At 43.7% G+C, this 56,576-nt stretch carries 54 protein-coding genes; 49 read left to right on the top strand and 5 right to left on the bottom strand.

The genetic code is table 11. The features are described 5' to 3' along the window. Nucleotides 1–363: 363 nt before the first annotated feature. Entirely contained in the window at nt 364–876 is a 513-nt protein-coding gene (locus ACFQ38_RS01375; protein ID WP_336822827.1) for a DUF2529 family protein, read from the bottom strand. A 276-nt stretch (nt 877–1,152) separates the two neighbouring features. On the opposite strand from ACFQ38_RS01375, the gene ACFQ38_RS01380 reads away from it, so the two are divergent. The 41 genes from ACFQ38_RS01380 to ACFQ38_RS01580 all read left to right on the top strand — a co-directional run bounded on the left by ACFQ38_RS01380 (nt 1,153) and on the right by ACFQ38_RS01580 (nt 37,832). Then, nucleotides 1,153–1,509 (top strand): response regulator, encoded by a 357-nt coding sequence (locus ACFQ38_RS01380; RefSeq protein WP_336822826.1) that lies wholly within the window; start codon nt 1,153–1,155, stop codon nt 1,507–1,509. A 394-nt stretch (nt 1,510–1,903) separates the two neighbouring features. Further along, entirely contained in the window at nt 1,904–2,761 is an 858-nt protein-coding gene (locus tag ACFQ38_RS01385) for a class II fructose-bisphosphate aldolase (protein WP_336822825.1), read from the top strand. An 82-nt stretch (nt 2,762–2,843) separates the two neighbouring features. Continuing rightward, nucleotides 2,844–3,491 (top strand): fructose-6-phosphate aldolase, encoded by a 648-nt coding sequence (gene fsa, locus ACFQ38_RS01390; RefSeq protein ID WP_381479606.1) that lies wholly within the window; start codon nt 2,844–2,846, stop codon nt 3,489–3,491. 19 nt (nt 3,492–3,510) lie between these two features. Further along, the gene (locus ACFQ38_RS01395) at nt 3,511–4,788 is read left to right on the top strand and encodes a UDP-N-acetylglucosamine 1-carboxyvinyltransferase (protein ID WP_336822823.1); all 1,278 of its coding nucleotides are present in this window, start codon (nt 3,511–3,513) and stop codon (nt 4,786–4,788) included. A gap of 93 nt (nt 4,789–4,881) precedes the next feature. Further along, nucleotides 4,882–5,847: a class II fructose-bisphosphatase gene (glpX, locus tag ACFQ38_RS01400; protein WP_381479607.1), complete on the top strand. Its 966-nt coding sequence runs from the start codon at nt 4,882–4,884 to the stop codon at nt 5,845–5,847. A 329-nt stretch (nt 5,848–6,176) separates the two neighbouring features. Beyond that, a complete protein-coding gene (gene rho / locus ACFQ38_RS01405; RefSeq protein WP_336822821.1) occupies nt 6,177–7,460 on the top strand; it encodes a transcription termination factor Rho in 1,284 nt (427 codons plus the stop codon). Between the two features lie 284 nt (nt 7,461–7,744). Next, on the top strand, nt 7,745–7,960 hold the full coding sequence (gene rpmE / locus ACFQ38_RS01410; protein ID WP_381479608.1) for a 50S ribosomal protein L31: 216 nt from the start codon (nt 7,745–7,747) through the stop codon (nt 7,958–7,960). 630 nt (nt 7,961–8,590) lie between these two features. Then, a complete protein-coding gene (locus tag ACFQ38_RS01415) occupies nt 8,591–9,196 on the top strand; it encodes a thymidine kinase (protein WP_336822819.1) in 606 nt (201 codons plus the stop codon). Nucleotides 9,197–9,366: 170 nt separating this feature from the next. Beyond that, nucleotides 9,367–10,443: a peptide chain release factor 1 gene (gene prfA / locus ACFQ38_RS01420; RefSeq protein WP_336822818.1), complete on the top strand. Its 1,077-nt coding sequence runs from the start codon at nt 9,367–9,369 to the stop codon at nt 10,441–10,443. Next, complete coding sequence (prmC, locus tag ACFQ38_RS01425; protein ID WP_381479609.1) at nt 10,436–11,290, top strand: peptide chain release factor N(5)-glutamine methyltransferase; 855 nt, start codon at nt 10,436–10,438, stop codon at nt 11,288–11,290. The genes prfA and prmC overlap by 8 nt, the downstream gene beginning before the upstream one ends. Before the next feature lie 43 nt (nt 11,291–11,333). After that, nucleotides 11,334–11,906: a stage II sporulation protein R gene (locus ACFQ38_RS01430; RefSeq protein ID WP_336822816.1), complete on the top strand. Its 573-nt coding sequence runs from the start codon at nt 11,334–11,336 to the stop codon at nt 11,904–11,906. Between the two features lie 60 nt (nt 11,907–11,966). Then, on the top strand, nt 11,967–12,998 hold the full coding sequence (locus ACFQ38_RS01435; RefSeq protein WP_381479610.1) for an L-threonylcarbamoyladenylate synthase: 1,032 nt from the start codon (nt 11,967–11,969) through the stop codon (nt 12,996–12,998). 65 nt (nt 12,999–13,063) lie between these two features. Then, nucleotides 13,064–13,570: a manganese efflux pump MntP gene (locus ACFQ38_RS01440; protein ID WP_336822814.1), complete on the top strand. Its 507-nt coding sequence runs from the start codon at nt 13,064–13,066 to the stop codon at nt 13,568–13,570. Between the two features lie 57 nt (nt 13,571–13,627). Then, a complete protein-coding gene (locus ACFQ38_RS01445; protein ID WP_381479611.1) occupies nt 13,628–14,074 on the top strand; it encodes a low molecular weight protein arginine phosphatase in 447 nt (148 codons plus the stop codon). Continuing rightward, nucleotides 14,071–15,360 carry a methyl-accepting chemotaxis protein gene (locus ACFQ38_RS01450; protein ID WP_336822812.1) on the top strand — a complete coding sequence of 430 codons (1,290 nt, stop codon included), beginning with the start codon at nt 14,071–14,073 and terminating at the stop codon, nt 15,358–15,360. The genes ACFQ38_RS01445 and ACFQ38_RS01450 overlap by 4 nt, the downstream gene beginning before the upstream one ends. A gap of 100 nt (nt 15,361–15,460) precedes the next feature. Further along, the gene (rpiB, locus tag ACFQ38_RS01455; protein ID WP_336822811.1) at nt 15,461–15,907 is read left to right on the top strand and encodes a ribose 5-phosphate isomerase B; all 447 of its coding nucleotides are present in this window, start codon (nt 15,461–15,463) and stop codon (nt 15,905–15,907) included. 7 nt (nt 15,908–15,914) lie between these two features. Next, nucleotides 15,915–16,460, top strand: coding sequence for a TIGR01440 family protein (locus ACFQ38_RS01460; protein ID WP_336822810.1), 546 nt, complete (start codon nt 15,915–15,917; stop codon nt 16,458–16,460). A gap of 106 nt (nt 16,461–16,566) precedes the next feature. Continuing rightward, nucleotides 16,567–17,820, top strand: a complete 1,254-nt coding sequence (gene glyA, locus ACFQ38_RS01465) for a serine hydroxymethyltransferase (RefSeq protein WP_381479612.1) — start codon at nt 16,567–16,569, stop codon at nt 17,818–17,820. Between the two features lie 654 nt (nt 17,821–18,474). Next, nucleotides 18,475–19,104 (top strand): uracil phosphoribosyltransferase, encoded by a 630-nt coding sequence (gene upp / locus ACFQ38_RS01470; RefSeq protein WP_336822808.1) that lies wholly within the window; start codon nt 18,475–18,477, stop codon nt 19,102–19,104. Nucleotides 19,105–19,120: 16 nt separating this feature from the next. Further along, entirely contained in the window at nt 19,121–20,239 is a 1,119-nt protein-coding gene (gene wecB, locus ACFQ38_RS01475) for a non-hydrolyzing UDP-N-acetylglucosamine 2-epimerase (RefSeq protein ID WP_381479613.1), read from the top strand. Between the two features lie 521 nt (nt 20,240–20,760). Continuing rightward, nucleotides 20,761–21,135, top strand: a complete 375-nt coding sequence (locus ACFQ38_RS01480; RefSeq protein ID WP_336822806.1) for an ATP synthase subunit I — start codon at nt 20,761–20,763, stop codon at nt 21,133–21,135. 34 nt (nt 21,136–21,169) lie between these two features. Then, nucleotides 21,170–21,880 (top strand): F0F1 ATP synthase subunit A, encoded by a 711-nt coding sequence (gene atpB, locus ACFQ38_RS01485; protein ID WP_336822805.1) that lies wholly within the window; start codon nt 21,170–21,172, stop codon nt 21,878–21,880. Nucleotides 21,881–21,945: 65 nt separating this feature from the next. Further along, nucleotides 21,946–22,170 carry a F0F1 ATP synthase subunit C gene (gene atpE / locus ACFQ38_RS01490; protein WP_252501943.1) on the top strand — a complete coding sequence of 75 codons (225 nt, stop codon included), beginning with the start codon at nt 21,946–21,948 and terminating at the stop codon, nt 22,168–22,170. 163 nt (nt 22,171–22,333) lie between these two features. After that, a complete protein-coding gene (gene atpF, locus ACFQ38_RS01495) occupies nt 22,334–22,885 on the top strand; it encodes a F0F1 ATP synthase subunit B (RefSeq protein WP_336822804.1) in 552 nt (183 codons plus the stop codon). Beyond that, nucleotides 22,882–23,421, top strand: a complete 540-nt coding sequence (locus ACFQ38_RS01500; RefSeq protein WP_336822803.1) for a F0F1 ATP synthase subunit delta — start codon at nt 22,882–22,884, stop codon at nt 23,419–23,421. The genes atpF and ACFQ38_RS01500 overlap by 4 nt, the downstream gene beginning before the upstream one ends. A 23-nt stretch (nt 23,422–23,444) precedes the next feature. Then, on the top strand, nt 23,445–24,956 hold the full coding sequence (atpA, locus tag ACFQ38_RS01505; protein ID WP_336822802.1) for a F0F1 ATP synthase subunit alpha: 1,512 nt from the start codon (nt 23,445–23,447) through the stop codon (nt 24,954–24,956). Between the two features lie 55 nt (nt 24,957–25,011). Next, nucleotides 25,012–25,869, top strand: coding sequence for an ATP synthase F1 subunit gamma (gene atpG / locus ACFQ38_RS01510; protein ID WP_336822801.1), 858 nt, complete (start codon nt 25,012–25,014; stop codon nt 25,867–25,869). A gap of 40 nt (nt 25,870–25,909) precedes the next feature. Next, on the top strand, nt 25,910–27,325 hold the full coding sequence (atpD, locus tag ACFQ38_RS01515) for a F0F1 ATP synthase subunit beta (RefSeq protein WP_336822800.1): 1,416 nt from the start codon (nt 25,910–25,912) through the stop codon (nt 27,323–27,325). 152 nt (nt 27,326–27,477) lie between these two features. Next, a complete protein-coding gene (locus tag ACFQ38_RS01520) occupies nt 27,478–27,879 on the top strand; it encodes a F0F1 ATP synthase subunit epsilon (protein WP_336822799.1) in 402 nt (133 codons plus the stop codon). 97 nt (nt 27,880–27,976) lie between these two features. Continuing rightward, the gene (locus ACFQ38_RS01525; RefSeq protein ID WP_336822880.1) at nt 27,977–28,204 is read left to right on the top strand and encodes a DUF1146 family protein; all 228 of its coding nucleotides are present in this window, start codon (nt 27,977–27,979) and stop codon (nt 28,202–28,204) included. Nucleotides 28,205–28,701: 497 nt separating this feature from the next. After that, on the top strand, nt 28,702–30,003 hold the full coding sequence (murA, locus tag ACFQ38_RS01530) for a UDP-N-acetylglucosamine 1-carboxyvinyltransferase (protein ID WP_336822798.1): 1,302 nt from the start codon (nt 28,702–28,704) through the stop codon (nt 30,001–30,003). A gap of 724 nt (nt 30,004–30,727) precedes the next feature. Further along, a complete protein-coding gene (gene spoIID / locus ACFQ38_RS01535; protein ID WP_381479614.1) occupies nt 30,728–31,729 on the top strand; it encodes a stage II sporulation protein D in 1,002 nt (333 codons plus the stop codon). A 10-nt stretch (nt 31,730–31,739) separates the two neighbouring features. After that, nucleotides 31,740–32,393, top strand: coding sequence for a M23 family metallopeptidase (locus tag ACFQ38_RS01540; protein ID WP_336822796.1), 654 nt, complete (start codon nt 31,740–31,742; stop codon nt 32,391–32,393). A gap of 167 nt (nt 32,394–32,560) precedes the next feature. Beyond that, nucleotides 32,561–32,830 (top strand): sporulation transcriptional regulator SpoIIID, encoded by a 270-nt coding sequence (locus ACFQ38_RS01545; RefSeq protein ID WP_336822795.1) that lies wholly within the window; start codon nt 32,561–32,563, stop codon nt 32,828–32,830. Between the two features lie 366 nt (nt 32,831–33,196). Then, on the top strand, nt 33,197–34,189 hold the full coding sequence (gene mreB, locus ACFQ38_RS01550; RefSeq protein ID WP_336822879.1) for a rod shape-determining protein: 993 nt from the start codon (nt 33,197–33,199) through the stop codon (nt 34,187–34,189). A 37-nt stretch (nt 34,190–34,226) separates the two neighbouring features. Further along, nucleotides 34,227–35,066 (top strand): flagellar hook-basal body protein, encoded by an 840-nt coding sequence (locus tag ACFQ38_RS01555; RefSeq protein WP_336822794.1) that lies wholly within the window; start codon nt 34,227–34,229, stop codon nt 35,064–35,066. A gap of 30 nt (nt 35,067–35,096) precedes the next feature. Then, nucleotides 35,097–35,933, top strand: coding sequence for a flagellar hook-basal body protein (locus tag ACFQ38_RS01560; RefSeq protein ID WP_336822793.1), 837 nt, complete (start codon nt 35,097–35,099; stop codon nt 35,931–35,933). A 23-nt stretch (nt 35,934–35,956) separates the two neighbouring features. Next, nucleotides 35,957–36,286: a DNA-directed RNA polymerase subunit beta gene (locus ACFQ38_RS01565; protein ID WP_336822792.1), complete on the top strand. Its 330-nt coding sequence runs from the start codon at nt 35,957–35,959 to the stop codon at nt 36,284–36,286. Nucleotides 36,287–36,339: 53 nt separating this feature from the next. After that, the gene (gene fabZ / locus ACFQ38_RS01570; RefSeq protein ID WP_336822791.1) at nt 36,340–36,783 is read left to right on the top strand and encodes a 3-hydroxyacyl-ACP dehydratase FabZ; all 444 of its coding nucleotides are present in this window, start codon (nt 36,340–36,342) and stop codon (nt 36,781–36,783) included. 140 nt (nt 36,784–36,923) lie between these two features. Then, a complete protein-coding gene (locus ACFQ38_RS01575; protein WP_336822790.1) occupies nt 36,924–37,313 on the top strand; it encodes a hypothetical protein in 390 nt (129 codons plus the stop codon). A 93-nt stretch (nt 37,314–37,406) separates the two neighbouring features. After that, nucleotides 37,407–37,832 (top strand): hypothetical protein, encoded by a 426-nt coding sequence (locus ACFQ38_RS01580; protein ID WP_336822789.1) that lies wholly within the window; start codon nt 37,407–37,409, stop codon nt 37,830–37,832. Nucleotides 37,833–38,216: 384 nt separating this feature from the next. Here the strand turns inward: ACFQ38_RS01580 and ACFQ38_RS01585 are convergent, their stop codons facing one another. After that, entirely contained in the window at nt 38,217–38,666 is a 450-nt protein-coding gene (locus ACFQ38_RS01585) for a YwpF family protein (RefSeq protein ID WP_381479615.1), read from the bottom strand. A gap of 267 nt (nt 38,667–38,933) precedes the next feature. Between ACFQ38_RS01585 and ACFQ38_RS01590 the strand changes: the two genes are divergently transcribed. Continuing rightward, the gene (locus ACFQ38_RS01590) at nt 38,934–39,398 is read left to right on the top strand and encodes a single-stranded DNA-binding protein (RefSeq protein WP_381479616.1); all 465 of its coding nucleotides are present in this window, start codon (nt 38,934–38,936) and stop codon (nt 39,396–39,398) included. 235 nt (nt 39,399–39,633) lie between these two features. After that, nucleotides 39,634–39,813: a hypothetical protein gene (locus ACFQ38_RS01595; RefSeq protein WP_336822786.1), complete on the top strand. Its 180-nt coding sequence runs from the start codon at nt 39,634–39,636 to the stop codon at nt 39,811–39,813. On the opposite strand, the gene ACFQ38_RS01600 is transcribed toward ACFQ38_RS01595, so the two are convergent. The 3 genes from ACFQ38_RS01600 to ACFQ38_RS01610 all read right to left on the bottom strand — a co-directional run bounded on the left by ACFQ38_RS01600 (nt 39,799) and on the right by ACFQ38_RS01610 (nt 44,735). Then, a complete protein-coding gene (locus tag ACFQ38_RS01600; protein WP_381479617.1) occupies nt 39,799–42,543 on the bottom strand; it encodes a DEAD/DEAH box helicase in 2,745 nt (914 codons plus the stop codon). The genes ACFQ38_RS01595 and ACFQ38_RS01600 overlap by 15 nt on opposite strands. Beyond that, nucleotides 42,540–44,111, bottom strand: a complete 1,572-nt coding sequence (locus ACFQ38_RS01605; RefSeq protein ID WP_381479618.1) for a hypothetical protein — start codon at nt 44,109–44,111, stop codon at nt 42,540–42,542. Before ACFQ38_RS01605 ends, ACFQ38_RS01600 begins: the two co-directional genes overlap by 4 nt. Nucleotides 44,112–44,567: 456 nt before the next feature. Beyond that, on the bottom strand, nt 44,568–44,735 hold the full coding sequence (locus tag ACFQ38_RS01610; protein WP_381479619.1) for a hypothetical protein: 168 nt from the start codon (nt 44,733–44,735) through the stop codon (nt 44,568–44,570). A gap of 181 nt (nt 44,736–44,916) precedes the next feature. Between ACFQ38_RS01610 and ACFQ38_RS01615 the strand changes: the two genes are divergently transcribed. From ACFQ38_RS01615 to ACFQ38_RS01640, 6 genes are all read left to right on the top strand, one after another. Next, a complete protein-coding gene (locus ACFQ38_RS01615; protein ID WP_381479620.1) occupies nt 44,917–45,273 on the top strand; it encodes a hypothetical protein in 357 nt (118 codons plus the stop codon). Between the two features lie 110 nt (nt 45,274–45,383). Then, nucleotides 45,384–45,833 carry a transcriptional regulator gene (locus tag ACFQ38_RS01620; protein WP_336822781.1) on the top strand — a complete coding sequence of 150 codons (450 nt, stop codon included), beginning with the start codon at nt 45,384–45,386 and terminating at the stop codon, nt 45,831–45,833. A 345-nt stretch (nt 45,834–46,178) separates the two neighbouring features. Next, entirely contained in the window at nt 46,179–46,865 is a 687-nt protein-coding gene (locus ACFQ38_RS01625; protein WP_336822780.1) for a hypothetical protein, read from the top strand. After that, a complete protein-coding gene (locus ACFQ38_RS01630; RefSeq protein WP_336822779.1) occupies nt 46,866–48,119 on the top strand; it encodes an efflux RND transporter periplasmic adaptor subunit in 1,254 nt (417 codons plus the stop codon). 812 nt (nt 48,120–48,931) lie between these two features. Further along, complete coding sequence (locus tag ACFQ38_RS01635) at nt 48,932–50,098, top strand: polysaccharide deacetylase family protein (protein ID WP_381479621.1); 1,167 nt, start codon at nt 48,932–48,934, stop codon at nt 50,096–50,098. A gap of 665 nt (nt 50,099–50,763) precedes the next feature. Further along, nucleotides 50,764–56,379: a S8 family serine peptidase gene (locus ACFQ38_RS01640; protein WP_381479622.1), complete on the top strand. Its 5,616-nt coding sequence runs from the start codon at nt 50,764–50,766 to the stop codon at nt 56,377–56,379. The last annotated feature ends 197 nt before the right edge of the window (nt 56,380–56,576 follow it).

Consider the following 56,576-nt stretch of genomic DNA (forward strand, 5'->3'; position numbering starts at 1 on the left):
AACGGAAAGCGACGGTTGTCAGGGGTTCCCCATTTATTCTCCAACCAGAAAGGGACTATCACAGAAAATCAGTTTTCACTGACTTTCTGGACAGCCCCGTTTTTTTTATAATTCCCTATAAAAGCCACTGAAACGCATACCATCAGCAGCGAAGTGCATAAAATTAAACAAGTATGCATAAATAGCGATGCAGCACGCATAACATCTTCTCAACACGTATAAACTCATTCGCCACGGCATAACAGACCTTAAGTCCGCATCAATACACGCGCCCTCGCATAACTAAAATCAAAAGCTCAAAAATCAATACGTTAGCACATAATTTGCTCCCAAATCCCTTACACTCACACAGTACAAATAAACCTATTCTTGAATCATTTCGTCATAAGATAGCTTTACTGCTTCATAGACAAATAAAGCTGCCATCAAATGCGGCTGCACGATCCGTCCGCCATCTTCACCTGGCAAAATGCCTTTCACCAAACCGGTTGATATGTACGTATAGGCTAAATCTGCCAACTCGTTTGAGCCGTCATCTTTTTCTCCAGCTAGTACGGAAAACGGAATAAATTGATTGGACAAGGAACGTGCCAACTTGATTGCACGTGCATCAGAAGCGCTTCGGGCGAAAATCCAGACGCGATCTGTCGAGTCGATGTCCATGCCATCTTCATATTGAACAGCACCTGTAAAAGGTTCTGCACTAAATTGCGCATTTAAGCCGACTCCCGCCAGTTCATCAAAACCGACGAAAATGACTCGTCCTTGGCCGATCGTAGCTTGAGCCAATAAACGAGCTGTTTCTTCAATTGCTTCTTCATTATTCGCACCGATTCGCTGTAAAAGCCCGCCCGTTTGTGTCGTTAATATTTTCAACTGAAACCACCTCGCATTCCATTATATTTTTCATTTGACATAAAACCAAGCAGAACACGTGTGGGACAAAAATTGCCTGTGAAATATTTATCTGTTAAGACCATGCTGAGACGGTAAAAGGGTTGTTGCATCAATGTTCTGAGGAAGAATAGCTGTAATAGTTCATTGGAAAATTTACTATTAATTCCTTTATTAATGAAGAAAAGAAGGATATTGCACAGAATGTGTCAAACTATATAGATGGGCAATGGAGACTAAAGAAGAGGGGTGGGACGTTTGAAAAGTTTGTTAATCGTTGACGATCAAACCGGAATTCGGCTTTTACTCGACGAAGTATTTAAAAAAGAGGGATTTGAAACGAGGTTAGCTGCAAACGGTGCAGAGGCACTTCAAATGGTTCAAGAACGAGCGCCTGACTGTGTGTTGCTCGATATGAAAATGCCGGGCATTAACGGTGTAGAAGTGCTGAAGAAAATAAAAAAAGATTGGCCGCAAGTCCCTGTCATTATGATGACGGCTTATGGGGAAGTCGATTTGACAGAGGACGCCTTTGAAAATGGAGCGGAACGTTATTTTACAAAACCATTCAATATTTATGAAGTAAGAGATGCAGTGACTGCACTTTTAAATTAATATTTTCCAAATCTTAACTATGCAACTGATAGGCTTCGCGGGTTTGTCTTTCATTCAATTCAGTAAAAACATTGGGCAGTCGCTTTGCCCGCGGAGTTTGACGTAAGATTTCGCAAAACGTCAAAAACAATAGAAATATTTATTGCCAAATAGAGTATCGAAGATTCAAGTTTTAGCAAACTAAAGAAAACGGAAGCACAGTTCTGTTTTGCACGAGAACATCCAAACCGCTTACATATGAATTTACCGAACAGGCAGCTGCCGGTATTTAGTTGCACTGTGATCATGAACCCCGGACAGTAGTAAATACTGTCTGTTTTTGTTATGATAAAAGAGGCAAAAAACGTATTAGCTCCGTAAATTCATCTCAACAATTCAGAGGAGGATTTTTTCCATGGCACTTGTTTCAATGAAAGAAATGATGATTAAAGGTAAAAAAGAAGGATATGCAATTGGTCAGTTCAACTTGAACAACCTTGAATACACGCAAGCAATTTTGCAAGCTGCTGAAGAAGAGCAATCACCTGTTATTTTAGGCGTTTCCGAAGGTGCGGGACGTTATATGGGCGGGTTCAAGACGGTCGTCAACATGGTGAAAGGTCTGATGGAAGACTATAACATCACTGTTCCTGTGGCGATTCACTTAGATCATGGTTCAAGTTTTGAGAAATGTAAAGAGGCGATTGATGCTGGATTTACATCTGTTATGATCGATGCATCTTCCAAGCCATTCGAAGAAAATATTGCAATAACAAAGCAAGTCGTTGAGTATGCACATGAGCGCGGCGTTTCCGTTGAAGCGGAATTGGGCGTTGTAGGCGGACAAGAAGATGATGTAATTGCAAGCGGCGTCATCTATGCAGACCCAGCTGAATGTAAAGAGTTAGTCGACAAAACAGGAATTGATTGCTTAGCGCCGGCTTTAGGGTCAGTTCACGGTCCGTACAAAGGTGAACCGAACTTAGGCTTTAAAGAAATGGAAGAGATTTCAAGTCAATCAGACCTTCCACTAGTTCTTCACGGAGGTACAGGCATCCCAACGAAAGATATTCAACGTGCGATCTCATTAGGCACTGCGAAAATTAACGTTAACACGGAAAATCAAATTGAAGGTACGAAAACAGTCCGTGAAATTTTGGAGTCAGATAAAGAAGTTTACGATCCGCGCAAATATCTTGGTCCAATGCGCGAATCGATTAAACAAACAGTAATTGGCAAAATGCGTGAATTTGGCAGCTCTCAAAAGGCTTAATGACAAACTTATACAAAGAGGAGAAGCATCGCAAAAAGGTGCATTCTCCTTCTTTTCCATTCATGAAGGAGGAACAGAATCCGTGAAATTTTTCATCGATACAGCAAACTTTGAAGAAATTAAAGAAGCACATAGCTGGGGAATTCTATCTGGCGTTACAACAAATCCATCTTTAGTGGCGAAAGAAAATGTTTCTTTCCACGATCGTCTTCGTGAAATTACCCAACTAGTACCTGGATCGGTTAGCGCCGAAGTCATCTCTCTTGACGCTGAAGGAATGATTGAAGAAGGCCGTGAATTGGCTAAAATTGCCCCTAATATCACTGTAAAGCTCCCAATGACGCCGGAAGGATTAAAAGCATGCTCTGTTTTCGCTCAAGAAGGCATTAAAACGAATGTAACGCTAATTTTTAGCGCAAATCAGGCATTGCTTGCTGCACGTGCAGGAGCTACATATGTATCTCCGTTCCTTGGCAGACTGGACGATATCGGACAAGAAGGCGTCCATCTCATTAGCACGATTGCGGATATCTTTACAATCCATGATCTTGATACTGAAATCATTGCAGCTTCCATCCGCAGCCCGCAACATATTACCGATGCAGCGCTTGCAGGAGCGCATATTGCTACGACGCCATTCAAGGTGCTTCAGCAACTATTTAACCATCCATTAACAGACAAAGGTATTCAGCAATTTTTGGACGATTGGGCTTCAAGAAAGAACAAGTGAAACGCCAAAGGAGACTGAAATGGACGTTTATAAAATTAGAGGTGGCAAACCTCTGCAAGGTACAATAAAGGTAAGTGGCGCAAAAAACAGTGCAGTTGCATTGATACCTGCTTCCATCTTGGCGGATTCTCCTGTAACGATTGAAGGCTTACCTGAGATTTCAGATGTTTTTACACTGAAGGCACTCCTTGAGGACATCGGCAGCAAAGTCGATTTTGAGTCAGGAAAAATGATAATCGACCCGACAGAAACAATTGCGATGCCACTACCGAACGGCAATGTAAAAAAATTACGCGCTTCCTATTATATGATGGGTGCGATGTTGGGGCGGTTCAAGCATGCCGCAATCGGTTTGCCTGGCGGCTGCCATTTAGGGCCGCGGCCGATCGATCAGCATATTAAAGGCTTCGAGGCATTAGGCGCAAAAGTGACAAATGAGCACGGTGCAATCTATTTGCGCGCTGATGAATTAAGAGGGGCAAAAATCTACCTTGATGTAGTCAGTGTCGGTGCAACGATTAACATTATGTTGGCCGCTGTTTTAGCGAAAGGCCGCACGATTATCGAAAATGCGGCTAAGGAACCCGAAATCATAGATGTCGCCACATTGCTTTCAAATATGGGCGCTAATATAAAAGGTGCAGGAACGAATGTCATTCGGATAGAAGGCGTTGAAAAACTGCATGGTACGAAGCATACGATCATCCCTGACCGGATTGAAGCAGGGACTTTTATGATTATGGCTGCGACAGTCGGCGATGGCATTACAATTGACAATGTCATACCGTTCCACGTAGAAGCTTTAACAGCTAAACTGCGTGAAATGGGTGTGGAGGTCGTTGAAGGGGAAGAACAGATTTTTATTCCGAAGTCGAAAAGCTTAGCGGCTGTCGATGTGAAGACGCTCGTATATCCAGGATTCCCAACAGATTTGCAACAGCCATTTTCCGTTTTATTAACACAAGCGACTGGCACATCTGTCATTACAGATACGATCTATTCCGCTCGTTTCAAACAAATAGACGAGCTGCGTAGGATGAATGCCGAAGGAAAAGTAGAAGGCCAGTCTGTCATCTTATCTGGTCCGACACATTTGCAGGCAGCAACTGTCCGCGCGACTGATTTACGTGCCGGTGCTGCGCTCGTCATTGCGGGTTTATTGGCTGAAGGGGAAACCGAAATTCAGGAAATTAAGCATATCGAACGCGGATACAGCTCATTAATTGAGAAGCTGCGCGGTATTGGAGCGGACATTCGGAAGGAAAATGTTCCTGAAAAGGCTACCGTAAAGGAATAATCGAGAATCGAATGTCTTCTTTTATGCTATACTGTACAGTGAAAAAACATACGGCTTGAAGTAGCTAACCGTAAAACGGGAGGAACACATATAATGGAACGCAGTTTATCGATGGAATTAGTACGTGTAACTGAAGCGGCGGCTGTATCGGCGTCCCGCTGGATGGGACGCGGTTTGAAAAACGAGGCGGATGATGCCGCAACTTCAGCGATGCGTACTGTGTTCGACACCATTCCGATGCAAGGTGTTGTCGTTATTGGTGAAGGTGAAATGGACGAAGCTCCGATGCTCTATATCGGCGAAGAATTAGGGACAGGTCAAGGGCCTGAGGTTGACGTCGCTGTCGATCCTTTGGAAGGCACAAATATCGTAGCATCTGGCGGCTGGAACGCATTGGCCGTCATTGCGATCGCAGATAGAGGAAATTTACTGCATGCACCTGACATGTATATGAATAAAATCGCAGTCGGTCCGGAAGCGGTCGGCAAAATCGATATTGATGCATCGGTTACGGATAATCTCCACGCCGTTGCAAAAGCAAAGAATAAAAAAATCGAAGACGTAGTTGCAACTGTGCTGAACCGGGAACGTCATTCAAAAATCATTGAAGAAATCAGAGCAGCGGGAGCACGCATTAAACTGATCAATGACGGAGATGTAGCAGGTGCAATTAACACGGCATTTGACGATACTGGCGTCGATATTTTATTTGGACTAGGCGGCGCTCCTGAAGGCGTGATTGCTGCAGTCGGACTGAAATGTCTTGGCGGTGAAATCCAAGGGCGTCTCGTTCCATCTAACCAAGAAGAAATCGACCGTTGTAAAAAAATGGGCATCGATGTGAACAAAGTGCTTCGCATGGAAGACTTAGTGAAAGGCGATGATGCCATTTTTGCTGCTACTGGTGTAACAGATGGTGAATTGCTGCGCGGCGTACAATTTAAAGGCGGCTACAGCACAACTCATTCACTCGTTATGCGTTCAAAATCAGGTACGATCCGTTTTGTGGAAGGCCGACACAGCATGGAGAAAAAACCTCTACTTGTAATGCAAGATTAATAAACGACAGCTTCGCTAATGAAGCATATGGCAATTTGTATGATACTGCCTCATCGCCCGGCCTTGCGCCGGGCAAACTTCACTAAAGGAATGCCTACCCGAATTTATTAACCTCAAAAATTATTGCGACCGGATTTTTAAACTAGGAGCCTACAATGGTGTAGATCATATGTTGTGACAAGATGTAACAAGCTGCATACCGCTATTGTTCAGCTATCTTTTGAGCAATGGCTGATTAGGATACAGCAATATCCTTTCGTTTCCCCATAGAGGTAGGAGTCTTCAGCTGAATTAAAATCAAATATAATAAAGAGTGGTGCTAATAGAATATGGCAATATTAACGATTGCAAGTTTAGAAAATATGACCTTAAAAGAATTATATGAACTTGCTAGGGAGTACAAAATCACTTATTATGGCAAGTTGACGAAGAAAGAACTTATTTTTGCAATTCTTAAATCCCGTGCTGAACAAGAAGGCTTCTTCTTCATGGAGGGCGTTTTAGAAATTATTCAATCGGAGGGCTATGGATTTTTGCGTCCGATTAATTACTCGCCAAGCTCGGAAGATATTTATATTTCAGCTTCCCAAATTAGAAGATTCGATTTGCGGAATGGCGACAAAGTAACAGGGAAAGTACGTCCGCCAAAAGAGAATGAGCGCTATTACGGCCTCTTGCAAGTAGAAGCAGTAAACGGTGAAGACCCGGAAGTTGCACGTGAACGTGTGCATTTCCCTGCGCTCACCCCGCTCTATCCTGAACGTCATATCCAACTGGAAACGACACCAAATAAACTTTCGACACGCATAATGGACCTTGTTTCGCCGGTCGGTTTTGGCCAACGGGGGTTAATTGTTGCTCCACCAAAAGCTGGAAAAACGATGCTATTGAAAGAAATAGCAAACGCTATTACGACGAATCACCCCGAAGCTGAATTGATCGTACTACTCATCGATGAGCGTCCGGAAGAGGTGACGGATATCGAGCGTTCTGTAAAAGCAGACGTCGTCAGTTCTACGTTTGATGAAGTTCCAGAAAACCACGTAAAAGTAGCTGAATTGGTTTTGGAGCGCGCCATGCGCCTCGTTGAGCATAAACGCGATGTTGTCATTTTAATGGACTCTATCACTCGGCTTGCTCGTGCATATAACCTTGTCATTCCGCCGAGCGGGCGTACGTTATCCGGCGGTATCGATCCCGCAGCATTTCACCGTCCGAAACGCTTTTTCGGCGCAGCGCGGAACTTGGAAGAAGGCGGCAGCTTGACGATTCTTGCGACGGCATTGATTGACACTGGATCGCGAATGGATGAAGTCATTTACGAAGAATTTAAAGGAACAGGTAATATGGAATTGCATCTTGACCGTAGTCTTGCTGAACGCCGCATTTTCCCGGCACTTGACATTCGCCGATCTGGCACGAGGAAAGAGGAATTGCTTATCCCTTCCGATCAGCTTGAAAAACTATGGGGAATCCGAAAAACATTCTCCGACGCACCGGACTTCGCAGAACGTTTCTTGAAAAAATTGCGCCAATCCAAATCGAATGAGGAATTCTTCAATAAGCTGAACGAAGAAATGAAAGCCCATCGAAATGGAAAAGGACTCATTTAACGGTTTAAGTTCTATAAACTGAAAAGATTTTCATTTGAATATAGAGTGTGCAAGCGCAATAAGTTGCCATTGAATGTGCTATGATTTGATGATAAAAAATTTGGGCAAAACAGTTGCACTACTATGGGAGATTTGTTATACTTTCAAAGTATGGTTTATGACCATCTGCTGCATATACGGCTGGCAAACACGGGCCGTGTAAGGCATCAGTCTTGTTCATACTTTGAACAACCCTTACAATAATACTCTGTTCCAGATGGTTCAGGGCGAGAGGAGAGAGACCGATGAGAGCAGGAATTCATCCAAATTACAAACTTGCAAAAGTCACTTGTTCATGTGGTAACACATTCGAAACAGGTTCTGTTAAAGAGGACATTCGCGTAGAAGTTTGCTCAGAATGCCACCCATTCTACACTGGACGTCAAAAATTTGCTGCAGCGGACGGCCGCGTCGACCGCTTCAACAAAAAATATGGCCTCAAAGAAGAAGGACGAGAATAAGACAATTGAAATACCCGCCGGGTCGAATGACCCAGCGGGTATTTTTAATGTACATATTAAAGAAGCAACGAAAACGATATAAGATGAAATGTTTTATTGTAAAGCAAAGTTGCAATATTGAGCAGGTGCTCTGTAGTACGCCATATATGCCATGCCGGTTGTCTGGCATCTACATTGTGCTGCTCAGTCTCTACATTGCAAAGCAACCCTCTTACATGATAATGCGACGTCTCTACGCTTCGATGCACGTTTTATATTGTGTTGCGAAACCTTTACTTTGTGAAGCGCCACGCTTACATTGCGTTGCAAAGCCTTCACGTTCTGTTGCACGATTTAGATTTACATTGCGATACGAAGCTCCTACGATGTGAGACGGCTCCTTATGCTGTAGCAGAGACTCCAATTTTATTCATTCTCTGCTTATAGATGATGAAACAAAACGTTCACACTGCATTATAAAGCCGTAGAAATGCCGTCTCTATGCGGTATTTGTCACTTCACACCGTTCTGTCTATCACATCCAACCTAAAATGTAAAGACATCATTTCTATCCGTTTTTGTTGTATGATAGACTTTCCTATGGCAAACGATGAACACCTACATAGAACAGTTTTTGAAAGGGGAACCTACATGTACGTTGCAATGCAAGGCGGCTGGATTGAAGTAATTTGTGGAAGTATGTTTTCTGGTAAATCGGAGGAATTGATACGGCGTGTTCGACGTGCTCAATTTGCGAAGCAAAAAATTGCCGTTTTCAAACCAGAGATCGATGACCGTTATAGCGAGGAAGCAGTTGTAAGTCATAATGGGACAACTGTCATTGCTACGCCTATTGCGGATTCTTCCCAAATTATAGAGTTCGTAACGGATGACTACGATATTATTGCAATTGATGAAGCGCAGTTTTTCGATGACGGACTGATTCAAGTCGCAAGTGATTTAGCTGATCGTGGATTTCGGGTAATTGTAGCGGGGCTCGATATGGATTTCCGTGGAGTGCCTTTTGGTCCGATGCCGCAATTGATGGCAATTGCCGAAAACGTCACAAAACTTCAAGCAGTGTGTACCGTTTGTGGCTCGCCCGCAAGTCGCACACAGCGGCTTATTAATGGACAACCTGCAGGCTACGATGATCCGGTCATTCTTGTCGGTGCGTCTGAAGCATATGAGGCAAGATGCCGTAAACATCATGAAGTACCGAACGGCGTCACTGCCAATTCTGTAAATGCACAGTGATCCACATTTCCAGACAACTTGGGGATAAAGTCCAAGTTGTCTTTTTTTTATCCATAACGGCCTATCAATTCTTCATTACCACTCTAATCTAAAAGAAATTACTGTATTTCATCCGCCTATTCCCGTACAATAAATGTACAAAATCGACGTAAATAGAGGTGTGCAAAACTATGTTTGAAAGGCTTCAAGCCGTGGAAGATCGCTATGAGCGACTCAATGAATTGCTCAGTGATCCTGATATTGTAAGTGATATGGAAAAATTGAGAACGTATTCAAAAGAGCAATCCGATTTGCAGGAAACAGTTGATACGTACCGTGCTTATAAAGAAGCAACTAAGCAATTTGATAGTGCAAAGCAAATGTTGGAAGAGCCATTGGATGATGAAATGAAAGACTTAGTGAAAATGGAAATCGCGGAACTGAGCGAGCAGATTGAATCGTTGGAAGGACGTTTGAAACTGCTCTTAGTGCCAAAAGATCCGAATGACGATAAAAACGTCATTATGGAAATCCGCGGTGCAGCAGGTGGAGATGAAGCAGCTTTATTTGCAGGCAATCTTTATCGGATGTATAGCCGCTTTGCTGAAATGAATCATTGGAAAGTGGAAGTGATGGATGCTTCACCGACAGAATTGGGTGGCTTTAAAGAAATCGTCTTTATGATAAACGGAAATGGCGCCTATTCCAAATTAAAGTACGAAAATGGCGCACATCGAGTGCAACGGGTACCAGAAACTGAATCAGGCGGCCGAATCCATACATCGACTGCGACTGTGGCAGTGTTGCCGGAAGCTGAAGAAGTAGAAATCGAAATTCATGACAAAGACATCCGTGTGGACACATTCGCTTCGTCAGGACCTGGCGGGCAATCCGTTAACACGACGATGTCTGCAGTCCGCTTAACGCATCTTCCGACCGGCATTACCGTATCATGTCAGGACGAAAAATCGCAAATTAAAAATAAAGAAAAAGCGATGAAAGTATTGCGTGCCCGTATTTACGATAAATTCATGCAGGAAGCGCAAGCTGAATACGATGAAAAGCGTAAATCGGCAGTCGGGACAGGCGATCGTTCTGAACGCATCCGAACGTATAATTTCCCCCAAAACCGGGTGACCGATCATCGTATTGGTTTAACGATCCAAAAGTTAGATCAAATTATTGAAGGGAAAATGGATGAAGTGATTGACGCGCTCATTGTAGAAGATCAGGCAAGACGCCTGGAAAGCTTGGAAAAGCATGACTGAACGCATTTATGAAGCGATCAAAAAAGCATCATCGCTACTATCCTCCAAAGATCTTGATGAAAACGCAGCACAGCTCCTAATGGAATTTGTCACGAATAAAAGCGGCGCTTCCTTACTGGCTGACATGCGTGAATACTTGACAAAAACGCAGCAAACCGCTTTTTGGAAACATACCGAGGAATTGCTCACAGGAAAGCCGATACAACATATTATCGGCTATGAAATGTTTTATGGCAGACAATTCGAAGTGAACGGCAATGTTCTTATTCCAAGGCCTGAAACCGAAGAACTCGTTGAAAATGCACTCAAAATCAGCATGAAGCTGTTCGAAACAAAAGATATCCACATGGCGGACATCGGAACAGGCAGTGGAGCAATTGCGATCTCATTCAAAAAAGAGTGGCCAGAAGCGACTGTTGCGGCTACGGATATAAGCGAAGAGGCGTTAAAAGTCGCTGAGCGTAACGCAAAAAAGAATGAAGCTGAAATTACATTTTATCAAGGTAATTTAACTGAACCGATTAAACAGCAGAAATGGGATGTCGTCCTTTCGAATCCACCATACATTGCGCCGGAGGAATCGGTTGCCATGTCGAAGACGGTAGTGGATTTTGAGCCGAACCATGCATTGTTTGCTGAAGAGGACGGGCTGTATTTTTATAAAAAGCTTGCGAAGGAGCTTCCACGGGTTATGAAGACACCTTCTTTAATCGGCTTGGAAATTGGCTATCAGCAAGGTACCGCAGTCCGGGAGTTGTTCCAAAAAGCGTTTCCGGAAGCGCAAGTTGAAATTATACAAGATATAAATGGTAAAGATCGAATGATATTTTGCGAGATTCATGAATAAAACTCTTTGACCCTGTCAACAATGGGGTCAGGGAGGGATTGACATGTTGCAAGACTATGAAATTCAAAAACAACCGAATTGGACAAATAGAATTGTTGCCGTAGTAGAATTTATTTTAGTTTTATTCGTCATCCAATCAGCGCTATTGCTGTTCATGGGACCGGAGGAACAGCCGGAAGAAATTAGGTTTCGTATTTTAGCGCATTCCAACTCACCGGCCGATCAAAAAATCAAACATTCGATCCAACAAGAAATCGAGCCGCTTATTTACAAAGCGATCGGACAAGCAGAAACGACAGCGGAAATAGCCGCCAATTTACAAGCGATTGAGTCGGTCATTTACGATATTGCAGTGTCAAAAGCAGAAGGTAAAGAGATTTCATTCGAACGGAAAGCCGCTTTGTTCCCGCCGAAGAGGTCCGGTATGTTCGTTACTCCGCAAGCTGCGTATGATGCATATGTTTTAACAATCGGCAGCGGCCGGGGGGATAATTGGTGGTGTGGATTATTTCCGAGAGTCTGTTTTCCTGACAAAGAAGTGGATAACAATGAAGAGCAAGAGCAAGAAAAAGTCACTTTCTTCATTTGGGAGTGGATAAAATCATTGTTCGACTAAAGTTATTCACAAGTTTTGTGGATAAGTACTTTAAAGTGTGAATAAAAGGAGGGTTGCACATTGGAAACAAAAATCGTATCTGTGGACAGCGAAGTGGATAATGTTCGAAACTATCAACAAGCTGTGGATATTTTAAAAAGTGGAGAAGTCGTCGCCTTTCCGACCGAGACTGTATATGGATTAGGTGCACTTGCGACAAAGCGAGAAGCCGTTCAAAAAATCTACGATGCAAAAGGGCGCCCATCCGACAATCCACTGATCATACATATAGGGAAGAAAGAAGATGCGAATCTATACGCAGTCGATATTCCTGAAGCGGCCCAAAAACTGATGGACCGGTTTTGGCCAGGGCCATTGACGATGGTTTTCCATAAACGGCCAGGCGTAATTGCAGAAAATGCTACGCCGGGTTTTGAAACGGTAGGCATCCGAATGCCAGATCACCCCGTTGCATTGCAATTGTTGAACATGTTAGATGGCCCGCTTGCAGCACCGAGCGCCAACCGAAGCGGGAAGCCGAGCCCGACAGAAGCGGAGCATGTGTACGCAGATTTGAACGGCCGGATACCGATGATTGTGGACGGAGGACAGACAGGGGTAGGCGTCGAGTCGACTGTCTTGGATATGACGACAGAACCACCTGCTATATTGCGTCCAGGCGGATTGACGAAAGAGATGATTGAAAAAGTGATTGGTCCTGTCCAATCGGAAGGAAAGACAGAAAAAGACAAAGCGCCGCGAGCGCCAGGCATGAAATATATGCACTATGCGCCAAACGCACCTTTGTTCATGATTGAAGCGAGTGAAACTGCCATTCAAACGGCAGTGCAAAACCTCCATAAAGAAGGGAAGCGTATTGCGGTTATCGGTCCCGAAGAATTTTCAATCGAAGAAGCGGACTGGTATTTTTCTGTCGGTAGCCTTCATGATTATGATGCCATCGCAGCAAATTTGTATCGGGCAATCCGACAATGTGATGAGACAGAGGCGGATGTGATCCTTGCCGCAGAAACAGAGGCTAGTGGAGTCGGCGAAGCGATTATGAACCGATTGACGAAAGCCGCAAACGGCAAACGTTATAGCCAAAGGTAAAAATGAATGACCTTCCAACCCTTCGCATAGGATGAATCGATGCGGTATATTGGGAGGTCTTTCATTTGGTAGAACTCATAGCGGCAAGTTTAACAACAATCGATGTAGTCATTTTATATTCTCTTATGCAAATTAATTCGGGGAGACTGATGCTGTCGATCTGGACAGCTTTTTTGAACATGGTATTCCCGTTTGCGGGTTTTCTAATGGGCGCCTTTTCAGCGGAAATTTTCAGCGCATGGAGCCATACATTATCCGGGGTGTTACTAGCTTGCATCGGACTGCATATGGTGCTTCAAACGGAAGATGGCAATAAGGAGCTCATCCGCAATATTCATCCGTTTCTATTGGCGATGGCTGTCAGTGTCGATACATTTTCAGTAAGCGTCTCTTTCGGCATGCTGCAGCTGAACAAAATATTGTTTATCCTTTCTTCGGGCATTCTCTCTTTCATTTTTGCTTGCGGTGCGCTTTATATTAGCGGCGGTGTTGGTATGAAAAGAGGAAAGCATTTACGGAGATTATCCGGTATTGCTCTTGTTGTTATGGGAGTAATGTCATGTTTTCGTTAATATTATCTGTTTCTTTTCTCATAGTTTTCGTGTATTCTATTAAGTAGGTGATATGGAATGAAAATTTATTTTATTTGCACAGGAAATACATGCAGAAGTCCAATGGCAGAAGCAATATTACGGTCCCAAAAATTGGAAGGCACCCATGTTCGCTCTGCTGGTATTTATGCGACGGATGGTGAGCCAATTTCGGATAATGCAAAAACGCTTATCGAAGAATCGGACATGCCCTATACGTCGGTGTCAAGGTCGGTGACAGCAAAGGAGCTTTCATGGGCAGATCTCATTTTGACGATGACGGAATCGCATAAAAGGACGTTGTTACATGCATTTCCCGAAGCTGCAGGCAAAACGTATACGTTAAAAGAATTTTCATTGCCAAATGAAGAAGGGGATGTCCATGATCCTTACGGAGGGGACTTGTCAACATACCGCCACACCTTTAAAGAATTGCAGACATTGATCGACCTGCTAAAAAAGAAACTGATGGAGGATGGAACATGAACGATGGAAGAAAAAAGAACGGACTGAAGAAAAAACTTATTCTATTCGTTACAATCTTGGCGCTCATAACGTATGTGACAAGTGCTGTGTTCATTAATTTTATTGGCCCACAATTCTTTTCGGGCGTCAATCCAGTCTTGTTTGGCATCATTACATATTCTTTGGGCATCATCTGGTCAGGTATTTTGGCGGCCCTTTTCGGGTCATTTTTAACGAAGTCATTGCAAAATTTGGAGAAAGCTGCGATTTCAGTAGCAGCTGGGAAGTTAGGGACGGAAATTGAATTGCCAAAATCTAACGATGAAATTCGATCTGTCTCGGAAGCATTCCAAAACTTAGTTCATAATTTACGTACGATCGTCGATGAAATCGAAACAAACTTTGAACGTACAGCAAAAACAGTAGACGCGTTGTCCGGTGAGACAAGCTTGGCTGCTTCACAAGCAGATGCGGTAGCTTCAACGATTATGGAAATTTCAGCTGGAGCTGAAGCATCCGCAGTCGCTATTCAGGAAACAGCAGAAGCGATGGAAGATGTCCGTACGTTAGCGGCAGAGGTGAGCAACCGCGCTGAGCTATCTTCCGAGCAATCAAAAGAGATGCTTGCTGTTTTGGATCATACAATTGGCGTATTCAGAAATCTTGTCGAAGGCATTCGGAAAATGTCGAGTCAAAGCGAACAATCGTTATTGACGATCCGTGAACTTGATCATAATGCACAAAAGATCGGGGAAATCGTTCAATTGGTCGGCAGCATAGCAGGGCAGACGAATTTATTAGCATTGAATGCCTCAATTGAAGCGGCGCGTGCTGGAGAACACGGAAAAGGCTTTGCCGTCGTGGCGGAAGAAGTCCGTGTATTGGCAGATGAAAGTGCGAAAGCAGTACATAGCATCGATGAACTTGTAAAATCGATCCAATCTGACGTTTCAAAAGTTGTTAAGGAAATCGAACAGCAAGTGAAAACAGCTGCCGATGAAGCGGAACGTGCAAATGATACGAGCGAAAATGTCGAGTCAGTCGCGGAAAAAGTGAACGGCATGGCCCAATCGGTCGTTGAAATTACACGCCTCGTAGAAAATCAATTATCCAATATTGAAACGACAGCAAGACAGTCACAAGAAGTAGCTGCGATTGCTGAAGAAACATCAGCTGGCGCCCAAGAAGTGAGGGCCGCAACGGATGAGCAAGTTCGTTCCATCGAACAGACAGATGCGTTGGCAATCGAATTGAAAAAGCAGTCTGAAGACCTATATAAAGTGATTACCCAATTTGATCGTTCATAAGTATTCATTTCACAGCCCGAAATAGGAGTTCGAGGGCTGTGTTTTTTTGTCGATCAATGATAGAATTAGTTGTGAGTAAATTAAGAAAAGAGGCGACGTAATGAAAATCGCAATCTCTTCGGATCATGGCGGCAACCGCCTGCGACATGAAATTATGCAATTATTATCTGAAATCGGTCTTGACTATGTCGATTTCGGACCCGACTCGGACGATTCAGTTGACTACCCGGATTATGCAACTCCTGTTGCAAACGGTGTAGCAAGTGGAGAATTTGATCGCGGAATACTGATTTGCGGCACTGGCATCGGTATGTCAATTGCGGCAAATAAGGTGAAAGGAATTCGTTGTGCACTTGTCCATGATGTATTTAGTGCTAAGGCTACAAGAGGCCACAATGACTCAAACGTTTTGGCGATGGGAGAACGAGTTGTCGGTCCAGGCCTTGCAAGGGAAATCGTCACTGCATGGCTTGATACTTCTTTTGAAGGTGGCCGTCACGAGCGACGGATTGCCAAGTTGAAGGAACTCGAAGAAGAATCGAGGTGAGTTGGCAATGGAAATCTTGAATTTATGGAAGCTCCAACTTGAACAATTGCTATCGGAAATGGCTGAGCAAACGAAGTTCACTCCACATACAGTTTTTGTAGTCGGATGTTCGACATCGGAAATCGCTGGTCAACGGATCGGGACTGCTGGTGCTCTTGAAGTCGCAGAAGCTTTATTCGAACCGTTGCACGACTTTGCGAAAAAGCATAAGCTATTTTTGGCTTTTCAAGGTTGTGAACATATTAACAGAGCGCTCACTATAGAGCGGGAAGCGGCAGATAAGTTCGGTTACGAACCCGTCTCCGTCCTTCCTGCTATCAATGCGGGCGGCTCCATGTCCACTTATGCATACGAACATTTGAAGGACTCCGTTGTTGTTGAATCGGTGCGTGCGAACGCGGGCATCGATATCGGGCAAACACTCATCGGTATGCATTTGAAGCCGGTAGCGGTTCCGATCCGTACTTCCATCGATAAAATCGGAGATGCAGTCGTAACGGCAGCAACTACTCGTCCGAAACTAATTGGCGGGGAACGTGCAGTGTACGTGTGACCGGATTCATTCGCCTCATCATCCTTCCGCTTTAATGTAGGGGAGGACGTAGAGAACAGTTAATGAACGATTAGACAAAATATTTTTTAAAAGGGGAAATGGCTAAATGGATTTGAGCAATGTGAAACGTGAAGATGCAGCAGTATATGAAGCGATCATGGCAGAAAAAAGTCGTCAAAACTCGAATATCGAACTAATCGCCTCTGAAAACTTTGTTACAGAAGCGGTCATGGAAGCGCAAGGCTCTTACTTGACGAATAAATATGCTGAAGGTTATCCAGGTAAACGTTACTATGGCGGCTGCGAACATGTCGATGTCGTCGAAAATATCGCACGCGACCGCTTGAAAGAAATTTTTGGCGCTGCCTATGCGAATGTCCAAGCCCACTCTGGCGCACAAGCAAATATGGCTGTCTACTTCACAGTGCTCAAGCCGGGAGACACTGTTTTGGGCATGAATCTTTCCCACGGTGGCCACTTGACTCATGGCAGCCCGGTTAACTTCTCAGGCACCCTTTATCAATTTGTCGACTATGGTGTAAGTGAAGAGGACGAGCGTATCGATTATGAAGACGTTCGCCAAAAAGCGCATGAGCATAAGCCGAAATTGATTGTCGCTGGTGCGAGCGCATATCCGCGAGAAATCGATTTTGCCAAATTCCGTGAAATCGCCGACGAAGTGGGTGCATATTTGATGGTCGACATGGCGCATATCGCTGGACTTGTCGCTGCTGGCGAACATCCAAGCCCTGTTCCGCATGCGCACTTCATCACATCTACGACACATAAAACATTGCGCGGACCACGTGGCGGGCTTATTTTGCTAAACGAGGAATTTGCAGAGGAGTTCGGCCGTAAAATCGACAAAACGATTTTCCCAGGCATCCAAGGCGGACCGTTGATGCACGTTATCGCTGCGAAAGCTGTCGCATTTGGAGAAGCGTTAAAACCTGAATTCAAGACGCATATCCAACAAGTGAAAAAGAACGCAAAAGCACTTGCAGAAAGCTTGATGGCTGAAGGTGTTGACATCGTTTCAGGCGGCACGGACAACCACTTGCTGCTCGTTAACTTGAAGTCACTCGACATTACAGGAAAAGTAGCCGAACACGTTTTAGACGAAGTCGGTATCACTGTAAATAAAAACACCATTCCATTTGATACGGAAAGCCCATTCGTCACTTCCGGCATCAGAATCGGGACACCAGCTGTTACAACACGCGGTTTTAAGGAAGAGGAAATGAAAGAGGTCGGCGCGATCATCGCGAAACTTCTCAAAAATCATGAAGACGAATCTGTCAAAGAAGAAGCAAAAGAACGCGTCAAAGCACTGACTGACAAATTCCCGCTTTATGCATAATACCACCCCGCCTGTCATCTGCAGGCGGGGTTACTTTATCCACTAAAACGCATAAATTCTTTAATAAGCGCATAATAACGGGGCTACGCGCATAAATTCGTTTAAAAACTCATAAATGTCCCGATTTGCGCATAGTTGTCAATGGAAACGCATAAATCCCTCCGCACGCGCATAACTCGGGATAAACCCGTTCTTGGTCAATTGGTAGCTGTCTTAAATTCCGTATAAAAAGAAATAAAAGCTTTTATTTGTCAGAGGCATTCGGCACGATCGTAGATAGGATTGGTAAACTTTCAAATGGTTCGCGGAATGTAGCAACACAATGTAAAGTGCTCGCAACGCAAAATAACCCCTCCTCAACACAAACGTAAATGCATCGGATTACAACGTAAAACTCCCACAGTACAGTCAAATTAGTGCAAAACGCATAATTTATTCTCTAAACATGCATATTTAGATATGAAATGCGTATAGCATTTCTGTATGAAGCGCGCTAATAAGTCGTATAATCCTAAGATGACTTGCACGTATTCTACTGAAAAATCCTCGAAGTATTCCCTATTCATTGATAACTTCATTCTTTATATTCCAAATGCCCATACAGCAGCGTATCTGCTATAATGTACAGGACATTCCTAAAAAGGAGCGATTTTAATGGCAAAAGTACATGTTTTCGATCACCCGCTGATCCAGCATAAATTGACGCATATCCGTGATGTGAATACAGGGACGAAGGAGTTCCGCGAACTTGTAGATGAAGTGGCAACATTGATGGCATATGAAATTACTCGTGATCTTCCATTGACGGAAGTTGAAGTTGAGACGCCTGTACGTGTTGCAAAATCCAATGTTTTGGCTGGTAAGAAATTAGGAATCGTGCCAATCCTTCGTGCTGGCATCGGCATGGTGGATGGTATTTTGAAATTGATTCCAGCAGCGAAAGTAGGTCATATTGGTTTATTCCGTGATCCTGAAACACTTCAGCCGCATGAGTATTTCGTAAAGTTGCCGTCTGATGTGTCGGAGAGGGAATTCATACTTGTTGACCCGATGCTTGCTACAGGTGGAACAGCTGTGGAAGCTGTTAATTCTTTGAAAAAGCGTGGCGCGAAAAATATCCGTTTTATGTGCCTCATCGCTGCACCGGAAGGCGTCGAAGTTTTTACGGAAGCGCATCCTGATGTAGATGTATACATTGCTGCTTTGGACGAGAAGTTGAATGAAAAAGGCTATATCGTTCCTGGATTAGGAGATGCAGGAGACCGTCTATTTGGAACAAAATAAGAAGGAGGGGATGGGAATGCAACAAAAATGGAAAGTGATGACCATCTTTGGAACAAGACCTGAAGCGATTAAAATGGCCCCGCTTGTTTTGGAATTGGAAAAGCATGAAGAGATCGAGTCAATCGTCACAGTTACGGCACAGCATCGCCAAATGCTTGACCAAGTGTTAGAGACTTTCGGGATTCAGCCTGACTACGATCTCAATATTATGAAAGACCGCCAAACACTTGTCGATGTGGCAACGAGAGGACTTGAAGGACTCGACCGAATCATGAAAGAAGCGAAGCCGGATATCGTCCTTGTCCATGGAGATACATCGACTACGTTTATCGGAAGTCTTGCCGCTTTTTATAATAAGATTGCAGTAGGGCATGTGGAAGCGGGCCTTCGGACATGGGACAAGTATTCTCCATATCCTGAGGAGATGAACCGACAACTGACCGGCGTATTAGCCGACCTTCATTTTTCGCCTACTGAGAAATCAGCTCAGAATCTATTAAATGAAGGAAAGCCTGAAGATCGCATATACATAACGGGCAATACTGCCATTGATGCGCTTCAGACAACTGTGAGAGAGCAATACAATCACCCGATTTTCGATAAAATCGGGGATGACAGGCTAATTCTTTTGACGGCACATCGCCGTGAAAACTTGGGCGAACCGATGCGTAATATGTTTCGGGCGATCGTTAGGCTTTTGGAAAAGCATCCTGACACACAAGTCATTTATCCAGTGCATATGAATCCAGCTGTTCGGGAAGTTGCGGATGAAATCTTAGGGAAAAATGAACGTGTCCATTTAATTGAGCCGCTTGAAGTGCTTGATTTCCATAACTTCGCATCTCGTTCGCACATCATTTTGACGGATTCAGGGGGCATTCAAGAGGAAGCTCCATCTTTAGGTAAGCCGGTCATTGTTCTTCGCGATACGACTGAACGTCCGGAAGGAATTGCAGCTGGAACGCTGAAGCTTGCCGGAACAGACGAAGAAACGATTTTTACGATGGCAGACGAGCTGTTGTCCGATGAGACGGTTTATAATGAAATGGCTCATGCATCAAACCCATATGGTGATGGTCATGCTTCAGAACGGATCGTAAAAGCTTTAAAAGAGTATTTATCCAGCAATAACTGATAGACGAACCAATCGACAACGGGTAAATAAACCAGTCGTTACTTTCATTTAACGATAGGAATCAAACAACAAAGTCGGTGTGGAAAATACTCCACACCGACTTCAATTATAGTAGGGATTTCCCTTATAGGCAGAACAAGTAATTCAATTATGTCGATTATTTGACAATGAGAACAGTTTGTGAAGAATTTCACGGGAATCAATTGACATCAAAATGCCCCTATTGTATGCTTACAAAGGATAAGAATGATAGGGGATATGTACATCTAAAACTGTTAAAAAACAGTAAAATATGTATGATTCTATCAAGTCTTTCACTGGAAGTCGTTCCGAATGAAACACATGCCTTGTTCATGTGTGCATATACATTCATTTGCAGACGACATTCAATCACAATTATAGGTTCCGACCTTCATTTGGAGTCTTAATCTTAGTACAAGCCTTACACGGCTCTGTACACACTTTACCCTTTCAATCCGCTTGCTAAACCGGCAAAATACATTTCAGGAGAATCATCCATCATGCATACTTTGCGACAAATTTTTAATAGGCAGAAGAAAGCGCTCTTTTTTTTGTCTGCATTGTTTGTTTTAGGGTGGGCATTTACTGATTGGAAAACGATTTTTGCAGGGTTGATCTTAGGTTCTTTGTTCGGATTGTATAATTTTTGGATACTTGTCCGTAGAATGGAAAGATTTGATCAAAGCATAACGGAAGGGAAAGAGCGTAAGTCAATCGGAGGAACCGCATTGCGATTCGCTTCGGGCGTCGCTGCGGCGGCAATTGCTTTATCGATGCCGGAGAAATTCAACCTGATTGGAACTGTAATCGGGCTAATGATTCCGTATGTCTTGTTGCTTGTCGACAGGATTATCGTGCACGTAAAGCACTACTAAACTAAATTGATTGCAAAAGGGAGGTGAACGAAACGTGAACCATGAAAATCCGGATTTCTCAATCGGAATCTTAACCTTTAACCCAGCAAACATACTCATGCTGTTTGTTACATGTCTTATCGTATTTTTGATTGCATTCTTTTCTACGCGTAATCTGAAGCTAAAACCGACGGGCATGCAAAATTTCATGGAGTGGGTTATGGATTTCGTCAAAGGGATCATCAAGAACAACATGGACTGGAAAACAGGTGGTCGCTTCCATGTCTTAGGTATCACGCTGATCATGTTCGTCTTCGTTGCCAATATGTTAGGACTGCCGCTTGCGGTTGTATGGAAAGGCGAATTGTGGTGGAAATCGCCGACAGCCGATCCAGTCATCACGCTGACGCTCGCTTCGATGGTAGTCGTTTTAACGCACTATTATGGCGTGAAGCAGCTAGGCACGAAAGGGTACTTCAAAACGTACCTGCAGCCGATGCCTTTCTTGGCACCGCTGAAAATCATTGAAGAATTCGCAAACACGTTGACATTAGGTCTGCGTCTTTATGGTAACATTTTCGCTGGTGAAATCCTGATTGGCCTATTGGCGGGATTAGGTGCTTCCAGTGCATTCGGTTTAGTAGGTGCATTAGTTCCTGCACTTGCATGGCAAGGGTTCTCCATTTTCATCGGAGCGATCCAAGCATTTATTTTCGTTATGTTAACGATGGTCTACATGGCACATAAAGTCGAAACAGACCATTAAACATATATTGCCCTTCATACGGGTTGCATAAAACAAAACATGAATTTTTAGGAGGATATTACACTATGGTAGGTTCAGTAGGTCTATTAGCAGCAGCACTTGCAGTTGGCTTAGGTGCACTTGGTGCAGGTATTGGTAACGGTTTGATCGTTTCGAAAACAGTTGAAGGTATCGCTCGTCAACCAGAAGCACGCGGTATGCTTCAAACGACAATGTTCATTGGGGTAGCGTTAGTTGAGGCCCTTCCGATCATCGCGACAGTTATCGCGTTTATCGTAATGAACCAATAATAGTTTTAAAACTTATGGCGAAGAACGCGATGGACTGCCCTTCGCCATTCATTTATGTCACAAATGACGTTTGAAAAGCAGTTTTAAAGTTGAAAATTAAGAATGACGTTCTTTCTATACAATTACGAAAATGACACAAGCTCTTGAAGGGAGTGAAACAATCGTGTTAGGAAATACCTTCGTCCTTTTGTCAGCAGATGCTGACGCCGGATTTTTGGCGGCATTGAATAAAAACCTTAACTTAGGTGACATCATCGTCACTGTCCTATTCTTCACGATTCTCATGGTTCTTCTGAAAAAGTTCGCATGGGGCCCGCTTATGGGAGTGATGCAACAACGTGCCGAGCTGATTTCGAGTGAAATTGAAGCGGCAGAACAGAGCCGTTTAGAATCCCAAAAGTTATTGGAAGAACAACGCGCATTATTGAAAGAAGCACGTGACAATGCACAAGCGATTGTGGAAAATGCTCGTAAGCAAGGTGAAACACAGCGTGAAGAGCTAATTTCTGCAGCACGCTCAGAAGTATCTCGTATGAAAGAAGCAGCTACGCTTGAAATTGCGACTGAAAAAGAAAAAGCAGTTGCAGCAGTACGTGAAGAATTCGTATCTCTTTCCATCCTTGCAGCGTCTAAAGTACTTGGGAAGGAAGTTTCCGAGGAAGATAACCGCGCATTGATTGAAGAAACGATTGTGAAGGCAGGCGAAGGCCGATGACACAATCGGTAGTCGCAAAACGTTATGCTTCCGCATTGTTTAACCTTTCACAACAAAAAGGGCAAACCGCTTTGGTTCAAGAAGAAATAGAAGAATTAAAGAAAGCGTTCAAAGAGAATAAAGAATTGGAACAACTTTTAAGTTCTCCAAGGTTCTCGATCGGTAAGAAAAAAGAGATGGTTGCTGCAATCTTTAGTGGAGCAAACCCAATCATTTTAAATACCCTATTCGTTCTGCTTGATGCTAAGCGCATGAGCGAAGTGTTAGATGTTTTTGCTGAATTCCATGAGCTTGCAAATGAAGCTGCAGGAATCGCGGACGCGAAGGTCTACTCAACTCGTCCGTTGACAGATGTAGAGTCGAACTCGATTTCTACAACATTTGCACATAAAGTCGGTAAACAATCATTACGTATTGAAAATATCATCGATCCAAGCTTGATCGGAGGCGTACGCCTTCAAATCGGCAATCAAATTTACGACAGCAGCTTGAGTGCGAAGCTATCTAAGCTGCAACGTAATTTAATTGGATCATAATCTGAAATTGAGGGGTGACATACATGAGCATCAAAGCTGAAGAAATCAGCGTGCTGATTAAGCAGCAGATTGAAAACTATCAGTCTGAGATGGAAGTTAGCGAAGTCGGTACGGTTATCAGAATCGGTGACGGTATCGCTCTTGCTCATGGCCTCGACAACGTCATGGCTGGAGAACTTCTTGAGTTCTCAAACGGTGTCATGGGTATGGCGCAAAACTTGGAAGCGAACAACGTAGGTATCGTTATCCTCGGACCATACACTGACATTAAAGAAGGCGATGAAGTACGTCGAACTGGCCGTATTATGGAGGTTCCTGTCGGTGAACAATTGATTGGACGTGTAGTGAATTCACTCGGAATGCCGGTTGATGGATTAGGTCCAATCGAAACGACAAAAACTCGTCCAATTGAAAGTCCTGCGCAAGGTGTTATGGCGCGTAAATCTGTTCATGAGCCATTGCAAACAGGCATTAAGGCGATCGATGCACTTGTACCGATCGGCCGTGGACAGCGTGAATTGATCATCGGTGACCGTCAAACAGGTAAAACAACTGTTGCGATCGATACGATCTTAAACCAAGCTGACCAAGATATGATTTGTATTTATGTAGCAATCGGACAAAAAGAATCTACTGTGCGTGGGGTAGTTGAAACACTTCGTAAACACGGAGCGCTTGATTACACAATCGTTGTAACAGCATCGGCTTCATCTCCAGCACCGCTTCTATATCTTGCACCATATACAGGTGTAACGATGGCAGAAGAATTCATGTTCCAAGGCAAGCACGTACTTGTTGTCTACGATGACCTTTCGAAACAAGCTGCTGCTTACCGTGAGCTTTCCTTACTACTTCGCCGTCCTCCAGGTCGTGAAGCGTACCCTGGTGACGTATTCTACTTGCACTCCCGTCTATTAGAGCGTGCAGCGAAGTTGAACGATACATTAGGCGCAGGTTCAATCACTGCCCTACCATTCGTTGAAACACAAGCTGGGGATATCTCTGCTTACATTCCAACGAACGTAATTTCCATCACTGATGGACAGATCTTCTTGCAATCGGATCTATTCTTCTCGGGCGTTCGTCCGGCGATCAACGCTGGTCTTTCCGTATCCCGTGTTGGTGGTTCCGCGCAAATCAAAGCGATGAAAAAAGTTGCTGGTACACTTCGTCTTGACCTTGCTGCATTCCGTGAACTTGAGGCGTTCTCACAATTCGGTTCTGACCTTGATGCTGCAACGAAAGCGAAACTTGACCGCGGTGCACGTACAGTTGAAGTGTTGAAACAAGACTTGAACAAACCGCTTAAAGTTGAGTATCAAGTCGTAATTCTATACGCATTGACTCGCGGCCTACTTGATGATGTAGCTGTACATGACATCTTGCGTTTCGAAAGTGAAATTACAAGCTGGCTAGAGTCGAACCACACTGAAGTGTACGATCATATCCGTACGACGAAAGACCTTCCGTCTGACGATGTCATGAAAGACGCGATCAACGCGTTTAAGAAAAACTTCGTACCGTCTGAAGCTTAATTCGAACAGAATTTTAGGATTTTGATCTACTATACAATAAGGTGGTGAATTGCCAGTGGTATCTTTACGCGATATTGAAAACCGTATTAAATCAACTAAGAAGACGAGTCAGATTACGAAAGCGATGCAAATGGTTTCTGCTTCCAAATTGAACCGTGCCGAATTAAATGCGAAAGCGTTCGTTCCATACATGGAGAAAATACAGGAAGTTGTCGGTGCAATCGCGAGCGCGACAAGCGACTCCGGACATCCGATGCTCGTTTCCCGTCCAGTGAAAAAGACAGGTTATATTATCGTTACATCCGACCGTGGCCTCGTCGGCGGTTACAACAGTAACATCTTCCGTGCTGCACGCCGTGCCATCGAAGAACGCCACACCTCAAAAGAGGAAGTGAGGATCATTGCGATCGGACGCAAAGGATATGAATTTTTCAGCCGTCTTGGCTATGAAGTTGTCGATAGCTTGTTGGGCGTATCTGACCATCCTTCATTTGATGAAATAAAAGCAATCGCGAACCGAGCTGTTGGCATGTTCACAGAAGGCGAATACGATGAAGTGTATCTTTACTACAATCACTTCATCTCCGCCATCTCCAATGAAGTGACGGAAAAGAAATTGCTTCCGCTCACAGACCTTTCATCAGCGTCAACGATGGCTTCGTACGAATTTGAGCCTTCAGCGGAAGCGATTCTTGAAACGCTTCTTCCGCAATACGCGGAAAGCCTCATCTACGGAGCAGTGCTTGATGGAAAAGCGAGCGAACATGCTTCCAGTATGACAGCGATGAAGACTGCAACGGATAATGCATCAGAATTGATTGATTCGTTAACTCTTTCATTCAACCGTGCACGCCAAGCGGCAATTACGCAAGAGATCACAGAGATCGTCGGCGGAGTCGCGGCATTAGAATAAGCACGTACTGAACGGTAAAAGTAAGACAGGAGGGAAAAGCATGAGTAAAGGACATATCCTTCAAGTTATGGGTCCGGTTGTTGACGTTAAATTTGAAAACGGCCAGCTTCCAGAGATCTACAACGCATTGAAGGTACAAATTGACCGTCCGAACGAACAACCTGTAACGTTGACGCTTGAAGTTGCGCTCCACCTTGGAGACGACTCAGTACGTACAATTGCGATGTCATCTACTGATGGCCTTAAACGCGGTACTGAAGTTGAAGACACAGGCACAGCGATTTCAGTTCCAGTTGGTGAAGTAACTCTTGGACGCGTATTTAACGTCTTAGGAGATGTAATTGACCTTGGTGAGGAGATCCCGTCTTCTGAACGACGCGACCCAATTCACCGTGAAGCTCCAAAATTCGAAAGTCTTTCAACAGAAGTTGAAATTCTTGAAACAGGTATTAAAGTTGTTGACTTGCTTGCACCATATATTAAAGGTGGTAAAATCGGCCTCTTCGGTGGTGCGGGTGTAGGGAAAACAGTTCTAATTCAAGAATTGATCAACAACATCGCTCAAGAACACGGTGGTATTTCCGTATTCGCAGGCGTTGGAGAACGTACACGTGAAGGGAACGACTTGTTCCACGAAATGACGGACTCCGGCGTTATCAATAAAACAGCAATGGTATTCGGTCAAATGAACGAGCCTCCTGGTGCACGTATGCGTGTTGCACTTACAGGACTTACAATGGCGGAATACTTCCGTGACGAACAAGGCGCGGACGTACTTCTGTTCATCGACAATATCTTCCGCTTTACACAAGCAGGTTCTGAGGTATCGGCACTACTTGGCCGTATGCCGTCTGCGGTTGGTTACCAACCGACACTTGCTACTGAGATGGGGCAGCTTCAAGAGCGTATCACATCTACAAACGTTGGTTCTGTAACATCAATCCAAGCGATATACGTACCTGCCGATGACTACACTGACCCGGCACCAGCTACGACATTCGCTCACTTGGATGCAACAACGAACCTTGAGCGTAAACTATCTGAAATGGGTATCTACCCTGCGGTTGACCCACTTGCATCTACTTCACGCGCACTTAGCCCTGAAATCGTCGGCGAAGAGCACTATGACGTAGCACGTCAAGTACAAACAACTTTGCAGCGTTACCGTGAACTTCAAGATATTATCGCAATCCTTGGTATGGACGAATTAAGTGAAGATGACAAGTTAGTCGTAGGACGCGCTCGTCGTATTCAATTCTTCTTATCACAAAACTTCCACGTTGCCGAGCAATTTACAGGTCAACCAGGTTCATACGTACCGGTTGCTGAAACGGTTAAAGGCTTCAAGGAAATTTTGGAAGGCCGTTACGATCACCTTCCAGAAGATGCATTCCGCCTAGTCGGACGCATCGAAGAAGTGGTTGAAAAAGCGAAAAGCATGGGTGTAGAGGTCTAACAGTATTGTGGATCGAATTGGTTAGCCTTTGCCAAAGGACGCGGCATAATTTGGCTAACTTCCCTACTTCTGTTGTATGGTAAGAGGGGACAAAGGGACCCTACTTATCAGTGCCGAGGCATAATTGATTAAAGGGACCAGGAGGAAAAATCATGCAGACCATTAAAGTCAATATCGTCACTCCCGACGGCCCTGTTAGTGAAACTGAAGCGGATATGGTCATTGCGGCCACAGAAACCGGCGAAATCGGGATCCTTCCCGGTCATATCGCAATGGTTGCACCCCTTCAGATCGGTGCACTCCGCCTAAAAAAAGGAAGTTCGACTGAAAATGTCGCCGTCCATGGCGGGTTCATCGAAGTTCGTCCGGATGTTGTCACCGTTTTGGCACAACATGCAGAAATGGCTTCCAATATCGATATCGAACGCGCTAAGCGTGCGGCTAAACGTGCGGAAGAAGCACTACGGGCAAAAACGGATAAACTTGAGGCGCAATTGGTGGAACTTGATTTAAAACGTGCCATGAACCGCATCAAAGTTTATGAGATGAAATAAACTGTGACTAACCGGCGGGCAGAGGGAACTATTTCTTCTGTCCGCCTTTTTATCCGTACATACATTCGATATGTAGGAGGTAATCAATTTGAGTGATATGTTCTTATATAATCCATTGTTAGCAATCTTTTCCCATATTTTTTTCATTGGGATATCCTTCTATGCATTACAAGCGATTATGCCAGAAAAAATCATAAAAAAACACCGTGTTTTCCAGGCGCAATTACTTTTCATTTTATTGAGTTTTGCGATCGGTTCTTCTGTATCAAATTTCTTTTTAAACATATCCTATTGGGCAGGAAGGCTTCCAATTTTTTTTAGCTGACTGGTTTGCTGTAGAAAAAAACGGGTAAAAATTAGTAGTTGCGACGGAATCATTCATTCCATGTTATCGCCGCGTGTATGAATACGCGCATGCACGGGGCGATGGCATGAAAAATGATTATGTGACCAATCTTCAAGGAATTTACATAGTACAGAGGTCTTTCATGTCTCAACATAGCGAGAGCACAAATTGGGAAAGGGCTACATATTATAGACTATCTTGTAGATAGAGGGAAAATGGCTCTGTAGTAACTTGTCTAATCATGTAGAGCATTGTAGAATAGTATGTGTTTTTACGCTTTCATTATGAGTAAATTTTTCTGTACAATGGAACTAAGAAAAGTGCAGAAATAATCGTTGAAAACGGAGAATAAAAAATTGAGGGAATCGCTGGCATAGGGGTACTGTCAGTGTCCCACGAAGTTTCGTTCTATCGTATAATAATGGCAAATGGATAAAATGACAATTGAGTATAACTTAGAGTCGGAGGGGCTTTTTGTGGACAAAATCATTATAAACGGTGGACGCGCGCTTCATGGAAGTGTGCGTGTGGAAGGGGCTAAAAATGCCGTCCTGCCCATTTTAGCTGCCGCGCTTCTTGCAACTGAAGGGCCGAACATCATTCGTGATGTACCGAACCTTTCGGACGTCAAGACGATCAACGAAGTGGTAAAAAGCTTAAACGCCAAAGTCGAATATGATGCAAACAAAGGTCAAGTGATTATCGATTCTACTGAGCAGCTAAAAAGCGAAGCTCAGTTTGAATATGTTCGAAAAATGAGGGCATCCATTTTAGTAATGGGGCCGCTTTTGGCTCGGAATGGTTTTGCCCGGGTCGCATTACCAGGCGGTTGTGCAATCGGATCTCGACCAATCGACCAGCATTTAAAAGGCTTCGAAGCAATGGGTGCCGAAATTACATTTGGACACGGACATGTCGAAGCGAAAGCGCCAAACGGGTTAAAGGGAACGAAGATTTATCTGGACTTCCCGAGTGTCGGTGCAACCGAAAACATTATGACAGCTGCCGCATTGGCTGATGGAACGACAATCATCGAAAATGCAGCGAAAGAACCGGAAATTGTAGATCTTGCTAACTTTATTAACGAAATGGGCGGGAAGGTGGTCGGTGCAGGTACCGATGCAATCCGTGTTGAAGGTGTCAAACAACTGCACGGTACGATTCACCACATCATCCCGGATCGAATTGAAACCGGTACATTCATGGTAGCAGCTGCGATTACAGGCGGAGATGTTGTAATTGAAAACGCGGTACCTGAACATAATGCAGCACTCATTTCAAAATTAGGCGAAATGGGCGTCAACATTATTGAATTGGATGAAGGCATCCGAATCCAGGCGAACTATCCATTAAAAGCGGTTGACCTAAAAACGATGCCGCATCCGGGTTTCCCGACAGACATGCAATCTCAAATGATGGCGCTTATGCTGACCGCAACCGGAACAGGCGTACTAACCGAAACAGTATTCGAAAACCGTTTCATGCACGTCGAAGAATTCCGCCGCATGAATGCCAACGTTAAGATAGAAGGACGCTCCGTCATCATTTCGGGTCCGTCCAAACTGCAAGGCGCAGAAGTCGCAGCAACCGACCTCCGCGCAGCAGCAGCGCTGATCTTAGCAGGTCTTTCTGCAGAAGGCGTCACACGTGTAACCGAACTCGACCACTTAGATAGAGGTTACGTCGACTTCCATAAAAAACTAAAAGCATTAGGAGCCGACATTGAACGCGTTTCAACAGAAGAAACAAAAAAACAAACAGAGAAGCAACACGCATAACGTATTCATCACATACCTTATCCGAAGCTTCAAGACTGTCCACGCCCGGACAGTCTTTTTTGTTGTGAATCAAATACCGTTGCTCCCCAGACGTATGACTCACGTGCCATGGGCTAAGAATAGTGCGAAACGCTGTGTAGAAACGCCCAATACTTTTGAACTGCGTTTAATTGCTATGGATTACGCATAACTAAAGCAGCTTACATAATGATTGCTAGATGCATGTGGATCGTAGCAAACGTATAAAACCGTGAAATAAACGCATATTTGTTTTTGAATACGTATTAAGTAGATCAACGTTACATAATCCGCAAAACGAAAACATGAAAAATATTCATTTGGCAAAAGCATGTACCATGCCAAATCAATCTCTTTCCAATTAGCAGATCCTCACGGTTATAGCATCCACAGCCAATGTAACTCGCCCACATCACAAATATCTTGTCCATAGCATGCGTAATCTGTTCACAGGCGCATAAACAGCTTTAGAATACGCAAAACGCTGTAGAATGGCGCATAAACAGCTTACGCAACGCATAACGCTCATCATACGCTCATAACTCGCTCCCGCGCCCTCATAACTGTCACTAATCGCCGCACAAAGCTCTCTCATACGAACGCATAACCAGCCCCGGTCACCGGACCACTTCCGCAAATCAAGCCAAAACCATACACCTACAAAATCTACCTGCAATCGCAAACTCACAACAGACGATAATTTTCCATGAATGAATCAATCATTTCATTCATATATTCAAATATGGACAAACTACTAGCCGTTTTATTCATCATTCTACTTTTTTTCATCCCAATTACATTGAAAAAGACTTTTGTAGACGAGAAAGCAGTAAAAGAGGCAGAGGAACCATGTACCGTCTTCATTACCGTTGAGGGAGAAGAGCAGCCGATCCCGCTTGAAGAATACGTCTTAGGCGTTGTAGCCGGAGAGATGCCGGTTTCTTTCCATGAGGAAGCGTTGAAAGCACAGGCAATTGCTGCTCGCACGTATGCACTTCAGACAACGGATCATGGCAAAAAACCGATCGCTGCCACTGTGGCCGCTCAAGTGTATAAAACGAAGGCGGAGCGCAAAAAAAGATGGGGAAAGGAGTATAAGCGCAACGAACGCAAATTGCGTAAAATCGTAGAAGCAACAAATGGACAAACAATCGTATATGGAGAAGAAATGATCACAGCAATGTTTTTTTCCACATCGAATGGCAAGACTGAGACTGCACAGAACTACAGTGGCAATTCGATCCCTTATTTACAAAGTGTTGAGAGCCCTGATGAGGAAATAGTGGAAGCGACTGTCGAACGGCAAATTGAACTCCCAATCCAAAAATGGAACGAAGCGCTCAATATAAATTGGAATGCAGAGCATTTCAAAAGTTTGAAGTTAGTTCGGAACCAGACAGGACGGGTACAAAAAGTCATTTCCACAAACTTTGAAATGTCGGGTCGGGAAATGCGGGAAGCATTAGGTCTTGCTTCAACGGATTTTGATATTGCATATGATGTAACAAACAAAATTGTCATCATCTCAACAAAAGGATATGGACATGGTGTAGGGATGAGCCAATACGGAGCAGAAGCGTTTGCTCAGAAAGGATGGAACGCGGAAAACATCTTAACCTACTATTATTCCGGCACAAAAATAAAAAAGTTTCAACTTAATGAATCTGAATGTTTAAAAACGTCCTCACTTGCAAACAATAGCAATTGAGGTGATGACAATGCGAGAAGAAAAACCGAAATCTCCTTCTCAGAAGAATAAGAGTCCAAAGAAGAATAGATGGCTCTGGCCTGCTATCTATTCGGGCATTGCTATTGTATTTGTCGGCATGATTTGGGGCTACAATGCCTTCGTACAAAAAGATAAGAACGAAACTGCCGACGTTACAGATGCAAATGAGCAGCCGATTGTAGAAACAAATGCATCATCCGAAGTACTCAAATACCCTTTCAGCGAAGATCTTTTTGAAAATGTGGCAATTTTACAAGAGTACTATGATGCAGAAGCAGATGAAGATATGCGTGAGAGCGCACTATTAGTCTTCAATCAAACCTATTTGACGAACAAAGGCTTATCGATTTCGGTGGATGGCCAACCATTTGAAGTCGTCGCAGCGTTGAGCGGAACAGTAGAAGAAGTTGTTATTGATGAATTCCGAGGTAGCGAAGTGACCATCTCACACGCTGATGGAATGACAACAATCTATGGCTCACTTACTGGTATTTTAGTAAAAGAAGGCGATCAAGTCCTTCAAGGGGACCCGATCGGCACTGCAACAAGCAACGAATGGAACGCTAAAGCTGGTACACACTTACATTTCCAAGTGCTGCAAGACGGTGTTCCAATCAACCCGCGCTCATTATTAGCTTTTTAAAATCAAGCCATTCCGGCAAACGGAGTGGCTTTTTTCTTTATCCGAACGGGACAGTTAAACCTGATCCTATTAAATGCAGTTCACAGTCTTACCCCGATAAGCATAATCATGCCCTCCATCGCATACGATAAATGAAGAAACGGAGCTGACAGGGAAAGGAAGAGGGCGTGCACGAGCAAATTCGGAGGCGATGCGTGCGCCTCGGCAAAATGTTGCTGGACACAGGACTTACCGTACGGGCGCTGGCGAAAGCTACGGGCTACTCAAAAAGCACGGTCCACAAAGATTTGACGGAACGTTTACCGAATGTCGATGTGGAATTATCTGAAGAAGTCGCCAAAATCTTAGCCTATCATAAGTCTGTCAGACATTTAAGAGGCGGTGAAGCAACACGTATGAAATGGATGAATGAAAATAAGAAAACGAGCAATACGTAACGGAAACAGACGGGGACGTGACCCAACCTATCGACAATAGGGAGCGGGTGGACCCTGTCTTTTCGCTAGTCTGCAAATGGGACCTCGAAAAACTCCTCACAAAGTTTAATGAAAATACCCATGTCTTTTATAATGGAAATATAAAGTCTTAGGAAATACAATAGATAAAAACTACAAATGTATAAAATTACATGTAAAAATATTCCATAATGTAATCTATCCAACCCATCTTTTTTTGAATAAAAAAATGCTAAATTCCGGAATTATCATATGTTCAACAATACGTGGTTATGCTACAATATAACCTAGTAGAATAGACTGACATAAGTATGTTTATTGAAGATGCTGGAAGGGGAAGCGGGATTGATGTTTGCAAAAGATATCGGGATCGACTTAGGTACGGCTAATGTATTGATCCATGTGAAAGGGAAAGGCATTGTGCTGGATGAACCAGCTGTTGTTGCAATAGACAAGCAGTCGAACAAAGTGTTGGCTGTTGGTGAAGAAGCAAGTAAAATGGTAGGAAGAACACCGGGAAATATCATCGCCATCAGACCGATGAAGGATGGTGTTATCGCGGATTTTGATGTGACCGAAGCGATGCTGCGTCATTTTATCAATAAGCTGAACGTCAAAGGTTTTTTATCGAAACCACGCATTTTAGTTTGCTGTCCGACCAATATTACGAGTGTAGAGCAAAAAGCGATTCAAGATGCTGCCGAAAAATCCGGAGGTAAAAAAGTATACTTGGAAGAAGAGCCGAAAGTGGCCGCGATCGGTGCAGGAATGGATATTTTCCAGCCAAGCGGCAATATGGTGATCGACATAGGTGGCGGAACGACTGACATTGCAGTTCTTTCCATGGGAGACATCGTTACTTCTGAATCCATAAAAGCAGCTGGCGATATGTTTGATAATGATATTATACAATACATTAAAAAGCAATATAAACTGCTGATAGGCGAAAGGACGGCCGAAGCGATCAAAGTGAGCATCGGAACTGTATTTGAGGGTGCCAAAAATGAACAGATGGACATTCGGGGGCGCGATATGGTGACCGGATTGCCGCGAACAATTACGATCCGTTCTGCTGAAGTGAATGAGGCTTTGAAAGAATCAGTCGGATTAATTTTGCACTCATCGAAAAACGTGCTTGAAAAAACACCGCCGGAATTATCTGCGGATATTATCGACCGAGGCATTTTCCTAACTGGAGGAGGCGCGCTCTTGCATGGAATTGACCAATTGCTTGCAGAAGAATTGAAAGTTCCGGTTTTCGTATCAGAAAACCCACTAAGTTGCGTTGCAGTCGGCACAGGAATTTTATTGGAAAATATCGATAAAGTATCTCGTTACTAATAATGGTATGGCTCATATATGAAGGAGGCGGACAGTTATGTTCCGTGGTTTTTATACAGTTGGCTCAGGCATGATTGCCCAACAGCGAAGAACTGAGCTGTTAGCTAACAATTTGGCAAATGCAAATACACCAGGTTTTAAAGCCGATCAATCTACAATTAGGTCATTTCCAGAAATGTACATGTCCAGTTTGAATGCTAACCGCATTCCGACTGAAAAAGGGTTGAATTTGAAAGGTTTGTCCCCTGTTGGAGAGCTATCGACAGGCGTTTATATGCAGGAGACGCTGCCGCTTTTCACTCAAGGCCAATTGCGTGAAACGGGCTTGACGACGGATATTGCGCTCGTGGATGGCGTACTGCCGATCAATGAAGAAACTGGACTGCCCGGAGCTGTCTTTTATAGGCTTGAAAACGGCAATGGCAATGAATATTACACGAAAAACGGCAATTTCATGCTCAATCCTGAAGGCTATTTAACAAATCCGACAGGGCAATATGTCTTAAGTGCAAATGGGCAAAGAATTCAGCTTCAAAATGACGATTTCCAAGTGACTAGCGAAGGAGTCATTATGGATGGCGGTACAGCTGTTGCAACATTAGGTGTTGCATTTGCGGCGCAGCCTGAAACTTTATCAAAAACGGGCAATGGGCTCTTTGCGAGTGAAGATGGCAATCTGCCGAACGCAGCTGTCACGAACGGTGTAAGCTTTTCATTCCAGCAAGGCTATATAGAGGGCTCAAATGTCGATTCAGCTCGCGCAATGACGGACATGCTCTCTGCATACCGCGCATTTGAAGCGAACCAGAAAATTTTGCAAGCCTATGACCGCAGTATGGAAAAAGCGGTGAATGAAATCGGACGGGTCAACGGATAACGTGAAATCGGAAAGGAACCGTGGTCGATCATGATACGAACGATGACAACTGCTGTAAACACAATGAACCAATTACAGCATCAAATTGATATAATAGGGAATAACTTATCGAATTCATCTACCAATGGCTATAAAGCGACGGGTGCAAGCTTTCACGAAATGCTTTATCAGCAATTCGACAATGACAAGGCGGATACGGCGAATCGCCAGTCTCCAGCAGGCATCCGCTATGGCGTTGGGGCGATGTTAGGTGCTACTCAGATGAATTGGAAAGTTGGTTCTTTGCAAATGACGGGCCGTGAATTGGATTTTGCGTTAACAGAGCCGAAGCAATATTTTACACTGATCATGCCTGGGGCTGATGGTGACCAGACGGTGTATACACGCCAAGGGAACTTTTATGTATCTCCAGTAGAAGGCGGACAGCTCATGCTTGTAAACGGCGATGGATACCCAGTAGCGGATAGCCAAGGATTGCCGATCACGTTTGCAGACAACGTGAAAAACTATAGCATGCTGCCGAACGGAACGCTTGAAGTTACTCATGATGACGGTGCGGTAGATCGCATTCAAATGGGCGTCGCAACATTTGAGCGTCCGAATTTAATGTCTCGCCTATCAGCTACACTATTCGGTTTACCGGAAAATATGGCGGAGCTTGGCTTGACGGCGAATGACATATTGACTGAGATGGTAGGCGCAAACCGAAGTCAGATCGGAATGGAAAACCAAAAATTGGAGTCTTCCAACGTCAACTATGAAAAAGAAATGACCGATCTCATTAACGTGCAACGTTCTTACCAATTTAACGCCCGGTCAGTGACACTTGCGGATCAAATGTTAGGATTAATTAACAACATCCGATAAATCCGCAGTAGGGAGATTTTAATATGATAGATGAAAAGCGAAACAACCCGCAAAGGGAACAGAATAAGCAGACAGATGCATCGACGGGAGTGATCGCTTCTCGCGCAGAACGCAATCAAAAACGTAAAACAGCGGTTGAAGAAGCGTCTGACACTAAAAAGCGAATATGGGTGCAAATCCGTTTAATTCCAATTTGGCTTCGTGTCCTGCTCGTCCTTTTGCTATTGTCTACAGCAGCTGTCGTCGGCGCTATGATTGGCTACGGCTATATAGGAGACGGCCAGCCGTCTGACGTTTTGAAAAAAGAGACTTGGGTGCACATACTTGACATCATCAATGGGAAAGAGTCGTAACTGGCTCTTTCGTTTTCATTTTTCACTAAAAATAACAAGAGAGGGGAATGGACATGCTAACAGCAGAAGAAATCAAAAAAATCATACCGCATCGCTATCCTTTTTTATTGGTCGATCGCATAACGGAAATTGAAGAGGGAACAAGAGCGGTAGGCTTGAAAAATGTAACAGTTAATGAAGAGTTTTTCAACGGCCATTTTCCGGGTTATCCCGTTATGCCGGGTGTTTTGATTGTTGAAGCACTTGCACAAGTCGGAGCAGTCGCTCTCCTCAAAAAAGAGGAAAATAAAGGGATGATCGGTTTGCTTGCAGGTGTCGATAATTGTCGATTCAAGCGTCAAGTAATCCCTGGCGATACTTTGAAATTAGAAGTGGAAATTACAAGAATGCGCGGCAAAATTGGCAAAGGGAAAGCAGTTGCGACAGTAGAAGGGGAAGTCGCTTGCGAAACAGAAATTACATTTGCACTATCTCCAGGTGGAGATAACGCAAATTAATTTGCGTATATGTCGAATTTTAGCTACAATGGAATGTGCAGTGGACACCTATAAAAGGTGGACGAAAAGCACTGCATCTTTCGTGAACTACACTACCTATATCGGCAATGTACGCTTATAGTGGGAGGTACCAAAAAGTCATGTTCAAAGATCTTTCTCCAAATATAAAAAGCAGTATTACACGTTCTATCACACAAACTTTCGAGCAATATATGAGCAGCATTGGATGGAGCGAAGAAAGATACAGCATTGAGGATTTCATTAACACCTGGCGCGAATATATTACGACGAAAGCACTATGGTATTCAAAAATTCCGGACTCCATGAAAAATGATCCGAAATTCCATGAAGACCTCGCCCAGCGAATTAATGAAATCATCCACCGCATCTTAAGCGAACCGCCGTCCGACGAGCAAATCGCTTCTATCCAAATGATGCAGGAACAACTAGATACTCACTACAGCTACGATTGTAAAGCAGAAGCGGTCTACGTTGAATCGCTTTTAAAAGAACGGGTCGAACAACAATAAAATATTCATGGATAGTTCCCTCTTTTTGTGCCAACCTACAAGTATCATACGGATTTGTATGATATACGGCTTGTGGAAAGGAGGGAATTTTTCATGTTCAAAAAAGCGATCCCGCTCGTCTTAGTATCCGGAATTGTTCTAACGGGTTGTGCCAACAACAATAACGATGATGGTCTTCCAAACAATAACGAAACCCCAATGGAAGACTTGAACGACCGTGCGCGTGACCTCACCCCAAGGGTCAACAACGGTGCCGGCTCTGACTTAGACGGCATCAACAATGGTCGTGACCAAAACATCAACAATACAAGTGATGGTATCATCAACAACGATAGAGACGGCCTCAATGGCGGCGGACTCAATGGGAACGACAATGACATCCGTAATGGAAACATGAACGGTGACAATACAACGGCTCCCAATCAAGAAATCATCACAGATGACAACACGACTACGCCAAATAACGACATGAACAACAACCGCAAAAGAAATAACAACAACAGCAACAACAACCGCTAACCGCAAGCCGTGAGAAAAACCGCCTTTTTTGGCGGTTTTTCTTGTATAAAACGCATAAATAGTTCTGAATGCGCATAACTCTTATTTGCCCCGTATAAACAGCACTAACTACGCATAAATTTTACAGAAAAAGCATAAAGTCACCTCTGCCCACATAATTAGCTACGTTCTGCGCATAAAGTGATCTATGCACTCAAATTGCTTATTCGCTTTGAGTGACCTGTCTACGTAGTAACACGAATAAAAATTTAGCGCATACAACTGATCTCCATGCAAAACGTTACCGCTCTACGCATTAAGCCCAATTACTACGCGAAACTGCCTCACCGCCATATAATTCCTAACCTCCATCAGCCAAACAAAAAAAGCCGCAATCTACGGCTTTCACAAACTTTCCTGTTCTGTTTCTCTTTCTTTTTTCAAACGAGGGCGTGATCGCATATCATGCTCGAAACGTTGCAGTAACTCATCCCCGCTTAATCCTTCGGTCAACAGTTCTTCTAATAAATGCTCTGCATATTGTGAACGTGCACGCTTCAATCGTCCTTTAAGTAGAACGGAAATGTGGTCTCCAATCCGTTCTACCGCATCTACGGCGACGAGGAATCCGGCAGGCTCATTTTCCGGATAGGAGATGACGACGCGTGCATCTAAAACTTCCTTTGATGCTTTCCATTCTTCAAAAATTTGCTGGTGCTTTTGTTCAATAAATAATTCAAGAATCCACATGCGGTGACTATTTTCTTGGTTAATAATAATGCCATCAACCAACGGAAAGTTATTGATTTTATCATCAACCAATATTCCGACGGATATCATTTTAAATGTTTTCAAAGGCGCCACCCCGCTCGATTTTTACCTAATTATAACATATAAGAGGAAAATAATTTGGATTATATACTAAAGTCGAATTATCTCAGAATGTGAACAATTTGCAAACCTTAATTTGTCAGTGGTTTACAAAAATATGCAGGTAAATTATGGAATGAAAAATTCGCTTTTGATTCACAAAACACCTGCAAAATCCATTTTTCCTCATTTGCATGAAAAAAAGCCCTTCCTGTATGATACGGATAATCTATAAAGAAAGGAGGGGAAACGTTGAATCAAGTTGCACTTGTCGGTCGCATTACAAAGGACCCCATTTTACGGAGGCTGTCCGAAGGAAGATTGCAGACTAGCTTTGTCTTAGCTGTCGATCGCAAATTCAAAAATCAGCAAGGGGAAGTGGATGCTGATTTCATCCTATGCACAACTTGGGGGAAAGTGGCTGAAAACACAGCGAAACATTGTGGCAAAGGCTCACTCATAGGAGTAGGGGGAAGAATTCAGTCAAGAACCTATGAAAGAGAAGACAAAAGCCGTGTTTTCGTAACGGAAGTAATCGGGGAAGAAATCCGCTTCTTATCTACAAAACGAAGAACAAATGATAATTTGTATGGGGAAGTGCCCATCGTGCAACAAAAGGAGGGCAGTGAAAAGGGCGGGCGAAATGTAGATCACCAAAACATCCAATCGAATTTTCACACGCCAAGCAATGAAGAAGAAGGTCTCCCTATATTTTGATTCAACATACATAGCGGAGACCGTCGAACTTCAAAGAAAGGTGGATAGAAATCGGAAAGACCGTAACGTGAAAACAAAACATATCTAAGAGAAGAGTAGGGTAAGAGATGAAACGTTCATACGGGGGTATTGTTCGTTTCATAGACAAAAATGCAAATGGGACAAAATGATCCAGCCAAAAAAATTGCGGCGGAGACCGCATTTCCGCCGCAATCGTAAAAAAGGAGTGAAAGGAATGTTGGAACGCAATAAAGAGATGATTAGGATGGAACTTCAAATCGGCCAGTTAATTCGTATCGTCGCCACGATGAACGAGCGAATAAAAGAATTGGAAGACCTTGAAAAAAGCAGGAAAGTTGTATCCCTACATAGATTAAGAAGCCCTGAAAAACAGTTCTCCTCAACGTTCAAATGATAGCAAATCATCCAATTCATCATCTGACAGCTCAGTTAGCCATTGGCTCGAATGAATCAACTCAGCGGAAAGCGCGGATTTTTCTTCAAGCATTTTATCGATCTTCTCCTCAATCGTGCCGACCGTTACAAACTTATGCACATGGACAAATTTTGTCTGGCCGATACGATATGCTCGGTCTGTTGCCTGATTTTCGACAGCGGGATTCCACCAACGATCCGCATGCAATACATGATTTGCACCGGTTAAGTTCAATCCCGTTCCTCCAGCTTTCAACGATAGGATGAACACCGGAAACTCGCCTGTTTGGAATGCTTCCACAAGATAATCTCTCTGTCCTTTCGGCATACTGCCAGACAGAAATGGACCATCGATTCCGTGCAATTCCGATAAGCATTGCCGGATCAATTGTCCCATACCGATATACTGAGTAAAAATCAAACATTTTTCGCCATTCGCAGCAATTTCGGCGGCCATCGACACGATTCTTTCCAATTTGATGGAACGGGTAAGCATTTCGCTTGCAGGTGCATTAGGTTCCTTCAAAAACAAAGCAGGATGATTGCACAATTGCTTCAGCCGGCTCAACATTTTTAAGATCAAGCCTTTACGCTCAAATGGAGTTAAATCATTCATTTTGAATTTCGTGTCTTCAATATAGCTTTCATAAAGTGCAGCCTGTTCAGTCGTTAACGGACAGTACTCATTTTGCTCTAACTTTTTCGGCAAATTCAATTGAAGTTCCGGATCATCTTTCGTTCGCCGCAAAAGAAACGGTTTGATTTTCGAACGAAGCTTCCGTTTATGCAGTTCGGAATCATCCCGCTCAATTGGAATAATGTAATCTTCCGTAAACGCGCGGAAACTGCCGAAATACCCTTTATGAATAAAATCAAAGATCGCCCACAACTCGGAAAGCCTATTTTCAATAGGAGTTCCAGTCAAAGCAATTTGATGTTCTCCGCGCAGCTTGCGAATTGCACGTGACTGCTTCGTCTGCATGTTCTTTATGTTTTGTGCTTCGTCGAGCGTGATGCTGTTAAAATACGTTTCCTTTAGCATATCGCCGTCTTGCGTCGCTGTTCCATAGGTCGTCAAAATGACAGCGGGACGCTGTTGTTCAATCATAGCTTTGAAGTCATCATCCTTTGCGCGGGAAGGTCCATAATGCGTATGAACTGATAATGACGGTGCAAAACGGTTAATTTCTTTTTGCCAGTTCCCTAAAACACTCGTAGGGCAAATGATCAAAGAAGGTCGGTCGATTTCCTCAGAAGAATGAATATGCAATAAATAGGAGATGAGTTGGATAGTTTTCCCCAATCCCATATCATCCGCCAAGCATGCGCCAAATCCATTTTCTCGCATGAAAACGAGCCAATCATACCCTTCAACTTGATAAGGCCGAAGTTCAGCATTTAATTGCTTAGGGATACCTGCCGACGGAAGCCCCTTTTTATTGGAAATCAAATCGACATATTCGCGCAATGACTGCTGCATCGTAAATGAAAGCAATGGATCCGTATCCACATCAGACTCATCCTCGATCGGAACAATCTCTTCAGGGATTTCCTGGAACAGCAAATCCATTACCGTCCATTCGCCTGAATCGGCTTGTTCCATCAGTTCTCGAATTCGTTTCAGCCATTCGGGGTCAATATGAAACCAGTCATCACCCGATCGTATATATTCTCGATTTTCATCGACCATGCGCTGAAAAGTGTCTCGATCGATTTCCTGTCCTGACAACGAGAAACTCCAATCAAATGAAAGTACTTCATTCAAACCAGCTGCAGATCGATACGATTGTACACTTGCACTCGTTTTCACTCGCATTTTCGTTTCAGTGACCGACTTCAGCCATGCAGGTAAAATGACGGGGAAGCCGAACGACTGAAAAATAGGAAGGTCTTCTTGAATGAACATCCGAACTTCAGGATCTGACATCCTTACAGAGAGAAAACGGTTTTCATCCGTTACCGAAACAGATTGCAAAAAGGATGCCATTTCAGATTGTCTGCTTTGGATGTCTTCCGAGAATTCTTTCCATTTTGCAGGCAGCGCATCTGCGATAGGCGCATTTTGCTTTCGGACTGCAGGCGTCCAATGAGCGCCACGTCCACTGACGACAACCGTCTCTAAAAGCCAGTCGCTATCCTCCATTGGCTCGGTTAAGCGGAAGGCAACTTGGACGGGAAGCGCAGAAGACTCGCCTTCATTTGGCCAGCCGTATTTGCGTAAATGCGGCAACAACATAGGCAATTGATCCATTCGCATATTCGAAGCGATAAGTTTATCTCTTACAGCATCGTGTAAAATTGTTGCCGATAAATCGGAAATTCCAATTTTATCAACGTCAAAAACAATCATTCCGTCCTGCAGTTCAGCGTATTGCCAAAAATTAGGTTCTTTCCAAATGCGGCCGGCCTCCTGTAAAGCTGCTATATGCGCTTTGTCATCGGCCGATTGTCCGTCGTAGGAAACAAAAGGATGCTGTTTTCCCGTTATGACTTGCAACAAATCATATGAGGATAAATAAACAAATTGCTCATCTTTTTCCGTTAGGAGCCCGTATAAAGATTGTTCATCATTGTAAAAAAGAAACGAAGACAATTTTTCGGGAGATACGGCTTTCATAGAAGGCTCAGTTGCGGATACTTTATATCGTCCGTCATCGATGCGCTCCATCGAGAGATAGAAAAGAAGGTGAATTGTATTTGTTTTATTCATAAATGCAAATTGCTCCTTTCCATTTCTTCCGATAGCGCGCGCAGACGGCGATGTTCATTTCGAATCGTATCGACATAGCAGTTCCAAAAATCTATTTTTCCGCTTCTTTTCGAACAGCTTTTCATCGTTTTGAAAATCTTAACGGCTCTTCGATAGCCATGGCGATTCTTTTCCGCAATATAGCCCATTGCAAAATTATGCAACAACGGCAGCACAGCAGCAGGGGCTTCTAAAGCTGCCATCTTGAGCGCATCCATTTCCATCGAATCATAGGAAACGTTGTAGCGATGCATTAGCGCTGCCCAATCTGCATAACGGCCATGTTCAACTAAGAAATCCGCATACGTATCGAGACCATCTTTACCGAACATCATGAACAGAGATTCCCGCTGTTCTTCCGGAAAATCAGAATCCTCAAGCAAGCCATCAAAATGCCGGATGAAGTAGGAGCGATCATGCTTGGAAAGCTGCTCATAATATTCTTCAATGTGTGGGAGAATACGCGACAGCAAAATGGAAAGTGCTTTGTATTCCTCTAATTCTGCAGCTTTTTCAGAGAGCTTCATCCAATGCCCAATTCTTTTGTCGTCCATTTGTTCAACCATATCGGACAATGCTTCAACATCTCCGGACAATAAATGGAACAGAGCGGCAAAAAACTTGGCATCCGGTTCATTTTCCGACATCAATCCAGAAAGTTCTTTCTCACGTGTGGCCTTTTCTTTAAATAAGGATGTCCAAAAGATTTCGTAAAGATAGAATCGATCTTCAAAAAGTCCTTCATGCTGAAGGACGAAACGTCGCACACTTGTTTTTAATTGCGTATAAAACACATCTGTCTCAAACAACCTATGTTTTGAGCCTAATAGATTCGCCTGATCTTGAATTTTCGCCAGCTGCTCATTGACCCACATGCGAATTTGCCAATGACGATAGGAAAAGTTGCCTGCAGATGCTTCGATGTAATGGTGAGCATACTGCCACCCAGCATCCAATAGATGGAGACGGTAAAACAAATCGAACAAAGGCTTCCATTCCCATTCAAACGGCGAGAGGGATGCTGCTTTCTCATCCAATAATGAAGCTTCATGGACAAAAATATGAGGATTTTCATTGACATCGATATTCGATAAAGGAGCGGTTAGCTTGGCGAGTGAACGGTTCCAAGCTTCCGGTGTCCGCTCTGGCATAGTAAGACTCATTTGCCCTGAATCGATTTGCTGCCATTGATGGTTCCAATCGATTAATGAGTGGAATTGAGAATATAAATGTAGAACGACCGCCATTTTATGAATGCACCAGTTCGGCTCATTGCATGTACACGCAGTTTTCATCGTATGAAACGACAGTTCAACTGTTTCTGGCTGCATGCCGGAAATTTGGGCCTCCAATCGATTTTCGGATGAAGAAAGAGCATATTCCGTAACGGCTCCTAACCTGACAATCGAAAGGGCTTTTCTAATTTCCATCGCTTCCTTAGGAACATCCGACCGAAATGAGTTCTGTATATCATCTATAAAGTCACTGATCTGTTCTTCATACAAATAAGAAATGCGTTCTACTCTCATGTCGCGAATCACTCCCTAACAGTACATATAGCCCGGTGCTGTTCGGACTTTTATCTTAAATAGTACATCTGTACAAAACCTTTAGCAGCTGAAGAAGCCCACAATGCATGAAAGCGGGCAAACAGATATTCAAGATCTACATTCCTTCTATTATATACGTTTCAGGCGGTGACCGTAAATGAATTCAATCCACACCATTGCCTTCCGTCTGTTATTGAAACAAATCAAATAGCGATTTAAAAGCATTCAGTAATTTTGTTCGATCTTTTTCATTCATATTTGCTGTAATTGCAACCAGTTCCTTAGCTCAGCGTTTTCTTCGAACAGCTTACGGTGGCGGTCAATCAAGTTTTCCATATTCCTTTCCAGCAGCGCACTCGTCCGGTCTTGTTGAGAACCGTTCACAGACCTCACAGAATTTAGTGGTTTTCCTAATACCATATAGCAAGGAAGTAATCATTCGGAATATCGCTTCATAACAGGCAATAAATCATTTGGAAACCTTCTTTCATTCCGTTCGTAAACTGAAAGGACAGCAGGTTTTATATTCAATTCATGAGCCACCGCTCTTTGTATTACATGTAAATACTCTTCGTGATATTCCTTAAATTGTTCAAAATGCATATGGACATCCCCTTTTTACCCCCAAGTGTATAAAAGAAAGAGTCCGTTTGGACAAAGTCAACAAAACGTTGATTCATACTAACGTAATGTTGGTTTTTGGAAAGAAAGTTTATAATCTGTTAAAATAGTTACTGAATTCTTAATTTAAAAATGATTCAAAGGTTATGGGAGGTGAAAGAACGTGGACCAAATTATTTTACACATACCGAACGTTACAATCCTCTTTCGTTTGAGCAAGCATTTGGCATTTGTAAAATGGTCAAACACGTACCAACAAGAAAAGCTAACAGAACGAATTCAAGAAGAAAAGTTGCATTATCTGTCATCGCCTTTCATCATGGGGGTGACAAAACATTATTTTATAGCAGTCAATCTCATGACGGATCGAGTGGCATTCAAAAAGAGAAAAGAAGCGCCGGCGAATGCAAACATTGAAATATTCCGCTTCCTATCACAAATGAAAATCGATTATTATGTCGATTCTTTCACTTTATTCATGGATTATAAAAGACCTCAAAAATTTGGCGTTCTTCGGTGACACATGAAAAACCTTTCCGATGAATAAAATGATAAACAAATCATTCACAAATCTAACCAAACTATGATAGAATGATAATAATCGGAATATTCAATATCGGAGGGATGAAGATGCTAACGGTACAGCGTATGACACCATTTTTCACCAGCCAAGAAGACTTTCGTTTACGTCTCGTATTTGCCTATCAATACTTTTCCATCGTCAAAGGCGGTGAAGTGTATCAATTCGTTCCATCTGAAGGCAAAGAAATTGTAGTCAATATGAAAAGCCTTCAAGTTGAAAACTTAGGGGAAGTCTTTGTTTTTCAAAGGGGCAGCCGGTTTATAAGATTACCGCTCTACCAATTGCTTCTCATTTCAGATCTTCATATCCACTTATCGACGATTCTTGAAGGTAAGTTGAACATCCAAGTGGAAATACCTGAAGTCGTCAAACGTGAAGCAGAAGTGCTCATCGATCAAATTGAAGAGGACAATAAAAACCGCATGATCGATTACGCACTCGAAACAAACAACAAGCAATTATTCAACCTATTGACGGAAGGAATGCAATCACATTGAAAAACAAGCCATAAGTAACACTTATCGTGTAGCAAACGGTAAGTGTTTTTTTATGCCCTGATTCGATTAGCGGGCGATAAGGTGCAATAAAACTACAAAAACGGTTGATCCCGTCAAGCCAAATAAGAAATCAAATAGAGTGAATTTGTATGTTTCATCTTTCTTCATCCGACCTACTCTCCTTTGTCGATTTCCCGGGAAATAATGCAAAATAGGAAATGGTATACTACTATAAGACTATCCAACGGAACATTATTTTATACTCAGCGAAATCTACGACATTGAAAAACTATAAAGATTTGGTAAAGTATTGATTACAGGGATTTTCAGAAAGGGATTGACGCCATGTTTTTTGACTACAAATTTTGGCACTTCTTGACAAGACCCCATGACTTAGGGGTTAATTTGCAATCGTCTTCTATGCGAAAGTTAAATAGCCGGATAGGGATTGTCTTTCTTTTAGGTGCAGTATTATTCGTCATACGCAATATTTGGGGAATGAACACCGAAGGGATAACGTCCGTCCTGGCGACAATGACTGACACGAACTACACAATCGCAAGATATGCCTCACTTGCCGGCTCCGTCATTTGGTCGGTCTTGTACATGGCATTCCACATTTTTGGTATCGCACTTGTCATCAGCCAAATAACAAAGATCCCTTATCAGCACGTGGTGCCGTTGCAAATAGGCATTACAGGCATTCTGTTAATGGAGAAAGCATTACTGTTCCTTGTTTTCTATTTAAAAGGTGCGACAGTACCCCTTTCATTTTTATCGTTCGGCCCGCTCGCTGTTACGATTATGGAAAACTGGTACATAATTCTATTTTTAAATCAGCTTACAGTGACAACTGCATTAATTATCACTTTGCAATATCGTTTCATCCGAGCATTTAAGAAGGAAGGAAAGTGGAGAGAGCAGCTTTGGATGTTGATTGGGTTACATGTTGCGATGGCGCTCATCACTGCATCCATTGCATTCATTCCATTCGATCGTTTGCTGAATTCACTTTTCGGAGGTGGATTTTAAATGAAAAAACGAATGAATATTGCAATTGCTGCAGTCGTCAGCCTCTTTATTGCAGTCAACATCCATTTGCTTTTTTCCGAAAAAAGCAAGGTACCAAAAACGATTCATGTTTCACAATACGAACGAATGTCAACCGATCAATACGAAGAAACTGTAAAAAAAGAAGGCTTGCTGTCACCAGAAGAGATGTACACCATTTACGTTGGTGATGGAGAGTCCATCGATCAATGGCTCGTCAAAGAAGGGGATCGCATACAAGTCGGTGAAGAAATTGCGCGATTGCAAACCGAACGAGCAGATAGCCAAATGGCTGCATGGGAAGCGGAAGAAGAAGGTCTACTCGACCAGCTGTCAGCAATAGACGAAACCATTTCAGATTTGGAATATGAGCGTGACAATGCACAATCCGGAGCAAATCACCAATCTACGGAAACAGCAGGGGAGACGGAAATTGAATTAAATATTCAAGTTGATCTCCACCAAGACGGCTCTTATTCTCAAGCGATCGCTGCTGCAGAAAGGGAGCGTTCAGAAATCGAACGACAACTAAAAATTATTGAAGCGCAGCTATCCCAAAATCCATCAAGGCCAGCGCTCATAAGCCCAATCAATGGCACGGTTGCTGAAATCCATAAAAACGGCACCATCCTATCGGCTGATATTTATAGCGAAGAGAAACTTATTAAGACATATGTACAACTCGAACAATGGCAAGACATCGAAATAGATGACACCGTTCGCTTGCAGCAGAACAGCTTAAAAACAGTCATTGAAGGAACGGTCGCTTTCATTTCAGAAGTTCCTGCCAGCGAAGATAAGTGGCGTCATGCATATGAGCAATTGGATCCGCAAAGGAACACCCACTCCTTAGATTTGTATGAAATCCATATTCGTCCGATCGAGCCATTGCAAGAACTGCCGTACGGTGCAAAAATGAACGCAGAAATTGTCGTCAACGAAGCCGATGCAATCTCAGTGAACAAGCAGTGGTTACTTCCGTTTGATCGACAAACTAAAACGGTATGGACATTAAACAATGAAGGAAAGGCCGTTAACACGCAAGTTTCCGTACCTTTTTACTCACATGACCGCGCTGTTATAACGGATGGCATAGAGGCAGGTGACATCGCCATTAAATATCCAGCCGACACAGCTTCGAACGTCATCACGTCTTTGCCATTCGAATTTCCTAATAAATCCGAGTGGCGAGCATTCGGCTGGAAAAACTACTTTAAATACGCATTTCTGAAATAAACCCAAAAGCGCCACGGTCTCAGACCATGGCGCTTTTCTATCCCACACACCGACCTCATAAAAGTCCATCATCGCGCATAAACTCCCAGAGGAACGCAAAAACTTCCCGCCCGCTCATAAACTCCCCGTCGAACGCATAAAAGCTTCCCACGACGCAAAAGCTCCCCGAATGCCGCAAAAACTTCTCATGCCGCGCATAAACTCCCAGAGGAACGCAAAAACTTCCCGCCCCGCGCATAAACTCCCAGAGGAACGCATAAAAGCTTCCCACGACGCAAAAGCTCCCCGAATGCCGCAAAAACTTCTCATGCCGCGCATAAACCCCAAGAAGAACGCAAAAACTTCCCGCCGCGCATAAACTCCCAGAGGAACGCAAAAACTTCCCGCCCCGCTCATAAACTCCCCGCCGAACGCATAAAAGCTTCCCACGACGCAAAAGCTCCCCGAATGCCGCAAAAACTTCTCATGCCGCGCATAAACCCCAAGAGGAACGCAAAAACTTCCCGCCGCGCATAAACTCCCAGAGGAACGCAAAAACTTCCCGCCCCGCTCATAAACTCCCCGCCGAACGCATAAAAGCTTCCCAACACGCATAAATCCCCTCACAAACGCATAAACATCTTCAGCAGACGCATAACTTTTCCATCGCTCAGGCCTTTATTTGTCAAAAGCATTGATCGCGACATGAAAGCTTCAAAGAATTAAAAGCAACCCGCGAACAAGCAAAAAAAGTGTGACTTCTTATTCTATTGGCAAGACTGCGTTGATATAATAGACCAATAGAGAAAAGTAAAAGAAACGAGGCGAGTGGAATGAGAAAAAACAGTGCTATCATTTTCTTCCTATTGGTCACTATTTTTTGCATCGGAAGTACAAAAGCGAGTGCAGAAGTAAAGAATAGTCAGCGTTATGTAGGTCTGCATGATAGAGTGCTGCCAATTGAGGATATTCGCGTAATTGATGGAGATACGAAAGTTCCACTCGCAGAAATCGCCAAATTTCTATATTTGCCTGTCACTGTGGAAAATGGAGCAACAGTCATTAATAAACGCGGCAAACAATTTGTGTTTGATCCAAAAACAGGGGAGACGATACAGGATGGGAAAGTGTTGTCCTGGGCTCCGTTTATTGAAGAAGATGGGACAATATTCATTAGCGTTAAGTATATTTCACGCGAAATCGGCTTTAAAATAGATTACTTGAAAAAGCAACAAACAATTAGGATTTACCGAGATGATTATGAGCATATGAGTCGTGAACTGTTTGAAAAAATGGTGATCGATTTAATTGAGGAAAAACTGACAAATCAAGAGACATCCGAAAAGTTAGAGGAGCTTGAGCTGAATCATGAAAAGGCGATTGTCTATTTAACATTCGATGATGGGCCGAATCAATTTACGACAATCAATAATGAAACTTTGAAAAATTATGGAGTACATGCAACTTTCTTTTTCCTTGGAAAGCAAATGCAAGCTAACGAAAAAATTGTTAAGACAGTCGCTAAAGACGGTCATTATATCGGCACCCATAGTATGACGCATGATAAAAACTTAGTTTATAAATCTACCGAGGCATTTATACAAGAGATGAATGAAGGTAGGGATTTGATTAAGCAAATGACCGGCAACGATGCAAAACTGTTGCGCGTTCCATATGGCAGCGTGCCGCACGTCACTCCAGAAATGGAAAAGGAACTCATTAAGCACGGCTATAAAATGTGGGATTGGGATGTAGATTCAAACGACTGGAGGTATACGGTCGAACAAGCAAATCAAATTTTCAATAATGTGAAGCGTGACGTCACCCGTGCCTATCAATCCGGCGACCGCCATATCGTTGTTCTTATGCACGATAGAATCCAAACGACGAAAGCTTTGCCTGAAATTATTGAATGGCTCCAAGCGGAAGGGTATATGCTGCAATCTTATAATCCTGACGAACACATCTCTCAAAATTTCTTGCGTGATACGTTATTATAAAACCGCCTACACGGGCGGTTTCAGCTTGTTGACAAACGCTCGCATACTGCGTTGCTCGTCTCGCTCGTCCCCTCATGAACCTAAGTTCTATTCGGGTCTTCGCTCGACTTCGCGCCTTGTCTGACAAGCGTTTTCAAGTCAAGCTGGGCAAACACCTATCTCATGACTACAAACCTTAAAAGAACCGCCTACACGGGCGGTTTTATAGTGTAAACAATAATATTTAACAGATCCTCGTCGAAGTCTTTCTGTATGGATTGGCTTGAAGTTGTGGAACAATCGCTTGCAACTATATCCATTTAGGCTATCCGCTCGACCTCACGCCTCTTCCGCTCCACCTCCTCCTTGCAACGCTCAAACCCACACACCCGCTCGACCCCACCAACCAACTACCTACCCCTCCTACTACTCCGTCAAAAACCACCCCTGCACCACCTTAAAATCCTCAGGATCCAATAACCTACCGATAGATAGCTATATTCACCCACACCCGAAAAAATGTTATATACCGAAACGCCTAACATTAAATTCCTTCTTCCCTCCCTTTGAACGATTTTTCCAAAAAGTCTATAAAATAGGCGTCTGTCACTATTTTCAAACTATTCTTTATGTGCTATCTTTTGAGATGCATGTTCTACTAAAATGATAAAAGGGGGAAAGGGAATTTGAAGAATCATAACTTCGCAAAGCTGTTCAGCTCGTTCTTAGCATTTGTTATGGTGTTTTCGTTGCTTATGCCTTATTCTGCACATGCGAATTCGATCGATGAAATCGATGGGAAAGCGGTGGAAACGGAAACGTTAAAAACGAAGCCATTTAAACAGAACAGCCAGGATGAAAGCATCTTGCAACAAAAAGCGGCTATCGCGGAACAGCTATCTGTCTTAGGCGGGGAAGCAAGGCTACATGACGACCTTAAAAATGTTACGGGCAGCCAAGAGGTTCCAATCATCATCCACTTTTCAGAGCGTTCCGTAGGGCTTGAAACGGGAATTAAAAAGTTGGCTGGGAAAACAATTTCAAGCACAGAAGCGAATCAAGTGAAGCAAAAAGTCCGTAACCAACAAATTTCAGCTAAAAAGGAAATGGCCATCAAAGGCATCAAATTTCAAGAAGGCTTTAGCTATGATACAGTGCTAAACGGCATTTCTGGTTCTGTCAAAGCGGACGACCTTCCTAAGCTATTAGAAGTGACAGGAGTCGTTTTGGTCGAGCCTGACACAATCGTTTACGCTCAAGCTTTAGACAAAGGATCTATCCCCAAGAAGCCTATTCCTTCTGACTCCAATCTTTCCGACAAACTGAAAGATGCTACGGTTGGCCCTGCAATGGACACAAGCATTTCATTCTTAGGAATTGAAAAGCTTTGGGCGGAAGGCTATGAAGGGCAAGGCATTAAAGTCGCGGTATTGGATACAGGAATCGATGCCGATCACCCTGACTTTAAAGGCATCTACAAAGGTGGGAAAAACTTCGTACCGCACACGGGAAATGATTATACAAGACCACGTGCTGACGACGATGCATCTGAAACATCTCCGGTAGAACGACCATCCCATCGCCCTGAATTCAACGACCGAGGAAATTCATTCTACACATCCCACGGCACTCACGTTGCCGGAACAATAGCAGCAATCGGTAACAACGAATATGGCATTAAAGGAATCGCACCTAAAGTGGACCTTTACGCTTACCGCGTCCTTGGAGCATACGGCAGCGGCGCGACTTCAGGCATTATTAAAGCGATCGACACAGCTGTCATTGAAGGCATGGACGTCATAAACCTTTCATTAGGCGGTGGCTCCAATAGCGAGACAGACGGTGCTTCTTTTGCAATTAACAACGCCATGTTAGCCGGCACAATTTCAGTTATCGCAACAGGAAACTCTGGTCCGAATCGTGGAACAATGGGCACACCATCTACTTCACGCCTCGGCATTGCAGTCGCGAACACGACAAACCCTGAAGCGCATTATGACGGGCATGTCAACATCACAGTGGGCGACTATAACTTATCAAAACAACTCAACATTATGGGAACGACATACGGACAAGACCTTTCTAAGCAACTTGACGGCGAATATGACATCGTCGCAGTGCCTAATATTGGTGCGGAAGCCGACTACGCAGGTATCGATGTCAACGGTAAAGTTGCTTTAGTTGCACGCGGCGACATTGCATTTGTTGATAAAATCGCAGCTGCGAAAAACAACGGTGCAGTCGCAATGATTGTTCACAACTTCGCGGGCGGAACGAATGCACCTGGACCATCCGGCACATTCCTTGGAGACGATTTTGAATTCATTCCGACTTTCGATATGTCTCAAACGGACGGCGAAGCAATTCGTGCAGCACTCAAAAATGCGGAAGGCAAAATTTCATTCAGCCAGTTCAATCAAACAATAACGGCCGGGGACGAAGTGAACAACTCGAGCTCACGTGGGCCATCCACACCAAACTTTGACATTAAACCGGACGTCAGCGCACCAGGTACAAATATTATGTCTACCATTCCGATGTACAAAGCAGATTTCCCAGAAGCAACATACGACCAAGCATACACGCGTAAAACGGGTACTTCCATGGCAACTCCGCACGTTGCTGGAATTGCAGCATTAGTGAAGCAAGCGAACCCGAATTGGGATGCCTTCGATGTAAAAGTTGCGCTATCCAACACGGCAAAAATATTAGACACGAAGAAGTACGATGTTTTCGACCAAGGCGCGGGCCGCGTACAAGCTTATGCAGCCGCACATCCTGAAATCCTTGCCTATGCAATTGATACGGCAAACAACGATGGGGAAACAGTTGAAAACTTGAAAGGGACTGTCACATTCGGTCCGCAACCTTTAAATAACGACGTCAATGTAACGAAACAAATCTTAGTGAAAAATCATAACGGCAACGGCGGCACGTACAATGCAACCGTCGAAGTGATCAAAGGATTCGGAGATGCAACGGTCACGATCGACAAGCCATCCTTCACACTATCGAGCGAGCAGCTTCTAAATGTCACATTGAAAGCATCCAAAAATCCAAATGCTGAACATGGTGCAGAAATACTTGGTTACATCCACATTACAGGCGGCGATACGCCAGTCTCCTTGCCGTTTGCAGCGGACTTTGGCGGAGAAGCGGCTACACAGCTGAAAGATATGGAAATTACGGAAACAGACCTATCCTTCAACGGTGACGGAGTAAAAGACGAAGCGATGCTTTACTTCACAATTACAGGCGATGTCGGTCTGAACCTCATTGAAATTTGGGATATTATGGATCCTGAAGGTGGCGTTTACGGTGATGGCTACATCGGCTACCTGCATGCAGGCACTTCATTGGGCGCAGGCTCATACCAGCTCCGTATCGGCGGCACATACAAGCCGTGGAGCGATGATCCGCAAACGAAAATACCAGACGGTCTTTACACGATCGACTACACTGCACAAACAGTTTCTGGAAATCCGCCAGTGATCGGCGACTATGTAGGTCCGATTGTAGTAAAATCTGAAGCAGGTACGATTGAAGGGGCATTGGAAGGCAAAACCGTTACTGGTAAAATTGACGATGCTTACATTGGATACCAAAAAGAATTGGTTGATTATGGCCTTGGCTATGACATTAACACGAAATTGAAAGCATCTTACGAAGTGGTTGCAGAAGAGAAAGTTATAGCGTCTGGCCAAGTGAAATTGGAACAAGACGGCACATTCTCATTCGAGCTCCCTGAACTTGACAAAGCAAAGCACTCAATCATCGTGAAGTACGAAGACGCTGCTGGCAATAAAGCAGAAGAAATCGTCTATAAAGCAGGCGATCAAGTTGACGGAGCCGTCGAGTACAAGCTGAGCGATGAAAGTGTCACCCTGAAACCGAATGAAAACACGAAAATAACAGTAACTGAAACGACAACAAAGCCTGATGGTACAACAGAAGAAAAAGACGTTACTGAAGCAGCAACATTCACGTCCTCTGATGAAAAAGTTGCTACAGCTGAAAAAGGATTGATTACAGCAGTCGCTGCCGGAACAGCCGAAATCACGGTTCAATACGAAGAATTCACAGCAACGATCGCAGTGGAAGTGACTGAGGATCCGCAAGGCGAAGACAAAGTGACGTATTCCGTAAGCAAAACGAACGTCACATTAGGCGTAGGCCAGCAAGAACAGCTTTTCGTTACAGAAACAACGACAAAAGCGGACGGTACAGTCATCGAAAAAGATGTAACTGGCCAATTGTCGTACAACGTCGTCAATAATAAGTTTGCGACAATCCATAAAGGGCTCATCACGGCAAAAGCGCCTGGCAAAACGCAAGCGCGCATTATGATTCCGAATGAAGAAACAATTTATGTATACCTTGAAGTGACGGCAGTACCGCAAGACATCGTTACGTATTCTGTCAATAAAAAGAACATGACATTAGGCGTAGGCCAGCAAGAACAGCTTTACGTCACAGAAACAACAGTTAAGCCAGATGGTACGGTCATTGAAAAAGATGTCACTGGCAATCTACGCTACAACGTTGTCAACAATACGTATGCGACCGTCCAAAAAGGGCTTGTAACTGCGAGGGCGGCAGGAAAAACGCAAGTGCGTATTCAAATTCCTGATGAGGAAGCGATCTACGTCTATCTCGAAGTGACGGAATTGCCGCAAGATATTGTCACCTATACGACGAATAAAACCAATCTATCCATCGGCGTCGGTCAACAAGAACAGCTTTACGTTACAGAAACGACTGTAAAGCCGGACGGCACAGTAATTGAAAAAGACGTAACAGGCTTCGGCAAATACAATGTCATAGACAATACAGTCGCAACTGTGAAAAAAGGCCTTGTCACCGGGTTGAAAGCGGGCAATTCACAAGTTCGTATCATCATAAACGACAAAGAAACGCTGTACGTTTACGTTGAAGTGAAGCAACAACCACAAGACGTCATCTCGTACGAATTGAACCAAACAGACATGAAGCTTGAAGTAGGTCAGCAAGAGCAGTTGAAAGTAACAAAAACTACTGTAAAACCAGACGGAAGCACGACACAAAAAGATGCGACAGTAGACGCAAGATTTAACGTCGTCAACAAAGACATTGCATCCGTTCAAAGAGGGCTCGTTACGGCAAAACAAGCAGGGAAGACGCAAGTGCGCGTAGTAATGCCAGATGGCGATGTCACACTCGTCTATCTTGAGGTGACTGGCCAGTCTACACCGCCTGCTGCACCAGACGTAATTACGTACGCTGTCAATAAAACCGAAACTGCCCTCAACGTAGGTGACACCGACCAATTGACAGTAACCGAAACAACAACGAAAGCAGATGGCAATCAAACCGAAAAAGATGTTACAGCAACATCGGTATTCACGACGGCAGATCCATCCATCGCCACCGTCGAAAACGGAGTAGTAACAGCAGTCGGCGCTGGGGAAACAGCAATCACGATTACAAACGGCGGCTTTACAGCAACAGTCCAAGTGACAGTGACAGAAACGGCTCAAAACACAATCACTTACGCTGTCAATCAAACCGAATTCTTCTTAACAATTGGGGAAACAGGCATGCTCGAAGTGAGTGAAGTGACGAATTATGCAGACGGAACAAACACAATGCTTGATATTACTGCTGATGCTTCTTATTCGATTGCAGATGATCGTATTGCGATCGTCGATAGAGGAACAATAATCGCTTTAAACGAAGGCCGCACAGAAATCACTGTGAAATACGGCGATTTCATAGAAGTGATCACGGTCAACGTTGCGGCAAATACTGAGCAACCAGCGAAGCATATCATTACAGAGGACAGCATCCCTTCAAAAGGTGATATCTTCATTAACCTTTCTTCATCTGAAGAAGAAATCGATGTTGAAATGAGCCAAGCAGTATTACAAGCAATCGTTGACAACAAAAATGAGCTCTTCATTCAAAAAGGCAGTGCAACATTTACTTTCGATAGAAGCGCTTTGCAGGAGTTACAGAAAACATCTTTCGGAGATGTCACAATTACGTTCGGCAGCACATACGCAACCGACAGTAACGCGGTCTCCGACGTATACACAATTGCAATTTACGATGGAACAGGTGACAGCAAGCAGTTAAACAACGGCTTCAACAAGAAAATTGAAGCAACGGTTCCTGTCGATGAGTCGAAAATCACAAAAAAAGCAAAAGTTCACGTAATGAACTACTACACAAACGAACGCGTTGAAAACAACGCAAAAGTGTATAATGGCACTGTCAACTTCAGAGCAAAAGAAGCAGGTGCGTTTTACGCGATTGCAGACTAATGAACAACGGGGCTGTCCAGAAAGTCAGTGAAAACTGATTTTCTGTGATAGTCCCTTTCTGGTTGGAGAATAAATGGGGAACCCCTGACAACCGTTGCTTTCCGTTCCAGGCGCACGCTTTCCGGGGGGCGGGCGGTGAGCCTCCTCGTTCGCTTCGCTCCCTGCGGGGTCTCACCTGTCCCGCTAATCCCCCAGGA

This window comes from Sporosarcina contaminans, assembly GCF_042679045.1.
Lineage (GTDB): Bacteria > Bacillota > Bacilli > Bacillales_A > Planococcaceae > Sporosarcina > Sporosarcina contaminans.

What these genes read in the sequence shown, in the direction of transcription:
- ACFQ38_RS01385 (WP_336822825.1), top strand. Translation starts at nt 1,904, where the DNA reads ATGGCACTTGTTTCAATGAAAGAAATGATGATTAAAGGTAAAAAAGAA.
- ACFQ38_RS01395 (WP_336822823.1), top strand. Translation starts at nt 3,511, where the DNA reads ATGGACGTTTATAAAATTAGAGGTGGCAAACCTCTGCAAGGTACAATA.
- glpX (WP_381479607.1), top strand. Translation starts at nt 4,882, where the DNA reads ATGGAACGCAGTTTATCGATGGAATTAGTACGTGTAACTGAAGCGGCG.
- rho (WP_336822821.1), top strand. Translation starts at nt 6,177, where the DNA reads ATGGCAATATTAACGATTGCAAGTTTAGAAAATATGACCTTAAAAGAA.
- rpmE (WP_381479608.1), top strand. Translation starts at nt 7,745, where the DNA reads ATGAGAGCAGGAATTCATCCAAATTACAAACTTGCAAAAGTCACTTGT.
- ACFQ38_RS01415 (WP_336822819.1), top strand. Translation starts at nt 8,591, where the DNA reads ATGTACGTTGCAATGCAAGGCGGCTGGATTGAAGTAATTTGTGGAAGT.
- prfA (WP_336822818.1), top strand. Translation starts at nt 9,367, where the DNA reads ATGTTTGAAAGGCTTCAAGCCGTGGAAGATCGCTATGAGCGACTCAAT.
- prmC (WP_381479609.1), top strand. Translation starts at nt 10,436, where the DNA reads ATGACTGAACGCATTTATGAAGCGATCAAAAAAGCATCATCGCTACTA.
- ACFQ38_RS01430 (WP_336822816.1), top strand. Translation starts at nt 11,334, where the DNA reads ATGTTGCAAGACTATGAAATTCAAAAACAACCGAATTGGACAAATAGA.
- ACFQ38_RS01445 (WP_381479611.1), top strand. Translation starts at nt 13,628, where the DNA reads ATGAAAATTTATTTTATTTGCACAGGAAATACATGCAGAAGTCCAATG.
- ACFQ38_RS01450 (WP_336822812.1), top strand. Translation starts at nt 14,071, where the DNA reads ATGAACGATGGAAGAAAAAAGAACGGACTGAAGAAAAAACTTATTCTA.
- rpiB (WP_336822811.1), top strand. Translation starts at nt 15,461, where the DNA reads ATGAAAATCGCAATCTCTTCGGATCATGGCGGCAACCGCCTGCGACAT.
- ACFQ38_RS01460 (WP_336822810.1), top strand. Translation starts at nt 15,915, where the DNA reads ATGGAAATCTTGAATTTATGGAAGCTCCAACTTGAACAATTGCTATCG.
- glyA (WP_381479612.1), top strand. Translation starts at nt 16,567, where the DNA reads ATGGATTTGAGCAATGTGAAACGTGAAGATGCAGCAGTATATGAAGCG.
- upp (WP_336822808.1), top strand. Translation starts at nt 18,475, where the DNA reads ATGGCAAAAGTACATGTTTTCGATCACCCGCTGATCCAGCATAAATTG.
- wecB (WP_381479613.1), top strand. Translation starts at nt 19,121, where the DNA reads ATGCAACAAAAATGGAAAGTGATGACCATCTTTGGAACAAGACCTGAA.
- ACFQ38_RS01480 (WP_336822806.1), top strand. Translation starts at nt 20,761, where the DNA reads ATGCATACTTTGCGACAAATTTTTAATAGGCAGAAGAAAGCGCTCTTT.
- atpE (WP_252501943.1), top strand. Translation starts at nt 21,946, where the DNA reads ATGGTAGGTTCAGTAGGTCTATTAGCAGCAGCACTTGCAGTTGGCTTA.
- ACFQ38_RS01500 (WP_336822803.1), top strand. Translation starts at nt 22,882, where the DNA reads ATGACACAATCGGTAGTCGCAAAACGTTATGCTTCCGCATTGTTTAAC.
- atpA (WP_336822802.1), top strand. Translation starts at nt 23,445, where the DNA reads ATGAGCATCAAAGCTGAAGAAATCAGCGTGCTGATTAAGCAGCAGATT.
- atpD (WP_336822800.1), top strand. Translation starts at nt 25,910, where the DNA reads ATGAGTAAAGGACATATCCTTCAAGTTATGGGTCCGGTTGTTGACGTT.
- ACFQ38_RS01520 (WP_336822799.1), top strand. Translation starts at nt 27,478, where the DNA reads ATGCAGACCATTAAAGTCAATATCGTCACTCCCGACGGCCCTGTTAGT.
- ACFQ38_RS01525 (WP_336822880.1), top strand. Translation starts at nt 27,977, where the DNA reads ATGTTCTTATATAATCCATTGTTAGCAATCTTTTCCCATATTTTTTTC.
- spoIID (WP_381479614.1), top strand. Translation starts at nt 30,728, where the DNA reads ATGAATGAATCAATCATTTCATTCATATATTCAAATATGGACAAACTA.
- ACFQ38_RS01540 (WP_336822796.1), top strand. Translation starts at nt 31,740, where the DNA reads ATGCGAGAAGAAAAACCGAAATCTCCTTCTCAGAAGAATAAGAGTCCA.
- mreB (WP_336822879.1), top strand. Translation starts at nt 33,197, where the DNA reads ATGTTTGCAAAAGATATCGGGATCGACTTAGGTACGGCTAATGTATTG.
- ACFQ38_RS01555 (WP_336822794.1), top strand. Translation starts at nt 34,227, where the DNA reads ATGTTCCGTGGTTTTTATACAGTTGGCTCAGGCATGATTGCCCAACAG.
- ACFQ38_RS01560 (WP_336822793.1), top strand. Translation starts at nt 35,097, where the DNA reads ATGATACGAACGATGACAACTGCTGTAAACACAATGAACCAATTACAG.
- ACFQ38_RS01565 (WP_336822792.1), top strand. Translation starts at nt 35,957, where the DNA reads ATGATAGATGAAAAGCGAAACAACCCGCAAAGGGAACAGAATAAGCAG.
- fabZ (WP_336822791.1), top strand. Translation starts at nt 36,340, where the DNA reads ATGCTAACAGCAGAAGAAATCAAAAAAATCATACCGCATCGCTATCCT.
- ACFQ38_RS01575 (WP_336822790.1), top strand. Translation starts at nt 36,924, where the DNA reads ATGTTCAAAGATCTTTCTCCAAATATAAAAAGCAGTATTACACGTTCT.
- ACFQ38_RS01580 (WP_336822789.1), top strand. Translation starts at nt 37,407, where the DNA reads ATGTTCAAAAAAGCGATCCCGCTCGTCTTAGTATCCGGAATTGTTCTA.
- ACFQ38_RS01595 (WP_336822786.1), top strand. Translation starts at nt 39,634, where the DNA reads ATGTTGGAACGCAATAAAGAGATGATTAGGATGGAACTTCAAATCGGC.
- ACFQ38_RS01600 (WP_381479617.1), bottom strand. Translation starts at nt 42,543, where the DNA reads ATGAATAAAACAAATACAATTCACCTTCTTTTCTATCTCTCGATGGAG.
- ACFQ38_RS01605 (WP_381479618.1), bottom strand. Translation starts at nt 44,111, where the DNA reads ATGAGAGTAGAACGCATTTCTTATTTGTATGAAGAACAGATCAGTGAC.
- ACFQ38_RS01610 (WP_381479619.1), bottom strand. Translation starts at nt 44,735, where the DNA reads ATGCATTTTGAACAATTTAAGGAATATCACGAAGAGTATTTACATGTA.
- ACFQ38_RS01620 (WP_336822781.1), top strand. Translation starts at nt 45,384, where the DNA reads ATGCTAACGGTACAGCGTATGACACCATTTTTCACCAGCCAAGAAGAC.
- ACFQ38_RS01625 (WP_336822780.1), top strand. Translation starts at nt 46,179, where the DNA reads ATGTTTTTTGACTACAAATTTTGGCACTTCTTGACAAGACCCCATGAC.
- ACFQ38_RS01630 (WP_336822779.1), top strand. Translation starts at nt 46,866, where the DNA reads ATGAAAAAACGAATGAATATTGCAATTGCTGCAGTCGTCAGCCTCTTT.
- ACFQ38_RS01635 (WP_381479621.1), top strand. Translation starts at nt 48,932, where the DNA reads ATGAGAAAAAACAGTGCTATCATTTTCTTCCTATTGGTCACTATTTTT.